Origin of the sequence: Burkholderia sp. 9777_1386, assembly GCF_015712265.1 — a bacterium.
In the GTDB taxonomy this organism is placed as follows: domain Bacteria; phylum Pseudomonadota; class Gammaproteobacteria; order Burkholderiales; family Burkholderiaceae; genus Burkholderia; species Burkholderia cenocepacia.
In genome coordinates this window covers 57,672-114,054 of sequence record NZ_JACCQB010000016.1, presented here as the reverse complement: position 1 = coordinate 114,054, position 56,383 = coordinate 57,672, and the positions used below count along the sequence as shown (strand labels likewise).

The window sequence follows — 56,383 nt, the reverse complement described above, 5'->3', positions numbered from 1 at the left end:
GGCGGCCGGTTGCATCGTGCGTCGCGATCGGCCGCATCGGTCAGCCGCACAGGTTGCGCACACAACTACTGCGAAACGCATGCGGCGCCGGCGAAGGTTCCGCTTTCGCCGCGGCCGGCGCAGCACGTCGACACACTGCCAGCACATCCCCGAATCCGCCATCCTAAAAATGCCGGCGACCCGCGTCTTGGCGGGTTTGCGCATCCGCCATGACGATTTCAGCATATATCAGGGTAATCGACGATATGCCGATATCGTCGCCGGCCACGCATCGAACGCGCAAGACGCACGCATTTTCGCTATCTAGACTTCGCTTCACGGTCACGAGACGACATCCCGCCGCTGCCGCAATCGGCACGCACGACCCGTCGCATCCGCCGTCGCGCACGCCGATTCCGGCATAGCACACGCAGCACGCGGCGAGCACGCATCGCCGCTGCGCACCGGCCTGCGGATCGATACGTCTCGCCCGGTTTACCGGCGCCGGCCCGCATGCCGGCGGCGGCCCAACCACGCCATCAAGGGGAAGTGAAAGTGAAGCTGAAGGTATCGCACGTCGCGCTGGCCGCCGCCTGCGCACTGTCGGGCGCGCACGCCATCGCCGCCGACGTCGTCAAGATCGGTTTCGCCGCACCGCTGACCGGCCCGCAGTCGAATTACGGCACGGACATGCAGAAGGGCGTGCAGCTCGCGATCGCCGATTTCAACGCGACGCATCCGACGATCGGCGGCAAGCCCGTCACGTTCCAGCTCGACTCGCAGGACGACCAGGCCGACCCGCGCACCGGCACCACCGTCGCGCAGCGGCTGATCGACGACAACGTCCGCGGGATCATCGGACACTTCAACTCGGGCACCAGCATTCCGGCGTCCGACCTGTACGATCGCGCGGGGCTGCCGCAGATCTCGATGGCGACGTCGCCGCAATACACGGCGCGCGGCTACAAGACGACCTACCGGCTGCTGACGAGCGACGCGCAGGCGGGCCGCATCGTCGGCACGTACGCGGTGAAGACGCTGCGCTTCAAGCGCATCGCGATCATCGACGACCGCACGGCCTACGGCCAGGGCATCGCGGACGAATTCGCGAAGGCCGTGGAAGCGGCCGGCGGCACGATCGTCAAGCGCGACTTCACGAACGACAAGGCGCTCGATTTCTCCGCGATCCTGACCAACCTGAAGGGCATGAATCCGGACGCGATCTTCTACGGCGGCGGCGATGCGCAATCGTCACCGATGATCCGCAAGATGCGCCAGCTCGGGATGAAGTCGGCCTTCGTGACGGGCGAAATGTCGCGCTCGCCGACGTTCCTGAAGGTCGGCGGCGACGCGGCCGAAGGCGCGATCGTCTACATGGGCGGCCTGCCGAAGGAAAAGATGCCGGGCTTCTCTGGCTACGCGGCCCGCTACAAGGCGCGCTTCAACGAAGACGTGATCACCTACTCGCCGTATTCGTACGACGGCACGATCGCGCTGCTCACCGCGATGAAGGACGCGAACTCGACCGACCCGAAGGTGTACACGCCGTATCTCGGCAAGGTGTCGATCAAGGGTGTGTCGGCCCCGAGCATCGCGTACGACGCGAAGGGCGACCTGAAGGATGCGCCAGTGACGATCTACAAGGTCGAGCGCGGCGCGTTCAAGCCGGTCGATACGATCGCCGGCAACTGATACGCACCCCTTCCCGCGCGGCGCGCCAGCGGCTCACCGGCCGCCCGCGCCGCGCGCTTCGGCCGCCTGGTCCGAAGCCGTCCTCGGCGCGCGCCCGCGCGCAGGCATTTCGCGCTCCTGTAGAATCCCCCCACCCGCTTTGACGCTTCGTCTCCGCCGTGCCCCATCCCGGTGCGGCGACGCGTGTTGCGCGCCCCACCCGGCACGCCGCACGCTTCGACGACGCAAGCCGCGCCTTGTCAGTCCATGCCGAAAAGCGGGCCCTGGAGACGCAGCACCGACAACAACATTCGAATACCGATCGTCCTGACCATGCAAGCTTCCGAATTGAGCGGCGTGCCTCGCGCCGCCGAACGCGCGCTCACGCGCAGCGACTACAAGACCCTTGGCCTTGCCGCACTCGGCGGCGCCCTCGAGTTCTACGACTTCATCATCTTCGTGTTCTTCGCGCCGGCGATAGGGCAGCTGTTCTTCCCGCACGACATTCCCGACTGGCTGCGCCAGTTGCAGACGTTCGGCATCTTCGCGGCCGGCTACCTCGCGCGCCCGCTCGGCGGCGTGATCATGGCGCACTTCGGCGACCTGTTCGGCCGCAAGCGGATGTTCACGCTGAGCGTGCTGATGATGTCGGTGCCGACGCTGCTGATGGGCCTGCTGCCGACCTACGACACGATCGGCATCCTCGCGCCGGTGTTGCTGCTGCTGTTCCGCGTGCTGCAGGGCGCGGCGGTCGGCGGCGAAGTGCCGGGCGCGTGGGTGTTCGTGTCCGAGCACGTGCCGTCGCGCCATATCGGCTACGCATGCGGCACGCTGACCGCGGGTCTCACGGCCGGCATCCTGCTCGGCTCGCTCGTCGCGGCCGGCATCAACAGCCGCTACTCGACGGCCGAAGTCGGCGCGTTCGCATGGCGCATCCCGTTCCTGCTCGGCGGCGTGTTCGGGCTGTTCTCCGTGTACCTGCGCCGCTGGCTGCATGAAACGCCGGTGTTCGCCGAGATGAAGGCGAAGAAGGCGCTCGCGGCCGAGATTCCGCTGAAGGCGGTGCTGCGCGACCACGGCCGCGCGGTGATCGTGTCGATGCTGCTCACGTGGATGCTGTCGGCCGCGATCGTCGTCGTGATCCTGATGACGCCCGCGCTGCTGCAAAAGCAGTTCCACCTGACGCCGGCGACGACGCTGTTCGCGAACAGCGTCGCGACGCTGTGCCTGACGGCCGGCTGCATCACCGCGGGTTCGCTCGCGGGCTGGATCGGCGCGAAGCGCGTGCTCGGCATCGGCGGGCTCGGGCTGGCCGCGTGCTACTACCTGCTGTTCGCGCAGGTCGCGGCCGATGCGTCGACGCTGCCGCTCTACTACGGGATCGCGGGCTTCATGGTCGGCACGATCGGCGCGGTGCCGTTCGTGATGGTCAAGAGCTTCCCGGCCGTCGTGCGCTTCTCGGGCATCTCGTTCTCGTACAACGTCGCGTATGCGATCTTCGGCGGCCTCACGCCGGTGATCGTGTCGCTGATGATGAAGTCGAATCCGCTCGCGCCGGTCGTGTACGTCGCGGCAATCTGCGTGCTGGGCGCGATCGCCGTGCAGTTCTCGAAGGATGCGAAGGATGTGAAGGACGCACGCTGAACGTCGGCGCGCACGCGCGGGCCGGATGAACGAAGGGCCGAATCCCGCGGCGTGCGGGATTCGGCCCTTTTGTCTTGCGTCGGCCTGGCGGCGGCTGCGTGAATCTGCCCGGTTCAGCGCAGCACGCCGTACGACGAACTCGGCCGGCGCAGCGCGTCGATGCTCGCGCCGCCTGCGCCCGTGACGAACAGCAGCAGGAACCCGCCGGCGATCGCGACGTTCTTCCAGAAGTGAATCACCATGTCGTGCTGGACGGCCGCGTTCGTCGCGTCCCAGAAATTGTGCCCGACCATCGCGGTCGCGATCGTGTAGACCGCCATCAGCAACGCGAGCGGCCGTACCTTGTAACCGACGATCAGCAGCAGGCCGCCGAGCCCCTCGATCGCGACGACGATCGGCGCGACGACCTGCTGATAGGGCACGTTCATCCCGTGCAGATACGCGACGAAGTCGCTGTAGCCGAGCAGCTTCATGATGCCGCCCCACAAGAACAACGCCGCCAGCGCCAGGCGTGCGAAAAAAATGACGCCGGAATCGACGGTACGCGTCATGCCTCTCTCCTCGTATGCAATTCGGCCGGCCGCGCGGCCCGGCAGGGGGCGCGCGGCAAATGGGCCAGCATAGAGGGTCTTTCCGCGGTGTCCAAGAAAAAGGTTGTAGCAAATCTTTACACTGCGGCGGCGACGCCCGCGGCCCGACGCGTGGAAAAAACGCGTTTAGCCCGCGTCGCTCAACAGCACGCCCTTCTTGAAGATGAAGCAGCCGTAGCCGCGCGTTTCGCCGGTGACGATCACCGCATACGCCTGCTGCGCGCGCTCGTAGAACGCGAAACGGTCGATGCCGGCGAGCGGCACCGCGCGCCCTTCCGCGCGGTCGATCTCGGCCTGCACTTCGCGCTGCACGGGCGGCACCGCGGCCGCGTCGCCGACGACTTCCATCCGCCATGCGGGCGTGTCGACGAACGTATCGAGCGGCAGCACGGACAGCACCGCGCGCACGACGCGCGCCGAATCGGCGCCGTCGATCCGCAGCGCGCGGCCGACCACCGTGTGCTCCGCGACGGATTCCGCCGGGAAATTCGCATCGCAGATCGCGATTTCGTCACCGTGGCCCATCGCGCGCAGCGTGTGCAGGATGTCGGCGTGCAGCAGCGGGTCGAGATTCTTCAGCATGTCGGCTAGTCTCCGGGATCAGGAACGAATCGCATAACGTTACCCGATCCCGGCGGCCGCTGCGCATGTGCCGTTCGCGTCACGACGCCGCGGCCGGCATTTCGTCGATGAAACCCGTGACCGATGCGAGGCGGCCCGATGCGTCGACGGTGCCGAAGTCCGAGCCCTTCACGATCGCCGCGCCGTCGGGCGACACGAGCGCCCACGAGAACCGCAGATGCTGGCCGAACGCGTCGACGTCAGTCGTGCGGCGGAAGCGGTACGCGGGGAAACGTTGCTGCACGGCGGCGATCATCGTATCGATGCCCGCGTGGCCGTCGCCGGCCATCAGCGGATCGCGATAGGCCGCGTCGCTCGCGTAGGTCGCGTCGATCAGCGCGCGGCGGCGCGCGACGTCGGGTTCGTTCCACGCGTCGAAGTAGCGGTCGACCAGGTCGGCGTGGACGGACGAAGCGGATTGAGCGGTGTTCATGGCGAGGCTCCTTGTGTCGGTGGACGATGTCGCGGACGTTTCGGGTCCGCGTGCCGCTATCGTCGCCGGGCGCGCGCGGACGGTCGATTACGTGCGAGGTAAGGAAATCGCGCGTGCGCCGCCCCAAAAGAAAACGGGCGCCCGAAGGCGCCCGCATCGTCTTGCCGCTACCACCCGCACGTATCAGGTCACCGGCGCCGGATTGAACAGCGTCAGCGCATTCGCGAGCTTCCATTGCTCGGCCCACGTGCGGCGCTTGCCGCTGGCGACGTCGAGCATCAGCCGGAACAATTCCCAGCCCGTGTCCTCGATCGTCGCCGCGCCGGTCGCGATCTGCCCGGCGTCGAGATCCATCAGGTCGTGCCAGCGGCGCGCGAGATCGCTGCGCGTCGCGACCTTGATCACCGGCACCTGCGCGAGGCCGTACGGCGTGCCGCGGCCGGTCGTGAAAATGTGCAGGTTCATCCCCGCCGCGAGCTGCAGCGTGCCGCAGATGAAATCGCTCGCGGGCGTCGCCGCGTACAGCAGCCCCTTCTGCCGCGCCCGATCGCCGGGACGCACGACGCCGGCGATCGGCGCGCTGCCCGACTTCACGATCGACCCCATCGCTTTCTCGACGATGTTCGACAGCCCGCCCTTCTTGTTGCCCGGCGTCGTGTTTGCGCTGCGGTCGACGCGGCCGCGCTGCAGGTAGCGGTCGTACCAGTCCATCTCGCGAATGATCTCGCGGGCGACGTCCTCGTTCGCCGCGCGCGACGTGAGCTGCGCGACGCCGTCGCGCACTTCGGTCACTTCCGAGAACATGATCGTTGCACCCGCACGCACCAGCAGGTCGGCCGCGAAGCCGACCGCCGGGTTCGCGGTGAGCCCCGAGAACGCGTCGCTGCCGCCGCACTGCACGCCGACGACGAGATCCGACGCGGGACACGTCTCGCGACGGCGGCGGTTGAGCCGCTCGAGATGCGATTCGGCCATCTTCATGATCGAGTCGATCATCGAATTGAAGCCGACGTGCGCGGCATCCTGCAGGCACACGACGCCGCCGTTGCCGGTCGCGCCGTCGGCGGTCACCGGGATCGCGCCCGGCGGCAGCAGACGCTCGGGCTGCAGCTTCTCGCAGCCGAGGCTCACGGTCATCACTTCGCCGCCGAAATTCGGATTCAGGCTGATGTTGCGCAGCGTGCGGATCGGGATGTCGGCGTCCGGCGCATCGATCGCGACGCCGCAGCCATACGTATGTTCGAGCCCGACCACGTCGTCGACGTTCGGGTAGCGCGGCAGCAGTTCGTCCTTGATCCGCTTCACCGCATGTTCGACGACGCCCGACACGCATTGCACGGTCGTCGTGATCGCGAGGATGTTGCGCGTGCCGACCGAACCGTCGGCGTTGCGGAAACCCTCGAACGTATAGCCTTCGAGCGGCTCGAGCGGCGGCGCGGCACGCGTCGCGAGCGGCAGGTCGTCGAGGCCCGGCGGCTCGGGCATGCGCATCGTGCGCTCGTTGACCCAGCTGCCGCGGCGCAGGTCGGTCAGCGCATAGCCGATCACCACGTTGTAGCGCACGACCGGGTCGCCGGCCGCGAGGTCGACAAGCGCGACCTTGTGTCCTTGCGGCACGCCTTCGCACAGCGTCAGCCCGTCGGCGAACGTCGCGCCTTCGGGCAAACCGCCGTCGTTGACGACGATCGCGACGTTGTCGTCCGGATGCACGCGGATGTAGAGCGGGGAAGCAGTCATCGGAATTCCTGGAAGCATTCTGCGATATCGTTAGTCATCATACGACATTCAACCTCACTCGACGATGCTGCGTAAACCCTTATCCGGAAAGACCCTACCCTTGACCCGCCAGCAAACCGCTTGCGTCGCTCTTTCTTGCGTTGTACGATGACATACAACGACATCGCCAATTCGGCTCGTATGCCGTTCCCGACGAACCAGCACTCGCGCTAGACGGACGACCCCAACCATGACTTCACCGCAAGAACTCAAACAGATCATCTCCCACGGCCTGCTGTCGTTTCCGCTGACGGATTTCGACGCCGACGGCAGCTTCCGTCCGAGCACCTATGCCGAGCGCCTGGAATGGCTGGCGCCGTACGGCGCGAGCGCGCTGTTCGCGGCCGGCGGCACCGGCGAATTCTTCTCGCTCACGCAGCGCGAGTATTCGGACGTGATCCGCGTCGCGACGGAAACCTGCAAGGGCAAGGTGCCGATCCTCGCCGGCGCGGGCGGCGCGACGCGCGTCGCGATCGAATATGCGCAGGAGGCCGAGCGCCTCGGCGCGAGCGGCGTGCTGCTGATGCCGCACTACCTGACCGAAGCGAGCCAGGAAGGGATCGCCGACCACGTCGAGCAGGTGTGCCGCGCGCTGAAGATCGGCGTCGTGGTGTACAACCGCGCGAATTCGAAGCTGAATGCGGACATGCTCGAGCGCCTCGCCGACCGTTGCCCGAACCTGATCGGCTTCAAGGACGGCGTCGGTGAAATCGAGAACATGGTCACGATCCGCCGCCGCCTCGGCGATCGCTTTGCGTACCTCGGCGGCCTGCCGACGGCCGAAGTCTATGCCGCCGCGTACAAGGCGCTCGGCGTGCCGGTGTATTCGTCGGCCGTGTTCAACTTCATCCCGAAGACGGCGATGGCGTTCTACGAAGCGATCGCGAAGGACGACCACGCGACGGTCGGCCGCCTGATCGACGAGTTCTTCCTGCCGTACCTGAAGATCCGCAATCGCCGCGCGGGCTACGCGGTCAGCATCGTGAAGGCGGGCGCGAAGCTCGTCGGCCACGATGCGGGCCCGGTGCGCGCACCGCTCGTCGACCTGACCGACGAAGAAGCGGCCGAGCTCGACGTGCTGATCAAGAAGATGGGCCCGCAGTAAGCGGGTTCGCCGGTGGCGCGGGCGTCCCGCTCCGCCTCCGTCTCACGCAATGGCCGCGCGGCTCGACGAGCCGGCGCGGCCATTGCATTACATCTGCGCGATCGCGCCGATGATCCGCTGACGCACACCGGTGAGCGTGCGCTGCGTCTCGTCGATCCCCTTGCGCGCCGCGAGCGGCCGGCCGCGCGCCGGCGACTCGGCGCCCACGATCTGCTCCAGCACGTCGCGATCGACGACTGCATCGAAGAAGCGCCCGACGGTAAACATCGCGTACTGCTTCGCCGTCGCGAGATGCGTGTTGGCCTGCGTGAGCGCGTCGGCGCGCTGCGCGCCGTTCGGCCCGTCGATGCTGCGGCGGTGCTTCAGCGCGAACACCACCGCCTCCATGTCTTGCTTGAAGCGCTCGACGGCCCTGCCGAAGATCACCGAATGCGGATCGGGGCCCACGACGGGCCGCCCCTGGTTGATCGTCACGTCGAATTCGCTGCCGCCCAGCTCGCGCTGCAGCGCGAACAGCGCGTCGGCCAGCACGCGCCCTTCGCTGGTTTCGCCGATCTGGGTACGGACCGATTTCGCGACGTCGCCGATCGCTTTCCACAATCCGGCCGCGAACAGGTGGTCGCCACGCTTGCTGATATTCATTGGATGGTTCCTTGTTGGTCTTGTGCGTCTCTCAGGCTCGCCCGCGGACCTGACGGTCCGAGGCTTCGCTACTGTAGGAGAAACGGTGCCAACAGGAAAGCCGCGCTGAAAAAAACGGAGACGGCCACCGGCCGCCTCCGTTTTTACCCATCCGGCGAGCGGCCCGGCGTTCGCCGCCGGGCCGCCGCCCGTCACTCCGCCTTGCCGTCCCGCAGCCGCGGAATCCCGAGCGGGTTGCCTTCCTGCAGCCCTTCCGGCAACAGGTCGTCCGGGAAGTCCTGATAGCACACCGGCCGCAGGAAACGCTCGATCGCCGTCGCACCGACCGACGTGACGGCCGGGTTCGACGTCGCGGGGAACGGCCCGCCGTGCACCATCGCGTCACACACCTCGACGCCGGTCGGGTAGCCGTTGACCAGCAGGCGCCCGGCCTTGCGCTCGAGGATCGGCAGCAGCCGGCGCGCGAGCGGCTTGTCGTCGGCATCCATCTGCAGCGTGGCCGTCAACTGGCCTTCGAGCGCGTCGAGCACGCGTGCGACTTCGTCGAGATCGCGGCAGCGCACGATCAGCGACGCCGGCCCGAACACTTCGTGGCTGAACGCCGGCTCGGCCAGGAACGCCTGCGCGCCCACTTCGTACAGCGCGCCGCCCGCCTGGCAGTCGGTCTGCGCCGCCTCGCCCGCGCCGATTTCGCGCACGCCCGACAGTTCGGCCAGCTTGCCGCGACCGTGACGGTACGCATCGGCGATGCCGCGCGTGAGCATCACGCCGGCCGGCTTCTTCGCGAGCGCCTGCGCGGCGACCGTCTCGAAGCGGTCGAGATCGGGGCCGTCGATCGCGAGCACGAGGCCCGGATTGGTACAGAACTGGCCGACGCCGAGCGTCAGCGAATCGACGAAGCCCGTCGCGATCGCGTCGCCGCGCGCGGCCAGCGCGGCCGGGAACAGCACGACAGGGTTGATGCTGCTCATTTCCGCATAGACGGGAATCGGCTGCGGGCGCGCGTTCGCGAGCTGCACGAGCGCCATCCCGCCCTGCCGCGAACCGGTGAAACCGACGGCCTGGATCGCCGGATGGCTGACCAGCGCGGCGCCGATCACGCGGCCGGGGCCGACCAGCAGCGAGAACACGCCGGCCGGCATGCCGGTTTTCGCGACGGCGGCGCGGATCGCGCGGCCGACCAGCTCGGACGTGCCGAGGTGCGCTTCATGCGCCTTCACGATCACCGGGCAGCCGGCCGCGAGCGCCGACGCGGTATCGCCGCCCGCCACCGAGAACGCGAGCGGGAAATTGCTCGCGCCGAACACGACGACGGGCCCGAGCGCGACTTTCTGCAGCCGCAGGTCCGAACGCGGCAGCGGCGTGCGCGCCGGCTGCGCGGGATCGATCGACGCGGCGAGGAAACGTCCGTCGCGCACGACACGCGCGAACAGCCGGAGCTGGCCGACGGTACGGCCGCGCTCGCCCTGCAGCCGCGCGACGGGCAGGCCCGTTTCGGCGTGCGCGCACTCGATCAGCGCGTCGCCGAGCGCGACGATTTCATCGGCGATCGCTTCGAGAAACGCCGCCCGGGCCGCGAGCGGCTGCGTGCGGTACGCATCGAACGCGTCGCGTGCGAGTTCGCACGCGCGGTCGACGTCGGCCTGCGTCGCGACGCCGAACGCCGGCGCCTCGATCGGTGCGCCCTTCGCCGGATCGAACGCGTACAAGGTTCCGGCCGAGCCGGCCACCGCTTCGGCGCCGATCAGCATCTCTCCTGTCAGTTGCATGGGTGTGCTCCGTGGTTCGGGAATGGATTGCCTATTGTAGCTCAACAGATACGATGTCTGCCGACATCCGCGCAGTATCCTGTCCGCAGGCAAAGGCGCCGACGATACACGCGGAAGCCTTTCCCGGCCAGCCTCTCACGACTTTCCCACACTGTGACGACGATCCTCAAAGGGAAAACCCGAGGTTTCTGGATTCGAGCATTCTCAATAAACTTTCGCCTATGTCATACGACGACGTACATTCAAAGTGAGCAATCAACCCTCCCCGCGCGATCTTCCGCTCGACCTCGCGCGCACTGCGCGCCGGACCGCCGTGCGCTACTGGATCCTGGCGATGCTGTTCGTCGTCACGACGCTCAACTATGCGGACCGCGCGACGCTGTCGATTACCGGCACGCCGATCCGCAAGGCGTTCGGCATCGATCCGGTGACGATGGGCTACATCTTCTCGGCGTTCAGCTGGGCGTACGTGCTCGCGCAACTGCCGAGCGGCTGGCTGCTCGACCGCTTCGGCGCGCGGCGCGTGTATGCGGCGAGCATCTTCCTGTGGTCGGCGTTCACGCTGCTGCAGAGCACGATCGGCCTCGGCGGCAGCGCCGCGTTCGCGGTCGCCGCGCTGTTCGCGATGCGCTTCGCGGTCGGCATCGCGGAGGCGCCGGCGTTTCCGGCGAACGCGAAGGTCGTCGCGAGCTGGTTCCCGACGGCCGAGCGCGGCACCGCATCGGCGATCTTCAACGCCGCGCAGTACTTCGCGGCCGTGGTGTTCTCGCCGCTGATGGCCTGGCTCACGCATGCGTACGGCTGGCATCAGGTGTACCTGTGGCTCGGCCTGGCCGGCATCGCGCTCGCATTCCTGTGGCTGCGCGTCGTGAAGGACCCGGCCGACCATCCGGCCGTGAACCGGGCGGAGCTCGACCATATCGAGCAGGGCGGCGGCCTCGTGCGGTCCACCACGCGCGGTAGCGGCGGCGCGTCCGAAGGCAGCCGCGTGGCGGGCTGGTACTACGTGCGCCAGCTGCTGTCGAACCGGATGCTGATCGGCGTGTACGTCGGCCAGTACTGCGTGAACGTGCTCACGTACTTCTTCCTCACGTGGTTTCCGATCTACCTCGTGCAGGCGCGCGGGATGTCGCTGCTGAAGGCCGGCTTCATGACGTCGCTGCCGGCGATCTGCGGGTTCCTCGGCGGCGTGCTCGGCGGGATGCTGTCGGACGCGCTGATCCGCCGCGGCGTTTCGCTGACGCTCGCGCGCAAGATCCCGATCGTCGGCGGGATGCTGCTGTCGATGGTCATCATCGGCTGCAACTACGTCGACAGCGAAGCGCTGGTCATCATGCTGATGGCCGTGTCGTTCTTCGGCAAGGGGATCGGCTCGCTCGGCTGGGCCGTCGTCGCGGATACCGCGCCGAAGGAAGCGATCGGCCTGTCGGGCAGCCTGTTCAACATGTTCGGCAACACGGCGGGCATCGTCGCGCCGATCGCGATCGGCTACCTCGTCGGCGCGAGCGGCTCGTTCAACGGCGCGCTCGTGTTCGTCGGACTGAACGCGCTCGTCACCGTGTTCAGCTATCTCGTGATCGTGAAGGAGATCAAGCGCGTCGAACTGCGTCATCGCGACGCGTGAGGTTCGACCTTTGAAAAACGGCGGCCGCTTCATGCGCGGCCGCCGTTTTTTTACATCGGAGCGACGTCAGGTCGACGCGTGCACGGCGCGCAGCATGTCGTGCACGCCGGACGTCATCAACGCGAGGAACGCGAGCAGACCGACGTAGCAAAGCGCGTAGGTCGTCTTCGTCTCGATCGACGTCGCGTAGTACATGCGGTTCTCCGGCGCGTCGGGATCGTAGCGCCACGCGCGCTTCAGTTGCGGCAGCGCGAGGATCGCCATCACGATCAGCAGCGGGCTCGGCCGATACACGAACAGCGCGATCAGCACCGGCACGCCGGCGAACCAGATGCGCGGCGACAGCACCGCGGTGATCCGCCCGCCGTCGAACGGCGACAGCGGAATCATGTTGAACAGATTGAGGAAGAAACCCGTGTACGACAGCGCGAGCAGCAGGTTGCTGTCGGTGTGGCGCGCGGCCGCGTAGCAGGCCAGCGCGCCGAGGGTGCCGACGAACGGCCCGGCGAGGCCGACGTAGGCCTCCGTTTCCGCGTCGTGCGGCATGTCCTTCAACTGGATCCACGCGCCGACGAACGGGATGAAGGTCGGCAGCCCGACGTCGAGCCCGCGCCGCTGCGCGGCGACGTAGTGGCCGGCTTCGTGCACCAGCAGCAACGCGACGAAACCGGCCGCGAAGCGCCAGCCGTAGAACAGCGCGTAGACCGCGATCGACGCGAGCATCGTGCCCGCCGATACGAGCACCTTGCCGAGCTTCAGGCCGCCGAAGATCAGCAGCAACAGCTTCGTCATTCGTTGCGCTCCGTGGCGGCGGCGTCGGATGCATCCGCGATGGCCGGGGCCGCGGCCGCCTTCGGCTTGCGCCCGAAGAAACGCTTGAGCGCCGCGCCGCCGGCCAGCAGCGCGACCGCGCCGATCTTGAAGAACTTCACCGCGAATGCGCCGATCAGCGCGAGCAGGCCGAGCTTCTTCGCGCCGACGCCGACGATCAGCGCCGCGAGCCCGTACTCGGCGACGTGGTCGGTCGACTGGTTGAAGTCGGCATAGCGCTTGCCGTCGTTGAAACGGATGTTCGACAGCAGTTCGTCGGCCGACGCCTTGTACTTCGGCAGGTCGGCGAGCGTCGACGCCATCGTCAGCGACAGGTAGCCGTCGCGGCCGAGCACGAGCGTCCGGTAGTTCACGCCGTCGTTCGCGGCATTCGGCGCCGCGCCCTTGTCGCGGATGATCGCCGACCACACGAGCCGGTGCGTGGCCGCGTCGTACGCGGGCGCCTTCGCCCAGCCGACCACCTCGGTTTCGGGCAGGCCGCGCGCCTTGCGCGCCGGGTTGTTTTCCTCGGTGCCGGCCTGCAGGCTTTTCAGCAGTTCGTCGGGCTTCCAGTCCTTCGCGTCGTCGTCGCGGATGTAGCCGCTCGGCTCGAACGACACGACCGAGATCCAGTCGGCGTCCGGATCGTCGGGCAGCACGAGGCCGACCAGTTTCGCTTCGTCGATCGCGTTGCCCATCGAGCGCAGGTAGCGGCCGGCTTCGGCGGCCGGCACGAACGATTCGCCGGCCTTCAGCTTCAGCACGGCTTCGTGTTTCACGTCGATGTCGGTCGGGCCTTTCACGACCGCTTCGTTGGCGGCCGCGGCGGCGGCCCTCATTTCCACCTGCGCGGCTTCGGTCTGCGCGTGGCCGCTGGTCGCGGCGAGTGCGAGCGTCGCCACGCAGGCGAGCCGGACGGCAAGTTTTTTCATTGTTGGATTCCCCTGGAATGCCTTGTTGTCGATATGCGCGGCGTCCGGCCCATGCGTTGTGGTCGCGGGTCCGGCGCCGCCTCTCAGGTGGCACGGGGGCTATGGTAACGCAGCGACTGCGCGCGACCGCGGCGGCACGCGGCGCTTACCTCGCAGGTAATGCCGAAGCGGCGCGAGATTGCCTATCATTCGCTCCATGAACTCGACCGCCACGCTCCATTCGCCCTCCCCGTCCGCCGGCCGCGCGTCCGGCATCGGCCCGCTGCTGCGCACGTGGCGGCAACGCCGACGCCTGAGCCAGATGGCGCTCGCGCTCGATGCGGAAGTCTCCGCGCGCCACCTGAGCTTCGTCGAATCGGGCCGCGCGCAGCCGAGCCGCGAGATGGTGCTGCATCTCGCCGAGCGCCTCGACGTGCCGCTGCGCGAACGCAACGCGCTGCTCGTCGCGGCCGGCTTCGCGCCGCTGTTTCGCGAACGGCCGTTTTCGGACCCGCAACTGGATGCCGCGCGTCATGCGGTCGAAGCCGTGCTGCGCGGGCACGAGCCTTATCCGGCGCTCGCGGTGGACCGCCACTGGACGCTGCTCGCCGCGAACCGGATGCTCGGCGCGCTGGTCGCGCAGGCCGATCCGGCGCTGCTGCAGCCGCCCGTCAACGTGTTGCGACTGAGCCTGCATCCGGACGGTCTCGCGTCGCAGATCGCCAACTGGCACGAATGGCGCGCGCACATCCTGCACCGGCTGCAGCGGCAGATCGATGCGAGCGGCGACCGCACGCTGCATGCGCTGCGCGACGAGCTCGCCGCGTATCCGGCGCCGGCCGGGCAGCCCGACGATTCGCACACGCGCACCGATTTCGCGGAAATCGCCGTGCCGCTGCGGCTGCGCACGGCGAGCGGCGAGCTGACGTTCTTCAGTACGACGACGGTATTCGGCACGCCGGTCGACGTGACGCTGTCGGAACTCGCGATCGAGGCGTTCTTTCCGGCGAATCCGGAAACGGCGGAGGCGATGCGGGCGCTGGCGGACGCGTTGCCGGCGGAGTAGCCGGCAGGCGCGCCGGCGCCGCGGCCGTGCGCTCAGCGGCGTTCGAGCGCCAGCTTCACGCCCAGCGCGAGCAAGACTACCCCGCTGACGCGATGCATGCGCGTCAGGATGCGCGGGTTGCGGCGGATCGATGCCGACAGCAGGCCGGCGAACAACGCGACCGGCCCCTTGACGAGAAACGTCAGCCCGGCAAACGTCGCACCCAGCACGAACAGCGACAGCATCGGATGGGGGACGCCGGCCGGCACGAATTGCGGCAGGAACGCCAGATAGAAAAGCGCGACCTTCGGATTGGATACATTGGACAGCGCGCCTTGCGCGAACGTCCGCAGCCGCGATGCCGGCGCATTGCCGTGGCCCGCGAGCGTCAATTCGCCCGTCGAGCGCAACAGCGTGATGCCGAGGTACAGCAGGTACAGCGCGCCCACCATCTTAAGCGCCGTGAACAGCCATTCGGAGGCCTGAAGAAGGGCGCCCAGCCCGAGCGTCGCGAGCATCGTATGCACGAGCAGCCCGACGCTGACACCCGCGGCGGTCACGAGGCCCGCGCGCGTGCCGCCGGACAGCGTGCGCGACATCACGAGGACCATGTCCTGGCCGGGCGTCAGAATGATCAGAAGGGATGTGGCCATGAACGGCAACCAGGCGACGTGCGGCATCGGGAAACTCCTGAAAGCGGCGCCGCGGCGCGCGGGGATCGCGCGCTCCGGAGGCCGGGCAGTCGTCAGATTATCGGCAATTTCCCGTGGAGATTGGTTGCAAAACCGGCTACTTCCGGCTGTTGATTTGGAGTTATTCTCCAATCTTGAGGTTTTGGGTAGCCAAACATGCCAATCAAACTGGATGCAATCGACCGACGCATTCTGCGTGCGTTGCAGCAGAATTCGAACCAGACGAACGCCGACATCGCGCAACAGGCGGGACTGTCGCCCACGCCGTGCCTGCGCCGCGTTCACCTGCTCGAGGAACAGGGCGTGATCGACGCCTACGTTGCGTTGCTGAACCCGGCAGCCGTCGAGCTGCGCTTCACGGCATTCGTGCGCGTCACGCTGGAGCGCCAGGACAAGACGACGGTCGAACGCTTCGCACGCGAGATGGAGCAGGCGCCCGAAGTGCTCGAGTGCCACCTGATGGCCGGCAGCTACGACTATCTGCTGCGCGTGATCGCGAAGGATCTCGACGACTATCAGCGCTTTCAGATGGAAACGCTCACGCAGATCGAAGGCGTGCGCAACGTCGAAACCGAAATCCCGCTGAAGCGCATCAAGCAGACGGTGCGGTTGCCGATCTAGGTGTCGAGAAACGTCACGGCCTCCCCCGCCGGCTGCCCGTTCAGCGCCTCGTCCCGCACGACGACCTGCCCGCGCACGACCGTATGCACGGGCCACCCCGTGACCGCACAGCCGTCGTACGGCGTCCACCCGCTCACGCTCGCGATCCATGCGTCGCGAATGATCCGCCGCGCGCGCAGGTCGACGATGCTGAAATCCGCGTCGTAGCCGGCCGCGATGCGCCCCTTCCCTTCGATGCCGAAAACGCGCGCCGGCCCGGCGCTCGTCAGGTCGACCAGCCGTTCGAGGCTCAGGCGGCCGGCCTGCACGTGATCGAGCATCAACGGCAGCAGCGTCTGCACGCCGGTCATCCCGCTCGGCGACTGCGGATACGGGCGGCGCTTTTCGTCGCGCGTATGCGGCGCGTGATCGCTGCCGATCACGTCGACCACGCCGTCGCGAACCGCCTGCCACAGCGCATCCCGATGATGCCGTTCGCGCACGGGCGGATTCATCTGCGCGAACGTGCCGAGTCGCTCGTAGCAATCCGGTGCATGCAGGCTCAGGTGATGCGGCGTGGCTTCGACCGTCACGCGCCGCCGGTGCCGTGCGAGCAGCGCCATTTCGTCCGCCGTGGACACGTGCAGCACATGCAGCCGGCGGCCCGCTTGCGCGGCCAGCCCGACGATGCGCCGCGTCGCGATCAGCGCGCTTTCCGCGTCGCGCCAGCGCGGATGGTCGCGCACGTCGCCGCTCGCTTCCGCGATCGCCTTGCGCTCGCGCAGCCGCGCCTCGTCCTCCGCATGCACGGCCATGCGCCGCCGGCCGTTGCGCAGGATCCGGCGCAGCACGGTTTCGTCGTCGGCCAGCAGATCGCCGAACGAACTGCCCATGAAGACCTTCACCCCCGCGCAGCCGGGCAACCGTTCGAGCACCGGCAGCCGTTCGGCATTCACGGCCGAGCCGCCGATGTAGAACGCGTAGTTGCACCACGCACGGCCGCGCGCGAGATCGAGCTTGGCGCCCAGATCCTGCTCGTCCAGCGTCAGCGGATGCGTATTGGGCATCTCGAAGATCGTCGTGACGCCGCCGAGCACCGCGCCGCGCATGCCGGCCTCGAGGGTCTCCTTGTGCGTGAGCCCCGGTTCGCGGAAATGCACCTGGCTGTCGACCACGCCCGGCAACACGTGCAAGCCGCGCGCATCGAGCAGCACGTCGGCGCTCCACGCGCCGTGCAGCGCGCCCAGCGCGACGACGCGGCCATCCGCGCACGCGACGTCGATCCGCTCGGCGCCGCCGGGCGTCATCACCGTGCCGCCGTGCACCAGCAGATCGGCGTGCCGCAGCTTCGATCGGTCGCCCGCTTCCTGTCGCAGCCGCGCGTCCATGCGTCAGAACTCGTTCTGGATGTGCTTGTAACCGAGCACCAGCGCATTGTTCGTGCGCGCGACGTCCTCGGAGAAATCGCTCGCGTCGGCCGTCACCTGCGGCAACGCGGCGAGGTCGGTTTCCGGCCCGATGCGTTCGGTCGAGCGCACGTAGAAGCCCGGCGGCAGGTGGCAGCCGTCGACGACCGCGTTGTAGCGCACCACGCAGCCGTCGTCGATCGTGCAGTTGAACAGCACGCTGTTGAAGCCGACGAACACGCCGTCGCCGACCTTGCACGGCCCGTGGACGATCGCGCGATGCGCGATCGACGTGTGCCGGCCGATCGTCACGCTCGCACCCGATTTCGAGTGGATCACGACGCCGTCCTGGATGTTCGAATGCGCGCCGATCACGATCGGCGCGATCTGGCCGTCGGCATCCGTTTCGTCGGCACGGATCACCGCGTACGGGCCGATGAACACGTTCTCCTCGACGATCACGTGCCCGCACAAAATGGCGGTCGGATCGACGAACGCGTTCGGATGAATCGTCGGCAGATCGCCGCGCGGGTTCTTTCGGATCATCAGGATTCCTGCCTGGAAAGGACATGACTGCGCTTGATCCGCTCGAACAGGCCCGGATCGCGCCACTGCGCGACGATGGCCGGCGCGAACACGATCGCGTCGAGATCGATGCGGCCCATGCGCGGGTTGAATGCGTCGTCGCGGAAGCACTGCGCGTAGCCGGTCTCGGTCTCGTGAACGATCACCGAATGCAGTCGCACGTCGGCTTCGCCGTTCGACATCGGCGTGCCCGACAGCGCGGCATCGACGAGCCGGAACAGCACGCGCGAGAACTGCTCGGCGCTCGGCGACACCGGCAGCAGCACCCAGCGCTCCGAATGCCGACGCATGCTTTCGACATAGCGCGGATCGTCGTCCGACCACAGCGTCACCGCATGGTCGAACGCGTCGATCAGGTCGCGCACGTCGCCCTTGAGCAGCCCGAAGTCGTAGATCATCTGCCCGTGGTCCAGCGCATGCGCTTCGAGCAGCAACTCGACACGGTACGAATGACCATGGATCGAATGCGAGCAGCGCCGCGTGCTGCAGCCGCGCACGACGTGCGCATTCTCGAAGCGGAACAGCTTGCGGATCAGCATGCGTCGGCCCCCTCGCGCAGCGGAGCGGCCCATGCCACCGCATCGTGCGGATGCAGGCTTTCGAGATGGCGCACGCGCACGCGCGGGCCCGCATGATGGCCTTCCAGCGCGGCCTGCACGCGGCGCGCGGCATCCTCGACGAACATCAGGTTGCCGCCGTTCAGCACCGCGAACGCCTGCTCGTCCGCACGCTTGACGGCCGTCTGCACCGGCGTGCCGAGCGCCTGCTCGACGCGATCGATCAGGCCGATCAGCCCCAGCGTCGCGCCATCGGCGGGCAGCGCCACGCTGACGACGGCTTCGCTGCGCTGGCTGTGCGGCGTGGCGGCCGTCGCATGCTGTTTCAGCCATGCGGCGACCGCTGCCGGGTCCACGCGATCCTCGCGGCCGAACGCCGTCAGGAACGCCTGTTCGATCCAGTGCCGCGACAGCGCGGCCGAACACGGGCACGTCGACGAATAGACGACCGTCACCTGCGCGCGCAACGCGAATGCGTCGCCGGCCAGCGTCGCGTCGACCCGCACCGGATAGGCCTTCCAGCCGCTCAGCCCGTCGGTCACGAGCGCCGTGCGGCGGGCCAGCAGGTCGAAGTGCAGCCGCACGCGTGCGCTGCGCGTATCGCAGTCGCGGTGGCTGTCGACCATCGCGCGCAGCACGCGCTGCAGGCCGGCCGGCGACAGCGCTTCGCCGTCGGCCAGCCAGTCGAGCAGCCAGTACAGCCGCGACATGTGAATGCCTTTCACCTGCGGCGCAGGCAGATCGACCTGCACGTCGGCACGCGCATGCACGTCGCGCCGGCAGCCGGGCTCCGCCACGACGACGGGCAGGTCGATGCCCTGCATGCCGACCCATTCCAGCGGGCGGTGCCCCGGCGCGGCATCGGTCAGGGAAATATCGGGAAGCGCTGCGTTCATGCTTGACATCCGGTGGAGCGCCTTCTCCATCCGGATCGATGCAGGAAGCGCGCGTTCAGGTCAGGGCCAGTCGCGAAACGGGTTGTTCCACGTGGTCCAGTGTTCGGGGCCGGTCGCCATCTCGGCGTCGGTCAGCAGACACGCGTCGAAGCGCGCGCGCAACGCCGGCTCGTCCATGTCCATGCCGATCAGCACGAGTTCCTGCCGGGCGTCGCCGACATGCTCGTCCCAGCGCGCGCGGATCTGCGCGACGGCTTCCGGGTCCTGCGGCCAACGCTCGGGCGGCACGGCCGCCCACCAGTGGCCGGCCGGCCCGTGCCGCGCGACCGCGCCCGCCTGCGACCACGAACCGGCGACGGCCGGATGCGTGGCCAGCCAGAAGAACCCCTTCGAGCGGACGACGCCCGGCCATTCGCTCTCGACGAGATCGAAGAAGCGCTGCGGATGGAACGGCCGCCGCGCGCGATAGACGAAACTGCGGATCCCGTACTCGTCGGTCTCCGGCGTGTGCGTGCCGCGCAGTTCCTGCAGCCAGCCCGGCGCGCGCGACGCCGCGTCGAAGTCGAACAGGCCGGTGTCGAGCACACGTTCGAGCGGCACCTTGCCGAATTCGGCGATCTCGATCCGCGCACGCGGGTTCAGCCCGCGCAGCAGCGCGACCAGCCGCTCGCGTGCGCTGCCGTCGATCAGGTCGATCTTGTTGATCACGAGCACGTCGCAGAACTCGATCTGGTCGATCAGCAGATCGACGACCGTGCGCGCGTCCTCGTCGCCCATCGATTCGCCGCGCGCTTGCAGGCTGTCGCGCGACGCGTAATCGCGCAGGAAATTGAACGCGTCGACCACCGTCACCATCGTGTCGAGCCGCGCGACTTCGCCGAGGCTGCGGCCGTCCTCGCCTTCGAACGTGAACGTCTCGGCCACCGGCAGCGGCTCCGAGATGCCGGTCGATTCGATCACGAGCTGATCGAAGCGCCCTTCGCGCGCGAGCCGGTCGACCTCGATCAGCAGATCCTCGCGCAGCGTGCAGCAAATGCAGCCGTTGCTCATCTCGACCAGCTTCTCGTCGGTGCGCGACAGCCCCGCGCCGCCGTCGCGCACGAGCGCGGCGTCGATGTTGACCTCCGACATGTCGTTGACGATGACCGCGACGCGCCGGCCCTCGCGATTGTTGAGGATGTGGTTGAGCAGCGTCGTCTTGCCGGCGCCGAGAAAGCCGGACAGGACGGTCACGGGAAGCCGCGTGGACGGGTGAAGGGCGGGGCTCATCGGGCGATTCCGGAACAGGACGTTGAGGATGAAATGATATATTGTATCGCTACGATATAACATATCATTCCAGGCGTCCAGCAGCCCGGCTCATCGATGCGGCGACAGCGAGGGCGGCACGAAGGCCGCGGTACGCGGGGCCGTGCCGGCAGCGCCCCGCTGCGTATTACGTATAGAGCGACGCCGGCGGCAATGCGTCGGTCAGCGCGAACCGGCCCACGTCGCGCAGCCGGTAGTCGAGCGGATCATGGAGCGTATGCGTGCGGGCGTTCCGCCAGAAGCGGTCGAGGCCGAGCGACGCGGCCGTCGCGCGCGCGCCGCATGCGTCGAACAGCGCCTCGCCGTTGTCGAGCGCCGCGCGCTGCGCGACGATCTTCGCTTCCGACACCGCGAGTGCGACTTCGGCGCGTTCGTCGGCCGTCAGCGCATCCTGCCGCGCCCACGCGTGCTGCAACGCGTGGGCCGCGCGATCGGCCAGCGCCGCCGCGGCGACCGCACGCACGCGCATGTCGCCGAGGCGCTGCAGCGTGTACGGATCGTCCTCGGCCCGCTCGACGTCCGAGTGAATCCACGGGCGGCCATGCTGCCGCACGTAGTCGCGCGCCTCGCCCAGCGCACCCTCCGCGAGACCGACGAACAGGTTCGTCAGCACGAGCTGCGACACGAGCGTGCGCAGCGTCGCGCGCGGCGTCGGCGGCGCTTCCGACCGATGCAGCACCTCGTCGGCCGCGAGCGTCACGCCGTCGAAGCGCACGCTGCCGCTGTCGGTCTGGCGCTGGCCGACCGGATCCCAGTCTTCGTTGACGGTGATCCCGGCCCGATCGGTCGGCACCACGCCGAACACGGTGCGGCCGATGGCCGGATCGTGCGCGGATACCGTCATCCGCTGCGAGCCGCGCGTGCCGGAACAGAAGCCCTTCACGCCGTCGAGCCGGTAGCCGCCGTCGGGCGTGGCCGTGGCCACGAGCCGCGTGTCGAGCGGATTGACCGCGTTACCCCACCACCAGCGCCCGTCGACCGTGCCGCGCAGGTAGCGCTCGCGCTGCGCGGCGTTGCCCCACACGTCGACGCTCACCACCTGCAGGCACTGGAACCCGACGAGATGCGCGAGCGCGCTGTCGACCCGCGCGACCTGCCGGATCACGTCGTAGATCGCGGGCCACGCCGCCTCCTGGCCGCCGAACGCGCGCGGAACCGCGAGCGTCAGCAAACCCGCGTCGGCGAGCCATTGCTTCTCCTGCGCGGCGTGACCGCCCGCGCGGTCGCGCTCGGCGGCGCTCACGCGCAACGCGTCGATCGCGCGCGCCAGCGCAGCGCGGTCGACGGCCGGTGCATCGGTATCCGGCGCCAGCGTCGCCGGGCCGCGGGGATCGTTCATGCGACAGCTTCCTGTTCAACGGTTTCGCCCGACAGCGGGACGAGCGCGCCGAGCTGGCGGCCGGTCAGCCGCGACAGGATCTCGCGCCGCCAGTCGTCGTAGATCGCACGATATTCGGCGATATCCGCGCCGAACACCAGTGCGGTATGCGCGTACTCGTCGTGCAAATAGCCGTCGAGCCGCGCCTGGGTTTCCTCGTCGGCCGCGATCACGCGATCGATCAGTGCGTCGCGCTCGGCGACCGGCAGCGCCTGCAGCGTGTCGAACCACCACTGGACGATCTGCACGCGGTGCCACTCCTCGTCCGGCCGGATCCGGTTCTCGCCGTGCTCGCGCATCGCACTGTCGCCGATGCGGCCGGTCTTGCGCTGGATCCACAGCTTCGCGAGGATGTGCAGCTCGTAATGCCATTCGAACGCGAGAAAGCCCGCGACGTCGCGCACCGCGATGTCGCCGACGCGTGCCCAGTGCGCGGCGACCAGCCGGTCGACTTCCGGCAGCGGATCGCGCCCGGTGAGCGCGGTCACGCGTTCGCGGCCGATCACCGCGTGCGCGCCGTCGTCGCCCAACTGGCGCGACAGGATCAACTGGAAATGCGGATCGTCGCGGAACAGCGTGTCGATCGCCTTCGCGACGACCTGCACGATGAACAGGTCGTGCGACGCCATCTTCGTGTAGTAGTCGGCGACGGCGGCCAGCTCGTCGCCGTCGCGCGGCTCGCGCGGCGGGGTCGCCAGCTTGTCGGGGAAGTCCGGACGATGGCGTCGCGCCACCTCCAGAAACAGCGCTTCCTCGAATTGTCCGTTCCATTCGCGCGGCGCGCCGATGGGCAAGGTCATGATTTTTCTCTCAGGATCAGGAATGAAGCGAGCGGACGCTCGTGGCGTCGCTCAGGTGCGCCTGGTCACGCGTCGGACCAGGCGGTCGCCCGTGATTTGCACGGCCGAGACGAGCGCGATCAGGATCACGATCACGGTCGCCATGACGGTGGTGTCGAAACGTTGATAGCCGTAGCGGATCGCGAGATCGCCGAGCCCGCCCGCGCCGACGGCGCCCGCCATCGCGGTCGAGCCGATCAGCGCGACGACGGTGATCGTGAAGCCGCCGAGCATGCCGGGCAACGCTTCGGGCAGCAGCACGTGCCACACGATGTGGCGGCGCTTCGCGCCCATCGCGAGCGCGGCCTCGATCAGCCCGCGATCGACTTCGCGCAGGCTCACTTCGGCGATTCGCGCGAAGAACGGGATCGCGGCGATCGACAGCGGCACGACGGCCGCCCACACGCCGATCGTCGTGCCGATCAGCACGCGCGTGAACGGCAGCAGCGCGACCAGCAGGATGATGAACGGCGTCGAGCGGAACACGTTGACGAGCGCGCCGAGCACCGCGTTCACGCCGCGCCGCGCATAGATGCCGCCGGGCGCGGTGGTCACGAGGATCACCGCGAGCGGAATGCCGATCAGCGCCGCGATCGCGGCCGATGCGGCGACCATCGACAGCGTGTCGCGGATCGCGTCGAGCAGTTCGGGCCACCAGAGGTCAAACATAGCCGAGCACCTCCGCGTGATTCGCATGGCGGCGCGCACGTTCGAGCAGCGCGGCGACCGCACCGCCGCGCGCCGCCGGGCCGGCGTCGTCCGCCCGCGGCGTCGCGGCGATCACGAGCCGCCCCTGCGCGTGCCCCTGGATGCGTTCGATGCCGCCGTGCAGGAACCGCACGGAGCCGCCGAGCGCCGCCGCGAGCGCACCGACATCCGGCTCGCCGCCGCTCTCGCCCGTATAGCGGACGTCGAGCACGATCTGTGCGCCGTCGGGCAGCGCGGCCTGTTCGGGCAGCGGCCGCACGCGCGCGGCCAGCTCGGCCGGCAAGTCGTGCTGCAGCGTGCTCAGCAGCGCGCGCGTTGCGCCGTGGCGCGGATCGCCGAACACGCGCCACACCGGGCCGGTTTCGACGACTTCGCCCTGTTCGATCACCGCGACGGTGTCGCACACCGCGCGGATCACCTCCATCTCGTGCGTGATCAGCACGATCGTCAGCCCGAGACGACGGTTGATGTCGGCCAGCAGCGCGAGGATCGATTGCGTGGTCTCCGGATCGAGCGCCGACGTCGCTTCGTCGCACAGCAGCACTTCGGGATCGTGCACGAGCGCCCGCGCGATGCCGACCCGCTGCTTCTGCCCGCCCGACAGGCTCGCCGGATACGCGTCGCGCTTCGCGGCGAGCCCGACGAGGTCGAGCAGCGCCTCGACCTTGCGCACGCGCTCGGCCTTCGGCACGCCGGCGATCTTCAGCGGCAGCGCGACGTTCTCGAACACCGTCTTCGCGGACAGCAGGTTGAAATGCTGGAACACCATGCCGGTGCGACGACGCAACGCGACGAGGCCATCCTCGTCGAGCGCGCCGACGTCGACGCCCTGCACGCGCACGCGGCCCGAACTCGGCCGCTCGAGGCCGTTCAGGAGGCGCAGCAACGTCGACTTGCCCGCGCCGCTGCGGCCGATGATCCCGAACACCTCGCCGCGCCGCACGTCGAGCGTCACGTCGCGCAGCGCGGCGGCGTGGCCGCGCGGCGTCGCGAATACCTTGCCGACCTGTTCCAGCGACACGGCCGCGCCGCCGGCCGGCGTCACGGCTTCCTCATGTGCCGCTGCATCGGCACCGGCACCGGCGCGCACGGCCGATGCCTCGATGAAACCCAGCGTATCGAACAATTGCGTCATCGCTTCGCTCCGTCACGTTCAGGCATGCGCGGGGTGCGCGGGTTCGGCTGCGGCCGCCGGCCGGTGCTGCGCACCGGTATGCCACGCGGGCAGGCGCGGCCCCGCGCCGAACAGCTTCTCGCGCAGCGTCGGCGCGGGATCGTAGTCTTCCTTGTAGACGCCGCGGTTCTGCAGCTCGGGCACGACCCAGTCGACGAAATCCTCGAACGACTCGGGCATCACGGTGCGCGTCAGGTTGAAGCCGTCGATGCCGGTCTCGTCGATCCACGACTGCAGCTCGTCCGCGACCTGCGACGGCGAGCCGACGATCGGCGCATAGCGGCCGCCGAGCGACATCTGTTCGAGCATGCGGCGCACGGTCCACGTGCCGGTCGTGCTCTTCTTCGAGATCGCGTCGACGGCCGACTGGATCGAATCGGTCTTCACGTACGAGATCGGCTCGTCGAGGCCGTACTTCGAGAAGTCGATGCCGGTCGAGCTCGCGAAATGCGCGAGGCCGGCTTCCGGGCTCGCGTAGCGCCGGTACTCGTCGAATTTCTCGCGGGCGAGCAATTCGGTCTCGGCCGTCACGACGCTCACGCCGGCAAAGATCCTGATCGACGCCGGGTCGCGCCCCTGCCGCGCGGCGGCCGCGCGGATGTCGAGCGCCGCCGCGCGTGCGGCCGCCTTGCTCTGCCCGTTCACGAACACGCATTCCGCGTGGCGCCCCGCGAACTCGACGCCGCGCGCGGACGAGCCGGCCTGGTACAGCACCGGCGTGCGCTGCAGCGACGGTTCGCTCAGGTGAATCGCATCGACCGAATAGAACGGCCCGTCGTGCTTCACGCGCCGCACCTTGCCCGGCTGCGCGAACACGCGCGCCTGCGCGTCGCGGATCACCGCATCGTCGTCCCAGCTCTGTTCCCACAGCTTGTAGACGACGTCCATGTAGTCGTCGGCGCGCTCGTAGCGGTCGTCGTGGCCGATCTGCTGCGCGAGGCCCATCCCGCGCGCGGCGCTGTCGAGGTAGCCGGTGACGATGTTCCAGCCCACGCGCCCTTTCGTCAGATGATCGAGCGTCGACATGCGGCGCGCGAACAGGTACGGCGGCTCGTAGGTGAGGTTCGCGGTCACGCCGAAGCCGAGATGCCGCGTGACCTGCGCCATCGCCGGCACGAGCAAGAGCGGATCGTTGACGGGCACCTGCACCGATTCGCGCAGCGCGGCGTCGGGCCCGCCGCCGAACACGTCGTACACGCCGACGATGTCCGCGAGAAAGATCCCGTCGAACTTGCCGCGCTCCAGCGTCCTCGCGAGATCGGCCCAGTAGTCGAGATCGGTGTAATGCGCGGAGCGGTCGCGCGGATGCGTCCACAGCCCGTGGTTGATGTGCCCGACGCAGTTCATGTTGAACGCGTTGAGCAGGATCTTCTTGCGGTTCGCCGTCGTCATGCCGCCTCCGTCACCACGCGATCGCGTACAGCGAGCCGAACGCGTTGTCGAGCGCACGGCGCACCGCCGGCGAGTGCTGGTAGATCGCGATGAACTTGCGGATGCGCGGATCGTTCGCGCTCTCGGGCCGCACGACCCACTGGATCGCGAAGTTCTTGTTCTCGGTGCCGTCGAACAGCAGCGCGCTGTTCGGGTCGGTCGTGCCGGCGAGCTTGATGAAGCTCGGGTAACCCTGCGCGAGATCGACGTCGTCGAGCGAACGCGCGAGCTGCGACGCTTCGAGCGGGATGATCTTCAGGTGCTTCGGGTTGGCGACGATGTCGTGCGTGGTCGCGCGGTAGTCGGCGCCCGGCTTCAGCGTGATGAGCCCCGCGCGCTGCAGCAGCAACAGCCCGCGCCCGCCGTTGACCGGATCGTTCGCGATCGCGACGCGCGCGCCGTCCTTCAGCTCGGCGAAGCTTTTCACCTTCTTCGAATAGAGACCGATCTTCATGATCGTGCCGGGCGCGATCGAGATGAAGTTGTAGCCGCCCTGCTTCTTCGCGTTCTCGAGAAACGGGATGTGCTGGAAGTAGTTGACGTCGATGTCCTTGTTCGCGAGCGCCGCGTTCGGCGTATTCCAGTCGGTGAATTCGACGATCTTCACGTCGAGCCCCTGCTCCTTCGCCTCCTTCGCGGCGATCTTCAGCGCCTCGATCTGCGGGCTGGTCGAGATTCCGACCTTCAGCGGCGCGGTGTCGGCGCGCGCGCCGTTCAGCAGCACGACGCCGAGCAGCGCGGTCGTCACCAGGCGGGCCAGGCGGCCGGCGGAAAAGCGGGCGGAAAAAACGGGATGCAGCATGGAAACCACTCTCCTGTCCAAAGACGGTATCGACGGATGAGCGACGCCGCGGCGAACGCGCGGGCGTTCTCCGGACAGTCGTCATCGCATCGGAAAAGGATCAGCCGATGATAGAGAGCGGCGGGAAGGCGGTCTACGAAGCGATTGTGCGAAGAAAATCGCGCGCGGCGATATGGCCGGCGGTACGGCGGGCGGCGGGCCTGGCCGCGCGCCCCGGCCGCCGCCAGGCCGAAATCTCGGCCTGAGCGCCGCGCCGATTCCGAAATCTCGGCCAGCTTGCCCGGAAAACCCTTTCCGCAGACGAAACAAATCCCTTATGAATCAATGCATTAAAAATATTCCGGTGGGCCGTCATGCTGGCACGGGGGTTGCGTAATAGACGGCACACGATGCCGCGAAGCGATGCAGGCATTCCAAACATCAGGAGACACGTCTTGCAGACCTCTATCCAAACCCCGTCCCATCCGGAGCCGCTTGCCGCGGCCGGTCCCGCCACGCGCGAACGCTTCTGGCCGGAAGGCTGGTGGAAGCTGATGGAAATCCGCATCGGCATCATCCCGCTGCCGGTCTACGTGATCCTGTTCGGGCTGATCGTCGGCTTCGCGGTCACGGGCAAGGTGCCCGGCGAAATCTCGATGGCGATCGCCGTCCTCGCGTTCTTCGGCTTCACCTGCGCCGAACTCGGCAAGCGCCTGCCGCTCTTGCGCAACATCGGCGCGGCCGCGATCTTCGCGACCTTCGTGCCGTCGGCGCTCACGTACTACCACGTGCTGCCGAAGCCGGTGCTGAACCTCACCGTCGAGTTCACGAAGTCGACCAACTTCCTGTACCTGTTCATCGCGTCGATCATCGTCGGCAGCATCCTGAGCATGGACCGCCGCGTGCTGATCCAGGGCTTCGTGAAGATCTTCATTCCGCTCGCGGCCGGGTCGGTCGCGGCGGCGATCGTCGGCACGGCGGTCGGCACCGCGCTCGGCCTCGGCGCGCGCCACACGCTGCTGTACATCGTCGTACCGATCATGGCGGGCGGCGTCGGCGAAGGCGCGATTCCGCTGTCGATCGGCTATTCGGAACTGATGCACCTGCCGCAGGGCGAGATGTTCGCGATGGTGCTGCCGCCGGTGATGCTCGGCAGCCTGACCGCGATCATCCTGTCGGGCGCGCTCGACATGCTCGGCAAGCGCCTGCCGCACCTCACCGGCAACGGCCGCCTGCAGGTCGGCGAAAGCGGCGACATGACGCCGGAAAGCGAAGAGATCCGCGGCCACGTCGACGTCACGCACATCGCGGGCGCCGGCATCACCGCGATCACGCTGTACCTCGTCGGCCTGATGGCGCACAAGCTGTTCGGCCTGCCCGCGCCGGTCGCGATGCTGTTCCTCGCGGTGCTGGTGAAGCTCGCGCGTGCGGTGTCGCCGCCGCTGCAGGAAGGCGCGTTCGTCGTCTACAAGTTCTTCTCGACCGCCGTCACGTATCCGCTGCTGTTTGCGATCGGCGTCGCGATGACGCCGTGGGACAAGCTGACCGCCGCGTTCACGCTCGTCAACGTGGTCACGATCGTGTCGACCGTCGCGACGTTGATGGGCACCGGTTTCGTGGTCGGCCGCCTGCTGAAGATGTACCCTATCGACACCGCAATCGTGAACGCCTGCCACAGCGGGCAAGGCGGCACCGGCGACGTCGCGATCCTGACCGCCGCGAACCGGATGCAGCTGATGCCGTTCGCGCAGATCGCCACCCGCATCGGCGGCGCGATCGTCGTCACGGTGACGCTGATCCTGGTCGCGCACTTCGGATAACGCGCGGCCGCGCGCCCCGTCGCGCCGGCTGCCTCGCACGCGCCGCCGCCGGCCTTGGCCGGTGCGCGGCGCGCGTCGTTCAACGCGGCCAGGGCCGGTTCACGCCGATAGCGGGCTTCGATGAGGGCGAACGTGCAGAAGAGCTTCAAGGGAATCCCGTGGTGGGGCTGGGCATCGGCCGCGGTGCTGTATGTCGGCGTGGCCGGCGCGGCCGTCGACTTCGCGTGGGAACGCGCGATCGACGCGCTCGAGGAAGCCGGCGCGCACCGGCTCGACCTGTATGCGTCGAGCCTGAAAAGCGAGCTCGGCCGCTTCGAGATCCTGCCCGGGCTGGTCGCGCGGCAGGACGGCGTGCGCGCGATGCTGAAAGCCGCGCCGAACGATGCGCCCGAGCGCGTGCATGCGGTGAACACCTACCTCGAAGCCGTGAACCGCGACGCGGGCAGCGGCGCGGTCGACGTGATCGACCTGCAAGGCGACGTGATCGCCGCGAGCAACTGGAACGAGACGATCAGCTTCGTCGGCACCAACGTGTCGTACCGGCCGTACTTCAAGGACGCGCTCGCGCGCGGCAGCGGCCGCTTCTTCGGCATCGGCACCAACACCGGCGTGCCGGGCGTCTACTTCGCGAGCGCGGTGCGCAGCGACGGCGTGCCGATCGGCGTGGCCGCCGTGAAGATCAGCGTCGATCCGCTCGAATCGGCATGGCGCGCGCCGGGCGTCGCCGCGATGGTCGTCGACAGCAACGGCGTGGTCGTGATCTCGACCGAGCCCGCGTGGAAATTCACCGCGCTGCGCCCGATCACCGCGCAGCAGCAGCGCGACATCCAGGCGTCGCGCCAGTACGCGGGCCGCACCGTCGACGCGCTGCCCTATCGCCGCATCGGCGATCGCAGCTCGGCCGCGTGGTTCGGCACCTTCCCCGATCCGCGCCACGCCGGCCGCACCACGCGCTATCTCGTGATGTCGCGCCCCGCGCCGCAGGCCGGCGATTCGCTGATGGTGCTGCTCGACATCGCGGGCGCGCGACGCCAGCAGCAGACGGCGTTCGTGTTCGTCACCGGCGCGTTCCTGATCGTCGCGCTGCTGGTCGGCTATGCGATCCAGCGCCGCCGGGCGATCCTCGCGCGGCTGAACGCGCAGGATGCGCTGCGCCGCGCGAACGACCGGCTCGAACTGACCGTCGCGCAACGCACCGCCGCGCTGACGGCCGCGAACGAGCGGATGCAGCGCGAGATCGACGAGCGCGAACGCACCGAGCAGCGGCTGCGCGCGTCGCAGCAGGAAGTCGTGCACGCGGGCAAGCTCGCGGTGCTCGGGCAGATGGCCGCCGGCCTCACGCACGAGCTGAACCAGCCGCTCGTCGCGATCCGCACGCTGTGCGACAACGCGCGCACGTTCTTCGAGCGCGGCCAGCCGGCGCCGGCGCTCGCGAATCTCGAGCGGGTCGGCAAGCTGGTCGACGGCATGGCCGTGCTCACCGGCGAGCTGAAGACCTTCGCGCGCAAGCCCGACGTCGAGCGCGTCGCGGTATCGCTGAACGAGGCCGTCGCGCATGCGCGGCTCATCTACGATGCGCGCATTCGCGACGAAGGCGTACGGCTCGACGTGAACATCGCGCCCGGCACGACGGTCTCGGCCGAATCGAGCCAGTTGCAGCAGGTGATCGTGAACCTGCTCGGCAACGCGCTCGACGCGGTGCACGACGCGCCGGTGCGCCGCATCGTCATCGAGGCGGTCGAAGCGGACGACGCGGACGACGCGGACGAGGCGGACGACGCCGGTCGCGTGCGCCTGACGGTGACCGACAGCGGCGCGGGCATCGCGCCCGACGTGCTGCCGCACCTGTTCGAGCCGTTCGTCACGACCAAGCCGCGCGGCCAGGGCCTCGGGCTCGGCCTCGCGATCACGTCGCGCATCGTCGAGGCGTTCGGCGCGAGGATCACCGCGACGAACCGCGACGAAGGCGGCGCGCAATTCACCATCGAATTCGCGGCGGCGACGCCGCAACAAAGGACAGAGCATGGAAGATGAGATTCGGGTGCTGGTCGTCGAGGACGATGAAAACGTCCGGATCGGCGTCGAGCAGGCCGTCGCGCTCGCCGGGTTCCCGGTCGACGCGTTCGCGTCCGCCGCCGACGCGCTCGCGCACGTCGCGCCCGGCGCGCCGGTGGTGATCGTGTCGGACGTGCGGATGCCCGGCATCGACGGGCTGCAGCTGCTCGGCCGCGTGATGGCCATCGACGCGCAGATCCCGGTCGTGCTGATCAGCGGCCACGCGGACATCTCGACGGCCGTCGGCGCGATGCAGGTCGGCGCGTACGACTTCATCGAGAAGCCGTTTTCGTCGGACGTGATCGCCGGCCGCGTCGCGCGCGCGGTCGAGAAGCGCCGCCTGACGCTCGAGGTGCAGGGGCTGCGCGCGGCGCTGAACAACTGGCAGGGCATCGAGGCGTTCGTGCTCGGCAAGTCGCCCGCGATGGCCGACGTGCGCAAGAAGATCCTGCGCCTCGCCGATACGTCGGTGTCGGTGCTGATCACCGGCGAGACGGGCACCGGCAAGGAGTTGATCGCGCGCAGCCTGCACGACTTCGGCGGCCGCCGCGACGCGCATTTCGTCGCGCTGAACTGCGGCGGCCTGCCCGAGCAGGTGTTCGAGAGCGAGCTGTTCGGCCACGAGGCCGGCGCGTTCACCGGCGCGATCAAGAAGCGCATCGGCAAGATCGAGTGGGCGGACGGCGGCACGCTGTTCCTCGACGAGATCGAGACGATGCCGATCGCGCTGCAGATCAAGATGCTGCGCGTGCTGCAGGAACGCGTGGTCGAGCGGCTCGGCGCGAACGACCTGATTCCGGTCGACTGCCGCGTGGTGGCCGCGTCGAAGGCGGATCTCGCCGAACTCGCGGCCGACGGACGTTTTCGCGCGGATCTGCTGTATCGCCTCAACGTCGCGCAGATCGAGCTGCCGCCGCTGCGCGAGCGGCGCGAGGACGTGCCGCTGCTGTTCGAGCATTTCGTGCTCGCGGCCGCGCGGCGCTTCGGGCAGCCGGCGCCGGTCGTCACCGCCGCGCAGGTATCCGAACTGATGACGCACGCGTGGCCGGGCAACGTGCGCGAGCTGCAGAACGTGGCCGACCGCTTCGTGCTCGGGCTGACCGGCGACAGCCTGCTGTCGTCCGGCGGCACGCCGACGGCCGGCAGCACGCTCGCGGAGCAGCTCGCGTATTTCGAGCGGATGCTGATCGAGGACATGCTGCGGCGTCACCACGGCAACGTCGCGGACGCGAGCGAGGCGCTCGGCATGCCGAAGAAAACGCTCTATCACAAGCTGCGCAACCTCCGGATTCCCGCGCGCGGCGACGCCGCGGCCGACGGCGGCGAATGACGCGCACGAGGACACGCACCCCAGCATGGATCGCATCGACATCACCGACCACGGCCGCATCGCCGGCCATTTGATCCGCGGCGTCACGCGCGCGCAGAAAACCTTCCGCCCGAGCGACTGGCCCGAGCGCCTCGCGGGCGTCATCACGCTGTTCGTCGGCGAACGGCGGCCCGGCTATCCGTGCGCGCTGTCGCGGCTTGCGATGCCGGTCGTCGACGGCGGCGTCAAATGCCTGTTCGTGTCCGACGAATTGCGCGCCGTCTGCGCGGACGCATTCGATTTCGCGATGCAGTTCGCCACCGACAACGACCTCCCCGTCGAGCTTCAGACCGCGCCCGCGTTGAGCGTGCGCTGACGCGCCCCCTTCCCCGTTCCGATGCCAGCGCGCGTGCGCGCAGCCCGCGGCACGCCCTTTCATCGGCGAAACGAATCGTCAGACGATTGAAGGCTTCGGTACATGACCACGCTCCGACAGGGGTTTCCGGCTGTGCCATCAAAAAAATTGATCGTCACGATGAAAATTATGCGTTTTCCTTGCAGGTCGCCGTGATGCATAGTTGCGTCGTGTTGACGCACCTTTGAGCCTTTCAGCCATGAACATGCGAATCGAGCCGTCCGTGCTCGCGAACCCCGACCTGCAATTTGCGACGCTTTCGTCAGGCATCAGCCTGCCGTATGTCGAGCGGGGCAGCGGTGCGCCGATGGTGTTCGTGCACGGCTCGCTGTGCGACTACCGCTACTGGGATCCGCAGCTCGCGGCGCTGTCGGCCCACTACCGCTGCATCGCGCCGAGCCTCAGCCATTACTGGCCGGCCGTCGAAGCAGGCATTCAGGACGAGTTCAGCTGGCAGAACCACGTCGACGAGCTCGCCGAATTCATCGATGCGCTCGATCTCGGCCCCGTGCACCTGGTCGGCCATTCGCGCGGCGGCAGCGTCGCGTTCAACGTCGCGCGCCAGCATCCGCACCTCGTCGAGTCGCTGACGCTCGCCGATCCGGGCGGCCCGCTCCAGCAGCCCGGCGTGCGCGAAGCCGCGCTGCCGGCCGCCGCCCTCGCGCTGCGCACGAAGGCCGTGAACCTGATCGGGCAAGGCGACGTCGAAGCCGGTCTCGAGATGTTCGTCGATTCCGTGAGCCTGCCCGGCGCATGGAAGAAGAGCACGGCGCGCTTTCGCACGATGGCGATCGACAATGCGAGCACGCTGCCGAAGCAGCTGCGCGACCCGCTGCCCGCGTATTCGCAGCACACGGCCGGCGACATCGCATGCCGCACGCTGCTGATCGACGGCCAGCGCAGCCCGAAGATGTTCCGTCACAACGTCGACACGCTGTCGCAGTGGATCGGCGATGCGCAACGGCAGACCGTCGCCGGCGCATCGCACGGAATGAACGCGGCGAGCCCCGCGGTGTTCAACCGTTACGTGCACGAGTTCGTCGGCGCGTAACGTCGCGGGCGGCAGGCGCGCCGCCCGTCTTCGCTGCCGTCGTCGCACGGCCTGCTACCGAAACGACACGACGCGTACTGCCCGCATCGAATCGTTTCGCATCCCTCTGCGTCATGCCACCGGCGCCGCCTTGCGCGTCACCGCGTCCGGCAACCCGAACACGCTGTCGAACGCCCAGTTGTACGTGAACGTGAAGATCGGGAAGAACACGATCAGCACCGCGTCGTACAGGAACGCCTGCAGCAGCGACACGTCGAGCCACCACGCGATCAGCGGAATCAGGAACGTCACGAGCGCGATCTGGAACCCGATCGCATGCACGACGCGCCGCCCGACGGTGCGCGTCGTTTCCGCGCGCCGCCGCTCCCACGCCTCGAAGCCGAGGTTGTACAGAAAATTGACGATGACGCCCGTCGTCGAGATCATCACGCCGAGCAGCCCGCTCGTCGCCGCGCTCGCGCCGCTCAACATGCCGAGCACCGACGACGCGACGAGGATGCCGAGCACCTCGAACATCACGACGTAGACTATGCGTCTCTTCCATCCTTGCATGACCGACCACCTTCATATCGAACCAGGTGGCGAGACTACCGCGGGCACGTCGTCCGCCAAAGTCAGGTCCTTTCAATTTTTCTGACAGGAGACGGCCGACCATGCTGACCAGCGATCACATCGACATGCTGCTGACCGTCATCGACAAAGGCTCGTTCTCGGCGGCCGCGCGTGCGCTCGGCCGTACGCCGTCGGCAGTCAGCATGGCGATCGCGAACCTCGAGGCCGAACTCGACCTCGTGCTGTTCGATCGCGGCACGCGCGAGCCGACGCCGACCGCCGCGATGGCCGCGCTGCTGCCCGACGCACGCGCGATCGCCGAACGGCTGCATGCGCTGCGCGCGCATGCGCAGCACTTGTCGGAAGGCGTCGAGGACACGCTGCGGCTCGGGCTCGCGGCCGAAATCGACGGTGCGCCGGTTGCACGCGCGCTGACGGCCGTCGCGGCGCAATATCCGGCGCTCGCGGTCAGCGTCGTCACGGCGCCGCAGGATGTGATCGTCGATGCGCTGCATCGCGGCGCCGTCGATCTTTGCGTCGCGTACGGCGGGCTCGATCTGCATCCGCAGGAACAGATTCACGCGCTGTGGACCGAGACGCTGATCGCGGTCGCCGCGCCCGGCCATCCGGCAATTGCCGATGTCGCGCATCCGGAGACGATCGAGCGGTTGTCGGGATTTCGGCAGATCGTGATCGCCGATCCGGAACGGCCGTTGACCGACGTGCGGCCGCTGATCGGCAACCGCACGTGGAAGGTGACCGACATGGCCACCGCGATCGCGCTCGTGAAGGCCGGTCATGGCTGGGCGAATTTGCCGGAATCGATCATCGGCCGGTACGTGGCCGATGGCGAACTCGCGCCGCTCGTGTTCGCGAACATCCGCAACGGGTTGCCGCTGCCCGTGTACTTGCGGCGGCCGAAACATACGGGGCTCGGCAAGGCGGCGAGCGAGCTGGTGCGGGCGCTGCGGGCTGCCGCCGGCAATTCCTGACGGTTGCGGCCCTGGCTCACACACGCCGCCAGGTAAGCAACGAGTAAGTATCGCGGCCTACAGTGGGTTCGCTTGCGCGATGCCATCGAGGCATCGAATCGCATCTCGGGAACCGCTCGCCAGATCAGACGAAAGGAGAACGCGTGATCAGCCGGCCAGCCATGAGGGACGTCTGCGCGATTGCGCCGAACGGAAGCCGCGTCGGTTGGCATCCGCCGCACAAGTGGAAAAGGCAGCCCGTCGCGCCATCGTTCGCCGCGGTCTCGATCGAGCACTACATCGCTGGCGCCACGGAAATCGTCGATCTGGAGACGACCGGCCCGATCCTGGGCATGTATCTGCAGGCGCCCACGACACTCGAGCTGCGAACGAACACCGGCCGGTGGGCACCGACCCGCATCCGCGGACCGCTGGCTTATGTTCCGCCCGGCTTCTCGTTTTCCGGCCGATGGTCCGATGAAATCGAGTGGATCAGCGTCCACTTCGAACCGTCATGGCTGTCGCGGACAGGGCTGCAAAGCGACGTCTGGTTCGCGTCGGCCGCGCTCCGGACGGACGTGATCGACGACCTGCTCACACAGATCGTCCGCAGCCTCCATGAAGACGCCGTCGCGGGGATGCCGCAGGGCCCGACCTATGCGGAAGCGCTCGGCTCAGCCGCGCTGCACCGCATGCTGCACCTGGAATCTCGGCCGCAGGCGAAGCAATATGCGCATGCCGGCATGATGCGCAAGGCCGGTGAGTACATCAGGGACCATTTCCGCGGCCCGCTGACGCTGATGATGGTGGCCGATGCGGTCGGCTACCCGGGCGATCTCTATTCGTTCATCCGGAGCTTCAGAAAGGCCAACGGACTGACGCCGCACCAGTACATCATCGAGAACCGCCTTCAAGCCGCCCGCCGCCTGATCGAGCGCGGGGCATACGGCGTGACGGAAGCCGCGATCGACTGCGGCTTCTCGTCGGCGAGCCACTTTTCGGCGACATTCCGCAAGCGGTGGGGCGTGTCGCCCTCCGCACTCAAGCCGCGCGCCGCGACCGCTACGCCAGCGGAAGCGACAGAATCCACAGGCCGCTGATCGTCAATGCGATCGTCAGCACCAGCAGCGGCAACTGGCCGACGGTCGCCGTTGCGGCCGGACGGCCGCTCCGGACGGCAATCGCATGCGTGAGCATCACGCTCACGACGTGCCCGGCGAGAATCAGGAGCACCTGCGCATGCCAGATGTATCCGACGTCGATGAGCGCCTGGGCCGCCGACATCTGATCGGCCGCGGCCGCCACCGGCAGCAGATTCCACCCGAGCCCGAGCGGATCGGACGCGAGCCGGAAGATCTGCCGCCCCTGATCCCAGAACAGCGTGAAGTAATGGCAGACGTTGTAGAAGAACGCGATCGGCAGCAGTATCAGGCAGAACTGCCGCGAGAACGACGCTCCGCCCGACGACGAACGCGAACTGATCGCGCCGAGCGTGCAGCAGCCCCGGAACACCAGGTAATACGCGATGCCGATGATCGCGAACGCCACCCATTGCCAGATCAGCAGGATGTCCGCTGAAAAAGCGTAGTGCCGGCCGAGCGACGGAAACAGATCGACGACGTGCGGATAGATGCTGCGCCAGAAGAATGCGTGCCACGTAGCCGTATCGCGCAAGCCGTCGTAGGCCGTCGACGACAGCATGAACGACAGAAAGGCGATGACGCTGGTATCCGCCGGCCCGGCGCGCGACATGTCCGCGACCGGCTTTCTCGATTCCACGATCACGTGACGCCGCGCTGCCCCACACCATTTCAGCGGCGACAGCTTCGCGCATAGCCTGCACAGCACGCCGAACGTATCGCCGTGGGCGAGCCAGCGCTCGCGCCCGAAGCAGAACGCGCCAATCAGCGCATACGCGGCATACGCGACGAGGAACAGGCCGACGTCTCGGGGGCGCCCCGCGCCGAACAGTTCCAGCGCGATGAGCGCGATATAGCCGCCCAACGCGGGCCACGAGGCGAGATGTTCGGGATAACGAAAGCGCCCGCGCTCCAGGACGGGGAAACAGCGCACGGCGATTCGCAACAGAAGCGCAAACGGATTGGTGAATGCATAAACGTCACCCAATATCGCGCTGACATACAAGGCGCCCAGATAGAACCAGATCCAGAAGCCCGGCATCGCCAGGTTCAGGAACGGATTCGTGGTTCCCGCGAGGCCGGCCACGACCAGGAGCGCGACGAATACCGCACTCGCGATTTGCGCGGCGTTCACGAGCGGAACCGGGATTCGCAGCGCTTTCGTCCAGGTTCCGGATCGCCTTCCCGGCTCGGGTGCGCGCATGCCCGACGCAAACGCAAGGATCATGAAGGACACCATCAGCGTGCCCGTTGCGGCATACGCATACAGCCACAACGGCACCGGAAGATAGTACGGGATATTCCATGCGTGGGCGCTCGCGCCGGTTGGCGTGCACAAGACAATCCATGCGAGCCCGAAGGTCAGCCGTCCCTTTCCGTGCAATGCGACGCCTTCGAACTGGCCGCTCGCCCGCGCCGATTGATGCACGATATCGTCACGCATTTCGACGTCTTCCCGATCAGTAGTCGGCCGACGAGATCCATCCCGTCACCTTCCAGCCGATTCCATTGCGCTTCTCCGACACGATCCCCACGGTGTCGTACGGTGCGTCGAGCAGTTTGACGAGTGCAACGGCGCGCGGGTGGCCGGCGCTCGACCACGGTAGCGCAAACACCACGAAAGGCAGGACGGGGGACGGCTTCTCGCCTTCGACGATCAGCGGCAGCACGGCGTCGTTCAATGACCTGAACACCTCGAACGACGTGCGATTGCGCGCAGGTGCGAGCGAATGCGTCGCCGAATGCGGTAACCCTTCGACGGCCAGATAAGCGCCGTGATCCCTCAGTCTCCATCCAACCAGCGCGTTGACCAACGCATCGTCAGGCTTCTGCCCGCGCTCGACCGAAATCGCGGGCAGCCAGCGCTTGTCGACCGGCGACGTCGTGACCCAGTCGCTGAGAAAGCGTGTGTAGAAATCGACGATGTCCTTGTCGACGCCAGCTTGCATCGCCGACGGCAGCGGCGCGGGCAGGTCGCGCCGCCCATGCCATCGGACGGTTTTCCACGCAGGCCCGTCGGGCAGGCTGATACCGTCGAGAAACGACGTATCCGCGATGCCGTTCGCGACGAACCAGTCCGACTTCGCGCGCTTCGTTCGCGCAGCGACGAAGTCGGGAAGCCGTTGCCGGACTTGATCCCAGGGTGCCGCCTGCCGCGCCGCTCCATCGATAGCCGGATACCGGATCATCTGAAGGTAGGTCGCCTGCGCCATCGCTTCCACATCGGCGACCCGACGCCAGGTCAGCTCCGCCGCGTGGCTCGACGATGCGTGTCGATCGAGCGGCGCCGCCATCGCCAGACCGGCATCGCACGCGATGCCGGCGCGGCTCCAGTCCGGAACGGACGGCACACCGCGATGCGCCCACGAATCCTGCCAGCCATGGAGCGCGCGGCCGAATTCGCCGAGCATGAACGCGGCCTTGCCGCCGCCGGCCTTGCCGAGCGCCGCGTCGACGGGCGCGAGCGCAGCCGGCCCACCGGGCACTACGGCTCTTGCCTGCGCATCGACCGGTACGCTGCGCGCGCCCGGATAGTGTCGGGCCTGCGCATCGAGCGCATCGGGGACAAAGCGCGACAGGCACGCGTACTGCAACGGCGATGTCATGTACTCGATCGATCCTGCATCGATGCGTTGATCCGCGAGCGCAATGGCCTCGGCGTCGCGCGGCGCGAAGCCGGCCTGCCGTGCCAGCCAAAGCGTGAGGCCGAAGTGCACGTCGGCCTCGAAACCGGCACACGTCAGCGGCATCGCGAGCGCAATCGCGCAAACCAGCAGGTCACGGCGAAAGCGCATCAATTGCCGATCTCCGTCGCCTTCGTGCTTTCGGGGAACGGCCAACTGTCGTTCTCGAACGACAACACGAGCATGCCGTTGTCCTGGCATGCGGTGGTCAGCAGGTGGCGATCGAAATCGAAATCGAGACGCGATGCACACCAGTCCGGCCCGCCCGCACGGTACTGACCGAACATCAGATGCGCCGAGCCCGCGCCGGGCGACTTCACCGAAGCCGGGTTGTAGTACGCGATCTCCTTCGGCTTCGACGGATCGCGAATGTCGAAGACGCGAATGCCGGAGTTGAAGTAACTGCACGCGAGCGCGGTCGCGTTCTGCCGGTTGTCGACGCTGCAGTAGTGCGCGCCGTACGTGAATGTGGTCAGGCCGGTGATATCGGGAATGACCTGGCTGCAGTTCGCGATCGCGTGCGTTTCGAGCCGGAGCTCCGACACCAGCCGCGGCGCAGCTTCGTTGGACATGTCGTAGATGTGCCCCATCGGGAACGGCGCCACACCGGCATTGCATGCGGCTTTGACCGCCGTTGCGCCCGGATCCTGGAGCCCGCCGCCCCCGCCCTCGTCGACTTCGATCAGATACGGTTTGCCCGCCACGGCGAACGAGATCGTATGTTGCGCGACGCTGCCGTTCCGCACCGGCACGGTCGCGATCCGGTGCATCTGCGCGTTGGGACGCCGGCTCTGCACTTCGCTGGTATCGACGACGAAAAAGCCGTTGTCGCCGGTCGCGTTCGCGTCGTTCAGCGGCGGCGCACTCATGCCGACGGCCGCACCGCCGTTCCCCGACGCGACGAAGTACGCCCGCGTTCCGTCCTGGCTCACCGACAGGCCGTGCGAAAAACTGCCCATGCCCAGATCCGGCAGGCCGATCGCGGAAATCATCTTCGGCCGGGTCGGCACGGTCAGGTCGATCGCGTAGTAGCTTTTCGTGAAGGCGCCGCCGACGTAATAGGTCAGCCCGTCGGGTGAAAATCCGCCTTCGTGGCCGAGCGACCGGGTGGTCGGTACGATACCGCCGTCCGCGCCCGTGCCGACCGGCACGCTCGCCAGCAACTGCGGCCGTGTGCAATCCGAAGCAATGTCGTACAGGTCGATCTCCGGGCCGCCACCGCCGCCCAGGCCGTTGTCGGCGGCGAGGATCCCGCGCGCGACGTTCACGCGCAGCGACTCCCACGGATCGATCATCGACGTGGACGTCAGCGAGCTCACCCGCACCGGCCGCGCCGGGTTGGTGATGTCGATCACCGGCACGCCCGGGTTCACGCGCGGCGGCGCATCGGGATTGTTGAACAGCGCGCTCGCGCCCATCGTCGCGTGATAGAAGCAGGTCTGGCCTTTCCTGTCGGTATACGTGGCGGCCGACCACGACGCGCCTTCGCCCTGAACCTGGCTCACGCGCTTGAGGTTGCAGTTGAAGCCACCGAAGCCGGCCTGTCGAAGTGCGGCCGGCACCTGCCCCTGCAGTGCGGTCTCGGGCGTATCGCCCGGGCTGCAGCTCGGCACCCGCGGCACGACATAGTCGGCCACGGACACGCCGGGCGTGGCCGCCGGCGTGTCATCGGCTTCTCCGCCGCAGCCGGTCAGCACGAACATGCAGAGCGACAGCGCGAACGCTGCGCGAATCGGTGATCGCATCGTTGTCTCCTTCCGTCTTGTTTGTCGTGGTGAAAATGCGCTGCGGTCACGGCCCCGGATAGATTTCGATCACGGCGACCTCGATCGTGTCGCCGGTCCGGCTGTGGAAATGCGGCGAGAAACGCCCGGTGATGCCGACCGGGACAATATCCAGCGACTGCGTGCTGCCGGACGCGCATGCCGCCAACGCCCCCGGTATTTCGTGCGCCATCAGGACGCCGGTTTCCCGCGCATGCACGTCGATATGCACCGGCATGCCTTCGTGAATCGCGATCACGGGTCGCGCCCACGGCGCCCGGTCGCGGTCCACGTCGACGGAAAAATGCCGTTGCTGCGGCAGCGCCGGCGATGCCCGCGACACATGCCTCGCGACGCCGTACGCCAGCAGCAGCGTCAACGCGATCGCGATCCATGCCGACGCCCGGCGCCCTGCCTCGATGCTCGTGCTTCGTTCCATCGACACTCACGCCACGCGAGGTGGCTCCGTCAAACCGCCCGCCCATCGGGTGGATTCGATATCGATGGATGGTAGTGAGCGGTGCCGCGACGAGATATCAACTTATTGCGGACTGTCGAGAAATTGCGTACCGAGTAACCCGAGTAGGCGCGACGAATGAAGCGCCGCGCCGATGTCGTTTCGGCGGGTGGCGGGAAAGGGAACGGGAGCCCGGCGCGACGGCTTGCCGGGAAATCGCATCAACGACACACGACGCGCCGACGCCTGAGCGTCGCCTCCGGCGACAGCGCCCGTCAACGCGCGCGCTTCGCCGCGCGCGGCCGTTTCCCGGTCGGGCCCCGACGCGTCGCCGCTCCCGCGAACATCGTCATGTCGTGCAGCAGGCAGTTCAGCAACGTATCGGCCGCGACGCCGAGCGGCCGCCCCGCCTTCACGAGCAGGCGCGCTTTCGCGGAATCGAACAACGGATGCGCGATCGGCAGCGCGACGAGTTCGCCGCTCTCGAGTTCGCGATACGCGGCGAATGCGCCGATCAACGTAATCCCCTCGTGGCGCTTCACGAAATGGCGCAACACCGCGAGCGAGTTGGTCGTCAGCGTCGGACGGATCGGCAGGTTCTCGGTATACGCCAGCATCTGCGCGACCTGACCGAGGCCGAACGCCGGCGGCATCAGTGCGAGCGGATATTCGCCGAGTTCGTGCGCGCGCACCGCGCCGCCCCGCACCGCGAGCGGATGGCCGGCATGAACGAGCGCCACCACCGGCTGCGACGACGTGGCGAGATACGCGATCTCCGGATGAGCCGGCGGGTTGTACGCGAGCCCGATGTGCGCGCGGCTCTCCGCCACTTCCTGCAGCACGTTGTTGACGGGCAGCACATCGACGATCACGTCGAGCTTCGGGTAACGCATGCAGAAATCGGTCAGCACCTCGTCCATCAGCACGTCGACGTAGCCTTCGCTGGTGACGATGCGCACCTGGCCGGATTGCAGCCGCCGCAACGCCTGCAGGCGTTCCTCGAACAATTCCTGCTGCGAGCGGCAACCGCGCCAGTATTCGAGCAGATGCGCGGCCGCCTCGGTCGGCCGCACGCCGCGCGCCTGCCGTTCGAACAGCTCGACGCCGATCTCCTCCTCGAGCAGGCGAATCTGCCGCGTGATCACGGACGGCGCGGTATTGATGCTGTCGGCCGCGCCGCGGATGGAGCCGTGGGTCAGCACCTCGTGGAAGTAGCGCAAGCGGCGCTGGTTGAGTTCGCGCATGGCGTGTCCGGTCTGTCTGATGTTTGCTGGCGGTTTGCCCGAGTGTTGCCTGTCGAGCAACATTAGATCACTTAAGTTGCTCTTGCTCTGCTTTTTCGGCTCTTCGACGATGCGGCAATCGGAACCCGTCCCGCAACACGCTTACGCCACTGGAGAGCGACATGTCCGCCGTCCCAACCTCCCGCCGTCCGGTCGCGCACGACAGCGCGCCAGTACAGGCGCTGTACCGCAAACTGAACTGGCGCCTGCTGCCGCTGCTGTTGCTCTGCTACACGTTCGCGTATCTGGATCGCGTCAACATCGGCTTCGCGAAACTTCACATGCAAAGCGCGCTCGGCTTCTCCGACGCGGCCTACGGCCTCGGCGCGGGCATTTTCTTCCTCGGCTACGTGCTGTTCGAGATTCCGAGCAACCTGATGCTGCCCCGGATCGGCGCGCGCAAGACCATCAGCCGGATCATGGTGCTGTGGGGGCTCACGTCCGCCGCGATGATGTTCGTGCACGACACCACGTCGTTCTACGTGCTGCGCTTTCTGCTCGGCGTGTTCGAGGCCGGCTTCGCGCCGGGCATGATCTTCTACCTGACCTACTGGTACGGCCCGCGCCGCATGGCCGGCGTGATGGCCGTCGTGATGCTGGCCGGGCCGATCGGCGGCATCGTCGGCTCGCCGCTGTCGACCTGGCTGATGACGGCCCTCGACGGCGCGCACGGGCTGGCCGGCTGGCAGTGGATGTTCGTCGCGGAAGGCTTGCCGTGCGCGGTGCTCGGCCTGCTGGTGCTGAAGGTACTGGCCGATCGCCCGGACGATGCGACGTGGCTGAGCGACCGCGAGAAAAGCCTGCTCGCCACCGAGCTGCAGACGCCCGCGGCCGGCCACCACGCGTTCGGGCAGGCAGCGCGCGACCCGCGCGTCTACCTGCTGGCGTTCGCGTACTTCACGATGATCTGCGGAATCTACGCGGTCAGCTTCTGGCTGCCGTCGATCCTCAAGGCCAACGGCGTGACCGACACGATGCAGATCGGCTTCTATTCGATGATTCCGTACATCGGCGCCGCCTGCGCGATGCTCGTGATCGGCCGGCGCTCGGACCGGCGCGGCGAACGCCGCTGGCACAGCGCGGTGTCGGCGCTCGTCGGCGCGGCCGCGCTGGCCGCCGCGACCTGGGCCGGCGGCAATCTCGCGATCTCGCTCGTCTGCATGACGATCGCCACGGCGCTGTTGTGGGCGGCCTACACCGTGTTCTGGGCCATCCCGTCGCAATACCTGACCGGCAACGCGGCGGCCGGCGGCATCGCGCTCATCAACACGATCGGCCTGTTCGGCGGCTTCCTCAGCCCGACGCTGATCGGCGAGATCCGCACCGCCACCGGCAGCATGCAGGCGGGATTGCTCGTGATCGTCGCGCTGATGGTCGCGGGCGCCGTCGCGCTGATCATGAACCGCCTGCCCGCCGCAGCGCGCTGACCGGCGTGCCGCGACGGCACCGTAGCGCCCCATCGACCCCGCACACCCACCTGCTTTACTGGACTCAGACACATGACCCGACGCATTCTCGTTGCCGGTTTCCAGCATGAAACCAATACCTTCGCGCCCACCAAGGCCGCCTATGCCAACTTCGAACGCGGCGAAGGATTTCCCGCGCTGGTGCGCGGCGCCGACGTGCTCGCGCTACGCGACGTCAACATTCCGGCCGGCGGCTTCATCAACGCGGCCGAGCGGCGCGGCTGGCGCTTGCTGCCGGTGATCTGGGCCGGCGCGAGCCCGTCGGCGCACGTCACCGAGGACGCCTTCGAACGCATCGCCGGCGAGATCGTCGAGGCGGCGCGACGCGGCGACTGCGACGCGGTGTATCTGGACCTGCACGGCGCGATGGTCGCCGAGCACACGGACGACGGCGAAGGCACCCTGCTCGAGCGCGTGCGCGCCGCGGTCGGCCCGGACGTGCCGGTGGTCGCGTCGCTCGATCTGCACGCGAACGTGACCGACCTGATGCTGCGCCACGCCGACGCACTGGTCGCCTTTCGCACGTATCCGCACGTGGACATGGCGGAAACCGGCGCACGCGCGGCCGCGCTGCTCGAACGCCTGCTCGCGGGCCGCGGCCCGCTGCATCGCGCGGCGCGGCGGCTGCCGTTCCTGATTCCGATCAACGGGATGTGCACGCTGCTCGATCCCGCTTGCACGATGTACGCGCGCCTTGCGGCGCTCGAAGCCGGCGGCGTGGTGTCGCTGTCGTTCGCACCGGGCTTCCCGGCCGCGGATTTCCCGGAATGCGGGCCGGTCATCTGGGGCTATGGCGACGCCGACGCGGTAGAGGCCGCCGTACAGACGCTGTACGACACGATGCTGGCCGACGAGGCGCAGTGGCAGGTGCCGTTCCTGTCGCCGGACGACGCCGTGCGCGAGGCGATGCGGCTCGCGGCGGACGCAAGCAAACCGGTCGTGATCGCCGACACGCAGGACAACCCGGGCGCGGGCGGCGATTCGAATACGACGGGCCTGCTTCGCGCGCTGCTGCGTCATGGCGCGCAGGACGCGGCGCTCGGCCTGCTGTGGGATCCGGCGGCGGTGGCCGTGGCGTGGCGCGCGGGAACCGGCGCGCGCATCGACCTGTCGCTCGGCGGCTCGGGCGTGCCCGGCGACGAGCCGCTTCGCGCGCGCTTCGAGGTCGTCGCGCTGTCCGACGGCATCTGCCGCTACGACGGCCCGATGATGAACGGCATGCAGGCCGACGTCGGGCCGGTCGCGTGCCTGCGGATCGACGGCGTGCGGATCGTCGTGAGCGCCGGCAAGGCGCAGATGCTCGATCGCAATCTGTATCGGGTGGGCGGAATCGAGCCGGAGGCGATGAAGATTCTCGTCAACAAGAGCTCGGTGCACTTCCGCGCCGATTTCCAGGACATCGCGCACGCGGTGCTGGTCGCCAAGGCGCCGGGGCCGATGCAGGCCGACCCGGCGGACCTGCCGTGGACCCGGCTCGCGCGCGGGATGCGGATGAAGCCGATGGGACGCGCGTTCGGCGGCGCGTGATGCGGTGATGTGGTGGCGCGTGACCGGTTCCGCGCGGATGCGGACGCGGCGTCACGCGTTGCCGCTCTGCCCGCACGCTGATCGTCGTCATCCATCGACGGCGCGCGGGGCGGGACGCCGCCGCGCCGTCGGAAGGTGCCGGGCGGAACTGACCGTTAGTTGCGACATGCGGTGCAATGAAAAAGGTTCTTCGTGGATTTCCGTGGACGTCTCACTTCCGGCCCGCAACGGTCACTTGTCGGCACGTTGCCCGGAAAGTCAGCGGATAAGCTGTCCGGAAACGCGAGCCCACACCGCGCGAAGGCGCCGCGCGCGATCTTCGAAGAGATAGGAGGCCGCAAGCGCCAATAGACCTGAAATGGCACCCGTCACGATGTGCTCGACATAGGGGATACGGTAATGACTCGTGTGCGAGTACGCATCGCCCAACGTCGTCAGGACGCCAACGACCAGCGCATTGCCATATCGATGCGCATAGAGTTTCCCCACCGGCGTGAAAGTCAGAAGTACAGCCAGGAGCCCGGTCAGCAGACCCGTATGAAATGCGATGGTCCAGTGGGGCAGGCTCGTGATATTTCCCCAGCTCCCCGGCATGCAGGTCATGCACGCACTGGTCGGCTGCCAGAAGCGCTGGATAAACAGTCTGACGCGGTGCTTCCACTCGGTTGACATGATGCGTTCCCGTCAATGCCGTCGCCGCGGACGGCGCCGCCGCACGTATCGTCGAAGCAGGTTCCAGACGCTCGCTAACGAGCTTGCCACCGCCGTCACGGGTAGATCATCGGCCGGGCGCCGTGGAGGCCTGGACAATAACCGCGGACATGCGGGAATACTACTCCACGATTAGACGGCCGCCGTGTCGACCAAGACCGGAATTCAACGCTTGCATCTATCGGTGCGGCTCCGTCCGTGACGCCATCGAACGATGCGCTTGCGCGCGAAGTCGATGGCCGGCATCGGCCCGAAGTAATCATCCGATCATTTCTGGCGGGAAAAGTATTCTCTGTTCCTTTCGGCCGCAGGCCGGAGGATAACCAGCAGGGCGAGCGCGCCTTCGCGATAGCGCACCCAACACGCGTCGCTCATCGCTTTTCGATTGGCCGCTGCCGTTGTCGCTGAAACAAGCAACGACTTCGGTATCAGGGTGAGACTATCGAGAAAAACGCGAATCTCTTGTTTTTGTCGTTCAGTAAGATACCCGCACTTGACGGCGACGATGAAACTTCCGGCCGTGTTCAGGTCGGAAACCAATTCCCAGGCGACGTTGTAGTTTCCCCAAGTATCACAAAGCTCGACTGGTTCCATGGTCAAAGCTTCCAGCCACTTCAGGAAGTTATTGAGCCAGAGCTCGAACAGCTCCTCATCCGAGATTGAGTCTGCCATCGTACCCCTCTCGAGGTTTTATCGTGTCACCGCAAAGCGCATTCGGATTCTCGATGATCTGGTAGTGGAAACCGGATGGGAACGCTATTGTCGTGATGCGCCTATAAGGAATGCGTCATATCTCTTCCGTCACGATCAGCAGCTACCCGTGAGAATCAGATGGATTGTTACCGATCTCCCGGATGCTGTCGACTGACCGCTCCTCCCCGAAATTCGCGACGCCCCATAGAAAAAACCCGGCATGCAGACCAAAGCCTGCATGCCGGGGCTTTTCGCTTCCCGGCCGGCGAGCGACGAACCGCCCGCCGTTCGCGCGTCACCGCGCCGCCACTTCCGCCTTGACGGACGCCGCATCGCCGACCGCCGTCGGCGCCGCGCCCCACCCGCCGCCCAGCGCACGGATCAGATTGACGGTCGACACCGCCTGCGCACCGGTCAACTGGTTCGCCTGCAACTGCGACTGCAGCACCGAGCGCTCGCTGTCGATCACGTCGAGATACGCGACCTCGCCTTCCTGGTACTGCGTCCGCGACAGCGTCGCGGCCCGGCGCGACGCATTGACGGCCGCATCCTGCGCGCGGATCTGGTCGTCGAGCAGGCGCAGATCGGCGAGATTGTCCTCGACCTCGCGGAACGCGACGAGCACCTGCTGCCGGTAATTCGCGACCTGCTCGTCGTACTGCGCGCGCGCCTGCTGCACGCCGGCCGCCCGCCGTCCGCCGTCGAACAGCGGCAACGTCAGCGCGGTACCGGCGAACGGCCCGAGCAGGAACGTACGGCTCGACCACAGGAACAGGTTGCCGAGCGTCGACGCTTCATAGCCGAACGACCCGGTGATATCGAGCTTCGGGAAGTACGCCGACTTCGCGAGCCCGATCCGCGCGTTCGCGGCCGCCATCGCGCGTTCGGCCGCCGACACGTCCGGGCGGCGTTCGAGCAGCGCGGACGGCAGGCCCGGCGGAATCTTCACCGCGACCGGCACGATCGGCGTTTCCTTGAACGCGAAATCCGCGGGCGCCTTGCCGAGCAGGATGGCGAGCGCATGCTCGGACGCCGCGCGCCGGCGCGCGACGCCGACCGCATCGGCCTGCGCGCTCGCCAGTTCGTTCTTCGCGCGCGACACGTCGAGCTCGCTGATGTCGCCTTCGTTGAAGCGGCGCTGCACGAGCTTCAGTGCCTGCTCGCGCAACTCGACCGTGCGGCGGTACAGGTCCTGGTCCGAATCGAGCTGACGCAGTTCGAAGTAGTTCTGCGCGACGTCGGCCTGCAGCGCGAGCTGCACCGAACGGAACAGCGCTTCGCTCTGCGCCTGATCGGCACGCGACGCCTCGACGTTGCGGCCGACGCGGCCGAACAGATCGGCTTCGTACGACACCGTGCCCTGCGCGCGCCACAGCGTCGCGTTGGTCGGGCCGGTGCCCTGCGGCTGGAACTGCGACGCCGACGACAGCCCCTCGCGCGTCGGCCCGAAACCGGCGCCGACCTGCGGGAACCATTGCGAGCGCGCCGAACGCGTCGCCGCCCGCGCTTCCTCGACCCGCGCGGCCGCGGCCTTCAGGTTCTGGTTCGCGGCAAGCGCCTGCGTCTCGAGCGAATCGAGCACCGGGTCGCCGAACACCTTCCACCATTCGCCGCGGTGTTCGCCATCCGACGGCTCGGCCGTCTTCCACGTGCCGGCCTGCTCGCCGGCGGCGAGGGTCGGCGCTTCCTTGAACGCGGCGGGCGCCGCCGCGTCGGGACGCTGGTAGTCGGGGCCGACCGCACACGCGGCGAGCAGCGTCGCGAGCAGGGTGCTCGCGGCCGCCACCTTCGCGAAGCGCATCAGGCCGTTCGTGTTGTGCATGTTGTCCATCTTTCTATCCTCAAGCATCGGAAGCCGACGCACCCGACGGCGACACGCCATAACCCGCCGAGTCCTTGCCGGCGACGTGAATCTTGCCGCCCGCGAGCGTGCGCAGCACGACGTAGAACACCGGCGTCAGCATCAGCCCGAACAGCGTCACGCCGAGCATCCCGAAGAACACCGCGACCCCCATCGCATGACGCATTTCCGAACCCGCGCCGGTCGACGTGACGAGCGGCACCACGCCCATGATGAAAGCGATCGACGTCATCAGGATCGGGCGCAGCCGCAGCCGGCTCGCCTCGATCGCGGCCTCGAGCGGCGTCCTGCCGTCGTGTTCGAGCTCGCGCGCGAATTCGACGATCAGGATCGCGTTCTTCGCCGACAGCCCCACCAGCACCATCAGGCCGATCTGCGTGAAGATGTTGTTGTCGCCCTGCGTGAGCCACACGCCCGTCAGCGCCGACAGAATGCTCATCGGCACGATCAGGATCACGGCGAGCGGCAGCGTCAGGCTTTCATACAGCGCGGCGAGCACGAGGAACACGAGCAGCACGCTGATCGGAAACACCCACATCGCCGAATCGCCCGCGAGGATCTGCTGGTACGTGAGGTCGGTCCACTCGAAGCGCACGCCGCGCGGCAGCGTCTCGTGCGCGATGCGCTCGACCGCGGCCTGCGCCTGCCCCGACGAGAAGCCGGGCGCCGGGCCGCCGTTGATGTCGGCCGCCGTGTAGCCGTTGTAGCGCACGACCATTTCCGGGCCGAACGTCGGCGTCACGGTGACCAGCGACGACAGCGGCACCATCTCGCCCTTGTCGTTGCGCGTCTTCAGTTGCAGGATGTCGTCCGCGCGCTGGCGGAACGGCGCATCGGCCTGCACGCGCACCTGGTACACGCGTCCGAAGCGGTTGAAGTCGTTCACGTACAGCGAACCCAGATACACCTGCATCGTGTTGAACACGTCGGTCACCGGCACGCCGAGCTGCTTCGCCTTCACGCGATCGAGATCGACGTTGAGCTGCGGCACGTTGATCTGGTAGCTCGTGAACAGCGGGCCGAGTTCAGGCGCCTGCTGCGCGCGCTTGATGAAGTCGTTGGTCGCATCCGACAGCTTCGCGTAGCCGACCGCGCCGCGATCCTCGATCTGCATCTTGAACCCGCCGAGCGTACCGAGGCCGAGCACCGGCGGCGGCGGGAACACCGCGACGAACGAATCCTTCATCGCGCCGTACTTCTGGTTCAGCGCACCCGCGATGGCGCCGGCCGACAGCGCCTTGCCGTGCCGTTCCGCGAACGGCTTGAGCGTGACGAACACGATGCCCGCGCTCGAGCTGTTGGTGAAGCCGTTCACCGACAGCCCCGGGAACGCGACCGCGCTCTCGACGCCCGGCTGCTTCAGCGCGATCGAACCCATGTCGCGGATCACCTTCTCGGTGCGGTCGAGCGACGCACCGTTCGGCAGCTGCGCGAACGCGATCAGGTATTCCTTGTCCTGCGCGGGCACGAAGCCGCCCGGCACGACCTTCGACACGAGCACCGTCGCGCCCACCAGCACGAGATACACGCCGAGCATCAGCGTCTTGCGCGACAGCACGCCGCGCACGCCGCGGCCGTAGTTCTCCGCCCCGCGATGGAACACCTTGTTGAAGCCGCGGAAGAAGCCGCCGAGCACGCGGTTCATCACACGCGTGAGCCAGTCTTCCTTGTCGCCGTGCCCCTTCAGCAGGATCGCGGACAGCGCCGGCGACAGCGTCAGCGAGTTGAACGCCGAGATCACCGTCGAGATCGCGATGGTCATCGCGAACTGCTTGTAGAACTGGCCGGTCAGGCCCGACATGAACGCGAGCGGCACGAACACGGCGACCAGCGTCAGCGCGATCGCGATGATCGGCCCGCTCACTTCCTGCATCGCCTTGTAGGTCGCCTGCCGCGCGTTCATCCCGTTCTCGATGTTGCGCTCGACGTTCTCGACGACGACGATCGCATCGTCGACCACGATCCCGATCGCGAGCACCATCCCGAACAACGACAACGCGTTGATCGAATACCCGAACGCGAGCAGCAGCGAGAACGTGCCGATGATCGACACCGGCACCGCGATCAGCGGAATCAGCGACGCGCGCCAGGTCTGCAGGAACACGATCACGACGATCACGACCAGCGCGATCGCTTCGAGCAGCGTGTGCACGACGGCCTTGATCGACGAGCGCACGAACTGCGTCGGGTCATAGACGATCTTGTAGTCGACGCCCGCCGGCATGTCCTGCTTCAGCTCGGCCATCGTCTTGCGCACCTCGTCCGAGATCTGCAGCGAGTTCGCGCCCGGCGACTGGTTGATCGCCATCGCGACGGCCGGCTTGTTGTCGAGCAGCGAGCGCAGCCCGTACTCGGACGCGTCGAGCTGGATCCGCGCGATGTCGCGCAGGTGCGTGACGCCGCCGTCCGGCGTCGTCTTCACGACGATGTCGCCGAATTCGTCTTCCGTCTGCAGACGGCCGCGCGCGTTCACCGACAGCTGCAGCGGCGTGCCGGGCAGCGACGGCGATGCGCCGATCACGCCGGCCGCGACCTGCACGTTCTGCTCGCGGATCGCCTGCACGACGTCCTCGGCCGACAGCCCGCGCTGCGCGACCTTCTGCGGATCGAGCCACACGCGCATCGCGTAGTCGCCCGAACCCCACAGCTGCACCTGGCCGACGCCCTGGATCCGCGACAGGCGATCCTTCACGTTGATCAGCGCGTAGTTGCGCAGGTAGGTCATGTCGTAGCGGTTGTCCGGCGAGATCAGGTGGACCACCATCGTCAGCGTCGGCGAGCTCTTCACCGTGGTGATGCCGAGCCGCTGCACGTCTTCCGGCAAGCGCGGCAGCGCCTGGTTCACGCGGTTCTGCACGAGCTGCGTGGCCTTGTCCGGATCGGTGCCCAGCTTGAACGTGACGGTGATCGTCATGTTGCCGTCGCTGTTCGCCTGCGACTGCATGTAGAGCATGTCCTCGACGCCGTTGATCTGCTCTTCCAGCGGCGACGCGACCGTCTCGGCGATCACTTTCGGGTTCGCGCCCGGGTACTGCGCCTTCACGATCACCGAAGGCGGCACGACTTCCGGATATTCCGAAATCGGCAGCAGGAACATCGCGATCACCCCGCCGAGCAGGATGATCACCGATAGGACTCCTGCAAAGATCGGCCGGTCGATAAAGAATTTGGAAATGTTCATGGGTTGCTCTGTCTGGTTGAACGCGGATGCGAAGCGGCGCGCCGCTTACGAATCCGCCTTCGCCGGTGCGGCCGGCTTCGCGGTGCTCGCGAGCGGCGCGGACGGCGCATCGCCGCCCGTCATCGGGACCATGTGCGGCTTCACCTGCTCGCCCGGACGCACGCGCTGCGTGCCGTTCACGACCACGCGGTCGCCGGCCGACAGCCCGCTCACGATCACGCGCCGGTTGCCGTGCTGCATCCCTTGCTGCACTTCGCGATACGACACGCGGCCCTGCTGGTCGACGACGAACACGAACTTCTTGTCCTGGTCGGTGTTGATCGCCGCGTCGTCGACGAGCAGCGCCTCGTGCGGCGCGCTGCCGCCCACCTTCACGCGTGCGTAGAGGCCCGGCACCAGGGTGCCGTCCGCGTTGTCGAAGCGGGCGCGCACGCGGATCGTGCCGGACGACGTGTCGAGCCGGTTGTCGACCGAATCGATCTCGCCGCTGCGCGAGTAGCCGGTTTCGTTCGCGAGGCCGAGCTCGACCGGCACCTTGCGGCCGCTGCGCGCGCCGTTGATGTATTGCAGGTAGGTCTGCTCGTCCGCGTCGAACGACGCATAGATCGGCGACACCGATACCAGCGTCGTCAGCGGCGCGGCCGACGCGCCGGCCGACACGACGTTGCCGAGCGTGATTTCCGCGCGCGACACGCGGCCCGACACCGGCGCGGTGATGCGCGTATAGCCGAGATTGATGCGCGCCGTTTCCAGCGCGGCTTCGGCGGCCTTCAGGTTCGCGTTCGCTTCGCGCGCCGCGTTCTGCTTCTCGTCGTAGTCGCGCTTCGCGATCGCGTTGTCGCCGATCAGCCGCTGCGCGCGCTGCCAGTCGCTCTGCGCGTAGCCGTTGCGGGCCTGCGCGGCCGCGAGCTGCGCGGCGGCGCGATCGACTTCCGCCTGGTACGGGCGCGGGTCGATCACGAACAGCACGTCGCCCTTCTTCACGAGCGCGCCGTCCTTGAAGTTCACCGCGACGATCGTGCCCGACACCTGCGGGCGCACGTCGACTTTCTCGACCGCCTCGAGGCGGCCCGAATAGCTTTGCCAGTCGGTCACGGTCTGCGGCACGACGGTCGCGACGTCGACTTCGGGCAGCGGCGCCGCCGCTTTCTCGGGGGCGTTCGCGCTCACGCGCATCGCGCCGAACGTGCCGAGGCCGACGACGGCGAGCGTGACGATCGCCGCGGTCGCGATTCGGGAACGGGAGGTGCGTAGGATGGCCATGTGGATCTCCAGTAAGCGTGGATTGGTTCTGGTTATTCGGGACGGTTCGGCTGGCGGGCCTGGAAGCGGCACTGGAAGAAGCGCACGGCTTCCTCGAATGCGGCTTCGTGCGTGGCGAGCGCGGCGTGCGTGATGTCCGGGTAGCGGATCACCTGCGTGAGCACGCCCGACGAGATCAGGCAGCCCGCATAGTTCTCCGCTTCGACGTGCAGCACGTCGTTCTGCGCGGTGACGACGAGCGTCGGCGGCAGCCCCGCGAGGCGCACCGATTCGATCGGCGCCGCGTACGGGTGCATGCGCTGCGCGGCCTGCGGCAGATACGCGCGATAACAGGCCGCGCATTCGCGCGCGGTGATGTCGGACGCGAGGCGCTCGGCGTCGCCGATGCGCGTCATGCTCGGGTCGAGCATCGGCCCGAACAGCGCCTGCGCGGCGATCGACACTTCGCCGCGGTCACGCGCGATGAAGGCGAGGCAGTTCGCGAGCTGGCCGCCCGCGTCGTGCCCCGCGACCCCGATCTTCTTCGGGTTGCCGCCGAACGCGCGGGCGCGCGTCGCGGCCCACACGGCGGCGCGATACGCATCCTCCGGCGCGGCCGGAAAAGGAAAGGCCGGCGCGAGCGAATAATCGACCGACACTACGAGAGCTGGTAAGCGTTCTGCTAAAAAACGCGCGGCGAAATCCGCGTCTTCGAGCGAACCGCGGACGAAGCCGCCGCCGTGGAAATAAAGCACTACTGGCAACCCGGTCTTGTCCGGGCGGCGGTAGAGACGCAGCACGATGTCCTGCGCGTAGCCGGGAATTTCCACTTCGGCAACCGTCAGCGCCGCGCCCGCTATGGCTTGCGCGGGCAGCGCGGCTTTCAGGAATTTGCTGAATTCAGAAGCGTCCATGACGATGCAGCATCCATTTCGAGATGGAACGAATTCTGGGTCCGGCAGACATTGGGATAAATGCCTATAATCCGGCAACACAATTCAACGCCCCCGAACAATCCGAGGCTGCGTTTACCCACGAGGTAGCGCAGCCTTCTTGTTCCGGCGGCAAATTAAATTGCGGAGGTTGTGATGGACCGGCTTCAGGCCATGCAGGTGTTTACTCGCGTCGTCGATACAAGCAGCTTCACCAAGGCAGCAGAAACGCTCAGCTTGCCGCGAGCGTCCGTCACGACGATCATCCAGAATCTCGAAGCATTCCTCGGCGTGCGGCTGATGCACCGGACCACGCGCCGGCTCTCGCTCACGCCGGACGGCGCCGCGTACTACGAACGATGCGTGCGGATCCTCGCGGACGTCGAGGAAACCGAAGCAAGCTTCCAGGCCAACAACCGGAAGCCGCACGGAAAGTTGCGTATCGACATGCCGGGCTCGATCGGGCGGCTGCTCGTGATTCCGTCGCTGTGCGAATTCCATACGCGCTACCCGGACATCGACCTGCAACTCGGCCTGTCCGATCGGCCGGTCGACCTGCTGCAGGAAGGCGTCGACTGCGTGATCCGCGTCGGTGCGCTGCAGGACTCGTCGCTCGTCGCACGCCGCGTCGGCCTGTTCGAATGCGTGACCGTCGCGTCGCCCGATTATCTCGAGCGCCACGGCGAGCCGCAGACGATCGACGACCTGAACCAGCACAAGGCCGTCAACTACTTCTCGAGCCGCACGGGCCGCACGATCGACTGGACCTTCCTGATCGACGGCAAGGAAGTCGAGATGAAGATGGAGGGCATCGTGTCGGTAAACGACGCGGATGCGTACGTGACGTGCGGAATCGAAGGCTTCGGGCTGATCCAGCCGCCGCTGTTCATGGTGCTGCCGCACCTGCGCGAAGGCCGGCTCAAGGAAGTGCTGCCCGGCGTCAAGCCGCTGCCGATGCCGATTTCGGTCGTGTATCCGCACAGCCGCCATCTGTCGCCGAAGGTGCGCGTGTTCGTCGACTGGGTGGCCGAAGTGTTCGACCGTTGCCCGCTGCTGAGCGGCAAGGGCAGCCTCGACGCGACGTGCAGCAAGCGCACGTTCGAGGAAGCCGAACGCGCGCCGGTGCTCGATACGCCGGTCATCAACGAGTGGGTCGCGTAATCGCCTGACCCCCACGCGCGGGCCGGACGGCCCGCGCGTCATCCCGCCTGAGCGCCGCCCGGCACGTCTGTCAAGCGCGGTGCCCCGATCCTTCCCGAATCCGCAGTAAACCTTTGCGCGACCCGCGGCAATCGGCCGCGTGCGTCGTCGCGGGTCGTTGCGCGTCGTCGCCGCGCATCCCGGCGAAGCCCGCGCCGCGGGGCTCCCGGCCATTTCCGCATAACCCTGCCGGCGGTGCGGATGACGATTGTTCCACTGACACGACAATTCAATTCGCGTCTGCCGCATTTATCGCACCGGAACAGATACCTAGAGTAAACCCTGTCGCGCACCTCGTTGCGCATCGAACAGATCCCGCCTGGCGGGACCGGAGTCAGCGCTCAAGCGCCAGCTCCGACATCTCTAGGAGTGACGCCATGAACCGCCGCCATCTTCTCTCGGCCCTTGCTCTCGCGCTTGCGGTGTCCGCACCGGCCTTCGCCGATTCGGGTACCCCGCATGCCGGCGACTACGGCAACACGTCGTGGTACTCGCAACACAACGGCCCGCGGACGCGCGCCGAAGTGAGCGCGGAAGTCGTGCAGGCCCGCAAGGACGGCACGCTCGCATACCTGCGCAAAGCGACTTCGTATCCGCAAGGGCTCGAACTCGCACAAAGCCCGTATCGCTCGACGCCGGAAGGCAACCAGCTCGCCGGCGGGGGCCGGTAAACGCGCGACGCCGCGCGGCGGGTTGCCCCGCGCGCGGCGTTTCGAACGACTTTGTCGACGACTCGCTGAGTCAGTTAGTTGCAGGAGCACATGATGAACGATCAACTTCCTTCGCCGCTCGATCACTGGGACGACACCACGCCGGTCTGGACGCCGTTCCGTTCGGCCCCGCAATCGCATTGACTGCGTTGACCGCCGGCTGAGTCATCGTCCGGCCGTCAACGACGCGGCACGCCGTCGCGCCATTCGCCCCAGTGCGTGACGATGTCCTGCACCAGCGGATTGCCCGCGCGGTACAGGTTTTCGGTCGCCGGGGCGAAGCCGCCCTGGTCCGCGTAGTTCAGCAGGTTGTCGGCGCTCGTCTGCCCCGCGTACGGCCGATCGAAATCGGACCCGGTGCGCAGCACGGCCACACGCGACAGGTC

General features: G+C 67.7%; 50 protein-coding genes (1 of these 50 running past the window's edge). 17 read left to right on the top strand and 33 right to left on the bottom strand.

Going from position 1 to position 56,383, the window contains the following annotated elements; all coding sequences use genetic code 11:
- Positions 1-492 precede the first annotated feature (492 nt).
- Together H0X91_RS15110 and H0X91_RS15105 are read left to right on the top strand one after the other, a co-directional pair.
- Positions 493-1,671, top strand: coding sequence for a branched-chain amino acid ABC transporter substrate-binding protein (locus H0X91_RS15110; protein WP_006489492.1), 1,179 nt, complete (start codon positions 493-495; stop codon positions 1,669-1,671).
- 312 nt (positions 1,672-1,983) lie between these two features.
- Positions 1,984-3,294, top strand: coding sequence for an MFS transporter (locus H0X91_RS15105; RefSeq protein WP_006494264.1), 1,311 nt, complete (start codon positions 1,984-1,986; stop codon positions 3,292-3,294).
- 113 nt (positions 3,295-3,407) lie between these two features.
- On the opposite strand, the gene H0X91_RS15100 is transcribed toward H0X91_RS15105, so the two are convergent.
- The 4 genes from H0X91_RS15100 to garD all read right to left on the bottom strand — a co-directional run bounded on the left by H0X91_RS15100 (position 3,408) and on the right by garD (position 6,675).
- The gene (locus tag H0X91_RS15100) at positions 3,408-3,845 is read right to left on the bottom strand and encodes a DoxX family protein (RefSeq protein WP_006491342.1); all 438 of its coding nucleotides are present in this window, start codon (positions 3,843-3,845) and stop codon (positions 3,408-3,410) included.
- A 165-nt stretch (positions 3,846-4,010) separates the two neighbouring features.
- Complete coding sequence (locus tag H0X91_RS15095) at positions 4,011-4,466, bottom strand: RbsD/FucU family protein (protein ID WP_006491332.1); 456 nt, start codon at positions 4,464-4,466, stop codon at positions 4,011-4,013.
- A gap of 79 nt (positions 4,467-4,545) precedes the next feature.
- Complete coding sequence (locus tag H0X91_RS15090; protein ID WP_006491341.1) at positions 4,546-4,938, bottom strand: nuclear transport factor 2 family protein; 393 nt, start codon at positions 4,936-4,938, stop codon at positions 4,546-4,548.
- Between the two features lie 183 nt (positions 4,939-5,121).
- The gene (garD, locus tag H0X91_RS15085) at positions 5,122-6,675 is read right to left on the bottom strand and encodes a galactarate dehydratase (protein ID WP_059720636.1); all 1,554 of its coding nucleotides are present in this window, start codon (positions 6,673-6,675) and stop codon (positions 5,122-5,124) included.
- Between the two features lie 229 nt (positions 6,676-6,904).
- Here garD and kdgD point away from each other — a divergent pair, with 229 nt between their 5' ends.
- Positions 6,905-7,819 (top strand): 5-dehydro-4-deoxyglucarate dehydratase, encoded by a 915-nt coding sequence (kdgD, locus tag H0X91_RS15080; RefSeq protein ID WP_196433118.1) that lies wholly within the window; start codon positions 6,905-6,907, stop codon positions 7,817-7,819.
- Positions 7,820-7,906: 87 nt separating this feature from the next.
- Here the strand turns inward: kdgD and H0X91_RS15075 are convergent, their stop codons facing one another.
- Both H0X91_RS15075 and H0X91_RS15070 read right to left on the bottom strand, forming a co-directional pair.
- Positions 7,907-8,461 (bottom strand): hypothetical protein, encoded by a 555-nt coding sequence (locus H0X91_RS15075; protein ID WP_034203261.1) that lies wholly within the window; start codon positions 8,459-8,461, stop codon positions 7,907-7,909.
- A 191-nt stretch (positions 8,462-8,652) separates the two neighbouring features.
- A complete protein-coding gene (locus H0X91_RS15070) occupies positions 8,653-10,230 on the bottom strand; it encodes an aldehyde dehydrogenase (NADP(+)) (protein WP_196433117.1) in 1,578 nt (525 codons plus the stop codon).
- Between the two features lie 247 nt (positions 10,231-10,477).
- Between H0X91_RS15070 and H0X91_RS15065 the strand changes: the two genes are divergently transcribed.
- Positions 10,478-11,854, top strand: a complete 1,377-nt coding sequence (locus H0X91_RS15065) for an MFS transporter (protein ID WP_006494259.1) — start codon at positions 10,478-10,480, stop codon at positions 11,852-11,854.
- Between the two features lie 66 nt (positions 11,855-11,920).
- On the opposite strand, the gene H0X91_RS15060 is transcribed toward H0X91_RS15065, so the two are convergent.
- Both H0X91_RS15060 and H0X91_RS15055 read right to left on the bottom strand, forming a co-directional pair.
- Positions 11,921-12,646, bottom strand: a complete 726-nt coding sequence (locus H0X91_RS15060; RefSeq protein WP_006494258.1) for a site-2 protease family protein — start codon at positions 12,644-12,646, stop codon at positions 11,921-11,923.
- Positions 12,643-13,596, bottom strand: a complete 954-nt coding sequence (locus H0X91_RS15055; RefSeq protein ID WP_006491337.1) for a DUF2167 domain-containing protein — start codon at positions 13,594-13,596, stop codon at positions 12,643-12,645. The genes H0X91_RS15060 and H0X91_RS15055 overlap by 4 nt, the downstream gene beginning before the upstream one ends.
- 196 nt (positions 13,597-13,792) lie before the next feature.
- Between H0X91_RS15055 and H0X91_RS15050 the strand changes: the two genes are divergently transcribed.
- Entirely contained in the window at positions 13,793-14,641 is an 849-nt protein-coding gene (locus H0X91_RS15050) for a helix-turn-helix domain-containing protein (protein WP_006494257.1), read from the top strand.
- 32 nt (positions 14,642-14,673) lie between these two features.
- On the opposite strand, the gene H0X91_RS15045 is transcribed toward H0X91_RS15050, so the two are convergent.
- Positions 14,674-15,300, bottom strand: a complete 627-nt coding sequence (locus H0X91_RS15045; protein ID WP_034203259.1) for a LysE family translocator — start codon at positions 15,298-15,300, stop codon at positions 14,674-14,676.
- A gap of 168 nt (positions 15,301-15,468) precedes the next feature.
- Between H0X91_RS15045 and H0X91_RS15040 the strand changes: the two genes are divergently transcribed.
- Positions 15,469-15,933: an Lrp/AsnC family transcriptional regulator gene (locus tag H0X91_RS15040; protein ID WP_006494255.1), complete on the top strand. Its 465-nt coding sequence runs from the start codon at positions 15,469-15,471 to the stop codon at positions 15,931-15,933.
- On the opposite strand, the gene H0X91_RS15035 is transcribed toward H0X91_RS15040, so the two are convergent.
- From H0X91_RS15035 to H0X91_RS14985, 11 genes are all read right to left on the bottom strand, one after another.
- A complete protein-coding gene (locus tag H0X91_RS15035; RefSeq protein WP_196433116.1) occupies positions 15,930-17,300 on the bottom strand; it encodes a dihydroorotase in 1,371 nt (456 codons plus the stop codon). The genes H0X91_RS15040 and H0X91_RS15035 overlap by 4 nt on opposite strands.
- 3 nt (positions 17,301-17,303) lie before the next feature.
- A complete protein-coding gene (locus H0X91_RS15030) occupies positions 17,304-17,864 on the bottom strand; it encodes a gamma carbonic anhydrase family protein (RefSeq protein ID WP_006491343.1) in 561 nt (186 codons plus the stop codon).
- Positions 17,864-18,442 carry a 6-pyruvoyl trahydropterin synthase family protein gene (locus H0X91_RS15025; protein WP_058902335.1) on the bottom strand — a complete coding sequence of 193 codons (579 nt, stop codon included), beginning with the start codon at positions 18,440-18,442 and terminating at the stop codon, positions 17,864-17,866. Before H0X91_RS15025 ends, H0X91_RS15030 begins: the two co-directional genes overlap by 1 nt.
- Positions 18,436-19,356 carry a GTP cyclohydrolase FolE2 gene (gene folE2, locus H0X91_RS15020; RefSeq protein ID WP_006491344.1) on the bottom strand — a complete coding sequence of 307 codons (921 nt, stop codon included), beginning with the start codon at positions 19,354-19,356 and terminating at the stop codon, positions 18,436-18,438. The genes H0X91_RS15025 and folE2 overlap by 7 nt, the downstream gene beginning before the upstream one ends.
- Before the next feature lie 60 nt (positions 19,357-19,416).
- Positions 19,417-20,625: a zinc metallochaperone GTPase ZigA gene (gene zigA, locus H0X91_RS15015; RefSeq protein ID WP_171984089.1), complete on the bottom strand. Its 1,209-nt coding sequence runs from the start codon at positions 20,623-20,625 to the stop codon at positions 19,417-19,419.
- Positions 20,626-20,791: 166 nt separating this feature from the next.
- Positions 20,792-22,003 (bottom strand): acyl-CoA dehydrogenase family protein, encoded by a 1,212-nt coding sequence (locus H0X91_RS15010; protein ID WP_058902336.1) that lies wholly within the window; start codon positions 22,001-22,003, stop codon positions 20,792-20,794.
- Positions 22,000-22,842 carry a hypothetical protein gene (locus H0X91_RS15005; protein WP_060264044.1) on the bottom strand — a complete coding sequence of 281 codons (843 nt, stop codon included), beginning with the start codon at positions 22,840-22,842 and terminating at the stop codon, positions 22,000-22,002. The genes H0X91_RS15010 and H0X91_RS15005 overlap by 4 nt, the downstream gene beginning before the upstream one ends.
- A gap of 51 nt (positions 22,843-22,893) precedes the next feature.
- Positions 22,894-23,550, bottom strand: coding sequence for a methionine ABC transporter permease (locus tag H0X91_RS15000; RefSeq protein WP_006491339.1), 657 nt, complete (start codon positions 23,548-23,550; stop codon positions 22,894-22,896).
- Positions 23,543-24,724 carry a methionine ABC transporter ATP-binding protein gene (locus H0X91_RS14995; RefSeq protein WP_060264046.1) on the bottom strand — a complete coding sequence of 394 codons (1,182 nt, stop codon included), beginning with the start codon at positions 24,722-24,724 and terminating at the stop codon, positions 23,543-23,545. Before H0X91_RS14995 ends, H0X91_RS15000 begins: the two co-directional genes overlap by 8 nt.
- A gap of 18 nt (positions 24,725-24,742) precedes the next feature.
- Positions 24,743-26,155, bottom strand: coding sequence for an LLM class flavin-dependent oxidoreductase (locus tag H0X91_RS14990; RefSeq protein WP_006493142.1), 1,413 nt, complete (start codon positions 26,153-26,155; stop codon positions 24,743-24,745).
- A gap of 10 nt (positions 26,156-26,165) precedes the next feature.
- Entirely contained in the window at positions 26,166-26,996 is an 831-nt protein-coding gene (locus H0X91_RS14985; protein ID WP_048985325.1) for a MetQ/NlpA family ABC transporter substrate-binding protein, read from the bottom strand.
- Between the two features lie 434 nt (positions 26,997-27,430).
- Here H0X91_RS14985 and H0X91_RS14980 point away from each other — a divergent pair, with 434 nt between their 5' ends.
- The 5 genes from H0X91_RS14980 to H0X91_RS14960 all read left to right on the top strand — a co-directional run bounded on the left by H0X91_RS14980 (position 27,431) and on the right by H0X91_RS14960 (position 33,625).
- The gene (locus tag H0X91_RS14980; RefSeq protein ID WP_006481998.1) at positions 27,431-28,795 is read left to right on the top strand and encodes a 2-hydroxycarboxylate transporter family protein; all 1,365 of its coding nucleotides are present in this window, start codon (positions 27,431-27,433) and stop codon (positions 28,793-28,795) included.
- Positions 28,796-28,915: 120 nt separating this feature from the next.
- On the top strand, positions 28,916-30,829 hold the full coding sequence (locus H0X91_RS14975) for a sensor histidine kinase (protein WP_069352614.1): 1,914 nt from the start codon (positions 28,916-28,918) through the stop codon (positions 30,827-30,829).
- A complete protein-coding gene (locus tag H0X91_RS14970; RefSeq protein ID WP_196433115.1) occupies positions 30,819-32,180 on the top strand; it encodes a sigma-54-dependent transcriptional regulator in 1,362 nt (453 codons plus the stop codon). The genes H0X91_RS14975 and H0X91_RS14970 overlap by 11 nt, the downstream gene beginning before the upstream one ends.
- A 25-nt stretch (positions 32,181-32,205) precedes the next feature.
- Positions 32,206-32,535 carry a DUF3579 domain-containing protein gene (locus H0X91_RS14965; RefSeq protein WP_006484473.1) on the top strand — a complete coding sequence of 110 codons (330 nt, stop codon included), beginning with the start codon at positions 32,206-32,208 and terminating at the stop codon, positions 32,533-32,535.
- Between the two features lie 238 nt (positions 32,536-32,773).
- Complete coding sequence (locus tag H0X91_RS14960; RefSeq protein WP_006484487.1) at positions 32,774-33,625, top strand: alpha/beta fold hydrolase; 852 nt, start codon at positions 32,774-32,776, stop codon at positions 33,623-33,625.
- Between the two features lie 111 nt (positions 33,626-33,736).
- On the opposite strand, the gene H0X91_RS14955 is transcribed toward H0X91_RS14960, so the two are convergent.
- Positions 33,737-34,177, bottom strand: a complete 441-nt coding sequence (locus H0X91_RS14955) for a PACE efflux transporter (protein ID WP_006484477.1) — start codon at positions 34,175-34,177, stop codon at positions 33,737-33,739.
- 101 nt (positions 34,178-34,278) lie between these two features.
- On the opposite strand from H0X91_RS14955, the gene H0X91_RS14950 reads away from it, so the two are divergent.
- Positions 34,279-35,169 (top strand): LysR family transcriptional regulator, encoded by an 891-nt coding sequence (locus tag H0X91_RS14950; RefSeq protein WP_080322771.1) that lies wholly within the window; start codon positions 34,279-34,281, stop codon positions 35,167-35,169.
- Positions 35,170-35,312: 143 nt separating this feature from the next.
- Positions 35,313-36,248, top strand: a complete 936-nt coding sequence (locus H0X91_RS14945) for a helix-turn-helix transcriptional regulator (protein ID WP_179148650.1) — start codon at positions 35,313-35,315, stop codon at positions 36,246-36,248.
- Here H0X91_RS14945 and H0X91_RS14940 read toward each other — a convergent pair.
- The 5 genes from H0X91_RS14940 to H0X91_RS14920 form a co-directional block, all read right to left on the bottom strand.
- On the bottom strand, positions 36,211-37,422 hold the full coding sequence (locus H0X91_RS14940; RefSeq protein WP_330165487.1) for a hypothetical protein: 1,212 nt from the start codon (positions 37,420-37,422) through the stop codon (positions 36,211-36,213). The genes H0X91_RS14945 and H0X91_RS14940 overlap by 38 nt on opposite strands.
- A 325-nt stretch (positions 37,423-37,747) precedes the next feature.
- Positions 37,748-39,037 carry a DUF6765 family protein gene (locus H0X91_RS14935; RefSeq protein WP_230877951.1) on the bottom strand — a complete coding sequence of 430 codons (1,290 nt, stop codon included), beginning with the start codon at positions 39,035-39,037 and terminating at the stop codon, positions 37,748-37,750.
- 44 nt (positions 39,038-39,081) lie between these two features.
- On the bottom strand, positions 39,082-40,716 hold the full coding sequence (locus tag H0X91_RS14930; protein WP_196433113.1) for an LVIVD repeat-containing protein: 1,635 nt from the start codon (positions 40,714-40,716) through the stop codon (positions 39,082-39,084).
- Between the two features lie 46 nt (positions 40,717-40,762).
- Positions 40,763-41,173 (bottom strand): hypothetical protein, encoded by a 411-nt coding sequence (locus H0X91_RS14925; protein WP_196433112.1) that lies wholly within the window; start codon positions 41,171-41,173, stop codon positions 40,763-40,765.
- A gap of 293 nt (positions 41,174-41,466) precedes the next feature.
- Positions 41,467-42,435 carry a LysR family transcriptional regulator gene (locus tag H0X91_RS14920; protein ID WP_006484475.1) on the bottom strand — a complete coding sequence of 323 codons (969 nt, stop codon included), beginning with the start codon at positions 42,433-42,435 and terminating at the stop codon, positions 41,467-41,469.
- Positions 42,436-42,596: 161 nt separating this feature from the next.
- Here H0X91_RS14920 and H0X91_RS14915 point away from each other — a divergent pair, with 161 nt between their 5' ends.
- Both H0X91_RS14915 and H0X91_RS14910 read left to right on the top strand, forming a co-directional pair.
- Complete coding sequence (locus tag H0X91_RS14915) at positions 42,597-43,901, top strand: MFS transporter (RefSeq protein WP_006494237.1); 1,305 nt, start codon at positions 42,597-42,599, stop codon at positions 43,899-43,901.
- 72 nt (positions 43,902-43,973) lie between these two features.
- Positions 43,974-45,467: a M81 family metallopeptidase gene (locus H0X91_RS14910; protein ID WP_062910283.1), complete on the top strand. Its 1,494-nt coding sequence runs from the start codon at positions 43,974-43,976 to the stop codon at positions 45,465-45,467.
- A 258-nt stretch (positions 45,468-45,725) separates the two neighbouring features.
- On the opposite strand, the gene H0X91_RS14905 is transcribed toward H0X91_RS14910, so the two are convergent.
- From H0X91_RS14905 to H0X91_RS14880, 6 genes are all read right to left on the bottom strand, one after another.
- On the bottom strand, positions 45,726-46,139 hold the full coding sequence (locus H0X91_RS14905) for a hypothetical protein (RefSeq protein WP_043204459.1): 414 nt from the start codon (positions 46,137-46,139) through the stop codon (positions 45,726-45,728).
- A gap of 306 nt (positions 46,140-46,445) precedes the next feature.
- A complete protein-coding gene (locus H0X91_RS14900) occupies positions 46,446-46,850 on the bottom strand; it encodes a hypothetical protein (RefSeq protein WP_062910282.1) in 405 nt (134 codons plus the stop codon).
- A 316-nt stretch (positions 46,851-47,166) separates the two neighbouring features.
- Positions 47,167-48,702: a multidrug efflux transporter outer membrane subunit OpcM gene (gene opcM, locus H0X91_RS14895; protein WP_006494234.1), complete on the bottom strand. Its 1,536-nt coding sequence runs from the start codon at positions 48,700-48,702 to the stop codon at positions 47,167-47,169.
- Between the two features lie 10 nt (positions 48,703-48,712).
- Positions 48,713-51,913 (bottom strand): multidrug efflux RND transporter permease subunit CeoB, encoded by a 3,201-nt coding sequence (gene ceoB, locus H0X91_RS14890; protein ID WP_006484500.1) that lies wholly within the window; start codon positions 51,911-51,913, stop codon positions 48,713-48,715.
- Positions 51,914-51,958: 45 nt separating this feature from the next.
- On the bottom strand, positions 51,959-53,176 hold the full coding sequence (gene ceoA, locus H0X91_RS14885; RefSeq protein ID WP_058902350.1) for a multidrug efflux RND transporter periplasmic adaptor subunit CeoA: 1,218 nt from the start codon (positions 53,174-53,176) through the stop codon (positions 51,959-51,961).
- A gap of 32 nt (positions 53,177-53,208) precedes the next feature.
- The gene (locus tag H0X91_RS14880; RefSeq protein ID WP_006484499.1) at positions 53,209-54,069 is read right to left on the bottom strand and encodes an alpha/beta hydrolase; all 861 of its coding nucleotides are present in this window, start codon (positions 54,067-54,069) and stop codon (positions 53,209-53,211) included.
- A gap of 174 nt (positions 54,070-54,243) precedes the next feature.
- Between H0X91_RS14880 and ceoR the strand changes: the two genes are divergently transcribed.
- Positions 54,244-55,248 carry a putative multidrug efflux transcriptional regulator CeoR gene (gene ceoR, locus H0X91_RS14875; RefSeq protein ID WP_006484497.1) on the top strand — a complete coding sequence of 335 codons (1,005 nt, stop codon included), beginning with the start codon at positions 54,244-54,246 and terminating at the stop codon, positions 55,246-55,248.
- A 416-nt stretch (positions 55,249-55,664) separates the two neighbouring features.
- On the top strand, positions 55,665-55,958 hold the full coding sequence (locus H0X91_RS14870) for a DUF4148 domain-containing protein (RefSeq protein WP_006491979.1): 294 nt from the start codon (positions 55,665-55,667) through the stop codon (positions 55,956-55,958).
- Between the two features lie 218 nt (positions 55,959-56,176).
- On the opposite strand, the gene H0X91_RS14865 is transcribed toward H0X91_RS14870, so the two are convergent.
- A protein-coding gene (locus H0X91_RS14865) for a purine-nucleoside phosphorylase (RefSeq protein ID WP_196433111.1) crosses the window boundary here: on the bottom strand, positions 56,177-56,383 show its final stretch. 873 nt of this gene lie beyond the right edge of the window; only the last 207 of its 1,080 coding nucleotides appear in the window; its start codon lies beyond the right edge, outside the window — the gene reads right to left on this strand; it ends in the stop codon at positions 56,177-56,179.

Excerpts from the sequence above, each read along its gene's own strand:
- H0X91_RS15110 (WP_006489492.1), top strand. The coding sequence starts at position 493 with ATGCCGGCGGCGGCCCAACCACGCCATCAAGGGGAAGTGAAAGTGAAG.
- H0X91_RS15105 (WP_006494264.1), top strand. The coding sequence starts at position 1,984 with ATGCAAGCTTCCGAATTGAGCGGCGTGCCTCGCGCCGCCGAACGCGCG.
- H0X91_RS15100 (WP_006491342.1), bottom strand. The coding sequence starts at position 3,845 with ATGACGCGTACCGTCGATTCCGGCGTCATTTTTTTCGCACGCCTGGCG.
- H0X91_RS15095 (WP_006491332.1), bottom strand. The coding sequence starts at position 4,466 with ATGCTGAAGAATCTCGACCCGCTGCTGCACGCCGACATCCTGCACACG.
- H0X91_RS15090 (WP_006491341.1), bottom strand. The coding sequence starts at position 4,938 with ATGAACACCGCTCAATCCGCTTCGTCCGTCCACGCCGACCTGGTCGAC.
- garD (WP_059720636.1), bottom strand. The coding sequence starts at position 6,675 with ATGACTGCTTCCCCGCTCTACATCCGCGTGCATCCGGACGACAACGTC.
- kdgD (WP_196433118.1), top strand. The coding sequence starts at position 6,905 with ATGACTTCACCGCAAGAACTCAAACAGATCATCTCCCACGGCCTGCTG.
- H0X91_RS15075 (WP_034203261.1), bottom strand. The coding sequence starts at position 8,461 with ATGAATATCAGCAAGCGTGGCGACCACCTGTTCGCGGCCGGATTGTGG.
- H0X91_RS15070 (WP_196433117.1), bottom strand. The coding sequence starts at position 10,230 with ATGCAACTGACAGGAGAGATGCTGATCGGCGCCGAAGCGGTGGCCGGC.
- H0X91_RS15060 (WP_006494258.1), bottom strand. The coding sequence starts at position 12,646 with ATGACGAAGCTGTTGCTGCTGATCTTCGGCGGCCTGAAGCTCGGCAAG.
- H0X91_RS15055 (WP_006491337.1), bottom strand. The coding sequence starts at position 13,596 with ATGAAAAAACTTGCCGTCCGGCTCGCCTGCGTGGCGACGCTCGCACTC.
- H0X91_RS15050 (WP_006494257.1), top strand. The coding sequence starts at position 13,793 with ATGAACTCGACCGCCACGCTCCATTCGCCCTCCCCGTCCGCCGGCCGC.
- H0X91_RS15045 (WP_034203259.1), bottom strand. The coding sequence starts at position 15,300 with ATGCCGCACGTCGCCTGGTTGCCGTTCATGGCCACATCCCTTCTGATC.
- H0X91_RS15040 (WP_006494255.1), top strand. The coding sequence starts at position 15,469 with ATGCCAATCAAACTGGATGCAATCGACCGACGCATTCTGCGTGCGTTG.
- H0X91_RS15035 (WP_196433116.1), bottom strand. The coding sequence starts at position 17,300 with ATGGACGCGCGGCTGCGACAGGAAGCGGGCGACCGATCGAAGCTGCGG.
- H0X91_RS15030 (WP_006491343.1), bottom strand. The coding sequence starts at position 17,864 with ATGATCCGAAAGAACCCGCGCGGCGATCTGCCGACGATTCATCCGAAC.
- H0X91_RS15025 (WP_058902335.1), bottom strand. The coding sequence starts at position 18,442 with ATGCTGATCCGCAAGCTGTTCCGCTTCGAGAATGCGCACGTCGTGCGC.
- folE2 (WP_006491344.1), bottom strand. The coding sequence starts at position 19,356 with ATGAACGCAGCGCTTCCCGATATTTCCCTGACCGATGCCGCGCCGGGG.
- zigA (WP_171984089.1), bottom strand. The coding sequence starts at position 20,625 with ATGAGCCCCGCCCTTCACCCGTCCACGCGGCTTCCCGTGACCGTCCTG.
- H0X91_RS15010 (WP_058902336.1), bottom strand. The coding sequence starts at position 22,003 with ATGAACGATCCCCGCGGCCCGGCGACGCTGGCGCCGGATACCGATGCA.
- H0X91_RS15005 (WP_060264044.1), bottom strand. The coding sequence starts at position 22,842 with ATGACCTTGCCCATCGGCGCGCCGCGCGAATGGAACGGACAATTCGAG.
- H0X91_RS15000 (WP_006491339.1), bottom strand. The coding sequence starts at position 23,550 with ATGTTTGACCTCTGGTGGCCCGAACTGCTCGACGCGATCCGCGACACG.
- H0X91_RS14995 (WP_060264046.1), bottom strand. The coding sequence starts at position 24,724 with ATGACGCAATTGTTCGATACGCTGGGTTTCATCGAGGCATCGGCCGTG.
- H0X91_RS14990 (WP_006493142.1), bottom strand. The coding sequence starts at position 26,155 with ATGACGACGGCGAACCGCAAGAAGATCCTGCTCAACGCGTTCAACATG.
- H0X91_RS14985 (WP_048985325.1), bottom strand. The coding sequence starts at position 26,996 with ATGCTGCATCCCGTTTTTTCCGCCCGCTTTTCCGCCGGCCGCCTGGCC.
- H0X91_RS14975 (WP_069352614.1), top strand. The coding sequence starts at position 28,916 with ATGAGGGCGAACGTGCAGAAGAGCTTCAAGGGAATCCCGTGGTGGGGC.
- H0X91_RS14970 (WP_196433115.1), top strand. The coding sequence starts at position 30,819 with ATGGAAGATGAGATTCGGGTGCTGGTCGTCGAGGACGATGAAAACGTC.
- H0X91_RS14965 (WP_006484473.1), top strand. The coding sequence starts at position 32,206 with ATGGATCGCATCGACATCACCGACCACGGCCGCATCGCCGGCCATTTG.
- H0X91_RS14960 (WP_006484487.1), top strand. The coding sequence starts at position 32,774 with ATGAACATGCGAATCGAGCCGTCCGTGCTCGCGAACCCCGACCTGCAA.
- H0X91_RS14955 (WP_006484477.1), bottom strand. The coding sequence starts at position 34,177 with ATGCAAGGATGGAAGAGACGCATAGTCTACGTCGTGATGTTCGAGGTG.
- H0X91_RS14950 (WP_080322771.1), top strand. The coding sequence starts at position 34,279 with ATGCTGACCAGCGATCACATCGACATGCTGCTGACCGTCATCGACAAA.
- H0X91_RS14935 (WP_230877951.1), bottom strand. The coding sequence starts at position 39,037 with ATGCCGCTGACGTGTGCCGGTTTCGAGGCCGACGTGCACTTCGGCCTC.
- H0X91_RS14930 (WP_196433113.1), bottom strand. The coding sequence starts at position 40,716 with ATGCGATCACCGATTCGCGCAGCGTTCGCGCTGTCGCTCTGCATGTTC.
- H0X91_RS14925 (WP_196433112.1), bottom strand. The coding sequence starts at position 41,173 with ATGGAACGAAGCACGAGCATCGAGGCAGGGCGCCGGGCGTCGGCATGG.
- H0X91_RS14920 (WP_006484475.1), bottom strand. The coding sequence starts at position 42,435 with ATGCGCGAACTCAACCAGCGCCGCTTGCGCTACTTCCACGAGGTGCTG.
- H0X91_RS14915 (WP_006494237.1), top strand. The coding sequence starts at position 42,597 with ATGTCCGCCGTCCCAACCTCCCGCCGTCCGGTCGCGCACGACAGCGCG.
- H0X91_RS14910 (WP_062910283.1), top strand. The coding sequence starts at position 43,974 with ATGACCCGACGCATTCTCGTTGCCGGTTTCCAGCATGAAACCAATACC.
- H0X91_RS14905 (WP_043204459.1), bottom strand. The coding sequence starts at position 46,139 with ATGTCAACCGAGTGGAAGCACCGCGTCAGACTGTTTATCCAGCGCTTC.
- H0X91_RS14900 (WP_062910282.1), bottom strand. The coding sequence starts at position 46,850 with ATGGCAGACTCAATCTCGGATGAGGAGCTGTTCGAGCTCTGGCTCAAT.
- opcM (WP_006494234.1), bottom strand. The coding sequence starts at position 48,702 with ATGGACAACATGCACAACACGAACGGCCTGATGCGCTTCGCGAAGGTG.
- ceoB (WP_006484500.1), bottom strand. The coding sequence starts at position 51,913 with ATGAACATTTCCAAATTCTTTATCGACCGGCCGATCTTTGCAGGAGTC.
- ceoA (WP_058902350.1), bottom strand. The coding sequence starts at position 53,176 with ATGGCCATCCTACGCACCTCCCGTTCCCGAATCGCGACCGCGGCGATC.
- H0X91_RS14880 (WP_006484499.1), bottom strand. The coding sequence starts at position 54,069 with ATGGACGCTTCTGAATTCAGCAAATTCCTGAAAGCCGCGCTGCCCGCG.
- ceoR (WP_006484497.1), top strand. The coding sequence starts at position 54,244 with ATGGACCGGCTTCAGGCCATGCAGGTGTTTACTCGCGTCGTCGATACA.
- H0X91_RS14870 (WP_006491979.1), top strand. The coding sequence starts at position 55,665 with ATGAACCGCCGCCATCTTCTCTCGGCCCTTGCTCTCGCGCTTGCGGTG.